54 protein-coding genes (1 of these 54 only partly in view) are annotated in these 55341 nt (G+C 67.9%); 24 read left to right on the forward strand and 30 right to left on the reverse strand.

Going from position 1 to position 55341, the window contains the following annotated elements:
* The 9 genes from AC1DSC_RS29175 to AC1DSC_RS29215 form a co-directional block, all read right to left on the reverse strand.
* On the reverse strand, positions 1 to 144 hold a 144-nt coding region (locus tag AC1DSC_RS29175), incomplete at its 3' end, for a GTP-binding protein (protein WP_341888899.1).
* Between the two features lie 196 nt (positions 145 to 340).
* The gene (gene fusA, locus AC1DSC_RS29180; protein ID WP_015867670.1) at positions 341 to 2440 is read right to left on the reverse strand and encodes an elongation factor G; all 2100 of its coding nucleotides are present in this window, start codon (positions 2438 to 2440) and stop codon (positions 341 to 343) included.
* Positions 2441 to 2536: 96 nt separating this feature from the next.
* Entirely contained in the window at positions 2537 to 3010 is a 474-nt protein-coding gene (rpsG, locus tag AC1DSC_RS29185; RefSeq protein WP_007829591.1) for a 30S ribosomal protein S7, read from the reverse strand.
* A 153-nt stretch (positions 3011 to 3163) separates the two neighbouring features.
* On the reverse strand, positions 3164 to 3541 hold the full coding sequence (gene rpsL, locus AC1DSC_RS29190) for a 30S ribosomal protein S12 (protein WP_436288176.1): 378 nt from the start codon (positions 3539 to 3541) through the stop codon (positions 3164 to 3166).
* Positions 3542 to 3731: 190 nt separating this feature from the next.
* The gene (locus AC1DSC_RS29195; RefSeq protein ID WP_015867671.1) at positions 3732 to 4901 is read right to left on the reverse strand and encodes a D-alanyl-D-alanine carboxypeptidase family protein; all 1170 of its coding nucleotides are present in this window, start codon (positions 4899 to 4901) and stop codon (positions 3732 to 3734) included.
* A gap of 52 nt (positions 4902 to 4953) precedes the next feature.
* Positions 4954 to 5586 carry an alpha/beta hydrolase gene (locus AC1DSC_RS29200; protein ID WP_062364242.1) on the reverse strand — a complete coding sequence of 211 codons (633 nt, stop codon included), beginning with the start codon at positions 5584 to 5586 and terminating at the stop codon, positions 4954 to 4956.
* Positions 5587 to 5658: 72 nt separating this feature from the next.
* The gene (locus AC1DSC_RS29205) at positions 5659 to 6012 is read right to left on the reverse strand and encodes a (2Fe-2S) ferredoxin domain-containing protein (RefSeq protein ID WP_015867673.1); all 354 of its coding nucleotides are present in this window, start codon (positions 6010 to 6012) and stop codon (positions 5659 to 5661) included.
* Positions 6013 to 6044: 32 nt separating this feature from the next.
* Entirely contained in the window at positions 6045 to 7160 is a 1116-nt protein-coding gene (locus AC1DSC_RS29210; protein WP_018905078.1) for a VanZ family protein, read from the reverse strand.
* A 14-nt stretch (positions 7161 to 7174) separates the two neighbouring features.
* Entirely contained in the window at positions 7175 to 7603 is a 429-nt protein-coding gene (locus AC1DSC_RS29215; RefSeq protein ID WP_015867675.1) for a CopD family protein, read from the reverse strand.
* 364 nt (positions 7604 to 7967) lie between these two features.
* Between AC1DSC_RS29215 and hemB the strand changes: the two genes are divergently transcribed.
* Entirely contained in the window at positions 7968 to 8957 is a 990-nt protein-coding gene (gene hemB, locus AC1DSC_RS29220) for a porphobilinogen synthase (RefSeq protein ID WP_436037689.1), read from the forward strand.
* Between the two features lie 3 nt (positions 8958 to 8960).
* Positions 8961 to 10121: a magnesium transporter CorA family protein gene (locus tag AC1DSC_RS29225; RefSeq protein ID WP_436037287.1), complete on the forward strand. Its 1161-nt coding sequence runs from the start codon at positions 8961 to 8963 to the stop codon at positions 10119 to 10121.
* Between the two features lie 88 nt (positions 10122 to 10209).
* On the opposite strand, the gene AC1DSC_RS29230 is transcribed toward AC1DSC_RS29225, so the two are convergent.
* Positions 10210 to 10578 (reverse strand): LamG domain-containing protein, encoded by a 369-nt coding sequence (locus AC1DSC_RS29230; RefSeq protein ID WP_278879461.1) that lies wholly within the window; start codon positions 10576 to 10578, stop codon positions 10210 to 10212.
* A gap of 259 nt (positions 10579 to 10837) precedes the next feature.
* Between AC1DSC_RS29230 and AC1DSC_RS29235 the strand changes: the two genes are divergently transcribed.
* Positions 10838 to 11737, forward strand: a complete 900-nt coding sequence (locus AC1DSC_RS29235; protein WP_018905082.1) for a LysR family transcriptional regulator — start codon at positions 10838 to 10840, stop codon at positions 11735 to 11737.
* Between the two features lie 21 nt (positions 11738 to 11758).
* Here AC1DSC_RS29235 and AC1DSC_RS29240 read toward each other — a convergent pair whose 3' ends face one another.
* Entirely contained in the window at positions 11759 to 12442 is a 684-nt protein-coding gene (locus tag AC1DSC_RS29240) for a dienelactone hydrolase family protein (RefSeq protein WP_278879459.1), read from the reverse strand.
* A 40-nt stretch (positions 12443 to 12482) separates the two neighbouring features.
* On the reverse strand, positions 12483 to 13088 hold the full coding sequence (locus AC1DSC_RS29245) for a 2-hydroxychromene-2-carboxylate isomerase (RefSeq protein WP_174545063.1): 606 nt from the start codon (positions 13086 to 13088) through the stop codon (positions 12483 to 12485).
* A gap of 73 nt (positions 13089 to 13161) precedes the next feature.
* On the opposite strand from AC1DSC_RS29245, the gene AC1DSC_RS29250 reads away from it, so the two are divergent.
* Positions 13162 to 13908 (forward strand): SDR family oxidoreductase, encoded by a 747-nt coding sequence (locus AC1DSC_RS29250; RefSeq protein WP_369663695.1) that lies wholly within the window; start codon positions 13162 to 13164, stop codon positions 13906 to 13908.
* A 2-nt stretch (positions 13909 to 13910) separates the two neighbouring features.
* Positions 13911 to 14564, forward strand: coding sequence for a MarC family protein (locus AC1DSC_RS29255; RefSeq protein ID WP_015867683.1), 654 nt, complete (start codon positions 13911 to 13913; stop codon positions 14562 to 14564).
* 6 nt (positions 14565 to 14570) lie between these two features.
* Here the strand turns inward: AC1DSC_RS29255 and AC1DSC_RS29260 are convergent, their stop codons facing one another.
* The 10 genes from AC1DSC_RS29260 to purT form a co-directional block, all read right to left on the reverse strand.
* Positions 14571 to 15032: an EVE domain-containing protein gene (locus AC1DSC_RS29260; protein ID WP_369663696.1), complete on the reverse strand. Its 462-nt coding sequence runs from the start codon at positions 15030 to 15032 to the stop codon at positions 14571 to 14573.
* Between the two features lie 7 nt (positions 15033 to 15039).
* Positions 15040 to 16206: an ABC transporter substrate-binding protein gene (locus AC1DSC_RS29265; protein WP_018905086.1), complete on the reverse strand. Its 1167-nt coding sequence runs from the start codon at positions 16204 to 16206 to the stop codon at positions 15040 to 15042.
* A 43-nt stretch (positions 16207 to 16249) separates the two neighbouring features.
* Complete coding sequence (locus AC1DSC_RS29270; RefSeq protein ID WP_436288177.1) at positions 16250 to 18130, reverse strand: AMP-dependent synthetase/ligase; 1881 nt, start codon at positions 18128 to 18130, stop codon at positions 16250 to 16252.
* Positions 18131 to 18134: 4 nt separating this feature from the next.
* Positions 18135 to 18908 (reverse strand): ABC transporter ATP-binding protein, encoded by a 774-nt coding sequence (locus tag AC1DSC_RS29275; RefSeq protein ID WP_018905088.1) that lies wholly within the window; start codon positions 18906 to 18908, stop codon positions 18135 to 18137.
* Positions 18909 to 19386: 478 nt separating this feature from the next.
* Complete coding sequence (locus AC1DSC_RS29280; RefSeq protein ID WP_307595031.1) at positions 19387 to 20205, reverse strand: ABC transporter ATP-binding protein; 819 nt, start codon at positions 20203 to 20205, stop codon at positions 19387 to 19389.
* Positions 20202 to 21278: a branched-chain amino acid ABC transporter permease gene (locus tag AC1DSC_RS29285; protein WP_307595032.1), complete on the reverse strand. Its 1077-nt coding sequence runs from the start codon at positions 21276 to 21278 to the stop codon at positions 20202 to 20204. The genes AC1DSC_RS29280 and AC1DSC_RS29285 overlap by 4 nt, the downstream gene beginning before the upstream one ends.
* A 94-nt stretch (positions 21279 to 21372) precedes the next feature.
* The gene (locus AC1DSC_RS29290; RefSeq protein WP_018905091.1) at positions 21373 to 22248 is read right to left on the reverse strand and encodes a branched-chain amino acid ABC transporter permease; all 876 of its coding nucleotides are present in this window, start codon (positions 22246 to 22248) and stop codon (positions 21373 to 21375) included.
* Between the two features lie 17 nt (positions 22249 to 22265).
* Positions 22266 to 23096 (reverse strand): helix-turn-helix domain-containing protein, encoded by an 831-nt coding sequence (locus AC1DSC_RS29295; RefSeq protein WP_307595034.1) that lies wholly within the window; start codon positions 23094 to 23096, stop codon positions 22266 to 22268.
* A gap of 120 nt (positions 23097 to 23216) precedes the next feature.
* On the reverse strand, positions 23217 to 24161 hold the full coding sequence (locus tag AC1DSC_RS29300) for an alpha/beta hydrolase (protein ID WP_307595036.1): 945 nt from the start codon (positions 24159 to 24161) through the stop codon (positions 23217 to 23219).
* Between the two features lie 63 nt (positions 24162 to 24224).
* Positions 24225 to 25427, reverse strand: a complete 1203-nt coding sequence (gene purT / locus AC1DSC_RS29305) for a formate-dependent phosphoribosylglycinamide formyltransferase (protein ID WP_015867693.1) — start codon at positions 25425 to 25427, stop codon at positions 24225 to 24227.
* Between the two features lie 180 nt (positions 25428 to 25607).
* On the opposite strand from purT, the gene AC1DSC_RS29310 reads away from it, so the two are divergent.
* From AC1DSC_RS29310 to AC1DSC_RS29320, 3 genes are read left to right on the forward strand one after another with little or no spacing between them, the layout of a single operon-like run.
* Positions 25608 to 26456, forward strand: coding sequence for a 3-hydroxybutyryl-CoA dehydrogenase (locus AC1DSC_RS29310; protein ID WP_436288178.1), 849 nt, complete (start codon positions 25608 to 25610; stop codon positions 26454 to 26456).
* A 34-nt stretch (positions 26457 to 26490) separates the two neighbouring features.
* The gene (locus tag AC1DSC_RS29315; protein WP_436288179.1) at positions 26491 to 27306 is read left to right on the forward strand and encodes a crotonase/enoyl-CoA hydratase family protein; all 816 of its coding nucleotides are present in this window, start codon (positions 26491 to 26493) and stop codon (positions 27304 to 27306) included.
* 10 nt (positions 27307 to 27316) lie between these two features.
* A complete protein-coding gene (locus AC1DSC_RS29320) occupies positions 27317 to 28651 on the forward strand; it encodes a serine hydrolase domain-containing protein (RefSeq protein ID WP_436288180.1) in 1335 nt (444 codons plus the stop codon).
* An 18-nt stretch (positions 28652 to 28669) separates the two neighbouring features.
* Here AC1DSC_RS29320 and AC1DSC_RS29325 read toward each other — a convergent pair whose 3' ends face one another.
* Complete coding sequence (locus AC1DSC_RS29325; protein ID WP_436288181.1) at positions 28670 to 29440, reverse strand: type III pantothenate kinase; 771 nt, start codon at positions 29438 to 29440, stop codon at positions 28670 to 28672.
* Between the two features lie 134 nt (positions 29441 to 29574).
* Between AC1DSC_RS29325 and lysM the strand changes: the two genes are divergently transcribed.
* Entirely contained in the window at positions 29575 to 30036 is a 462-nt protein-coding gene (gene lysM / locus AC1DSC_RS29330; protein WP_278874158.1) for a peptidoglycan-binding protein LysM, read from the forward strand.
* A 176-nt stretch (positions 30037 to 30212) separates the two neighbouring features.
* Here lysM and AC1DSC_RS29335 read toward each other — a convergent pair whose 3' ends face one another.
* Complete coding sequence (locus AC1DSC_RS29335) at positions 30213 to 30626, reverse strand: rhodanese-like domain-containing protein (protein ID WP_062364223.1); 414 nt, start codon at positions 30624 to 30626, stop codon at positions 30213 to 30215.
* 221 nt (positions 30627 to 30847) lie between these two features.
* Here AC1DSC_RS29335 and AC1DSC_RS29340 point away from each other — a divergent pair, with 221 nt between their 5' ends.
* The 3 genes from AC1DSC_RS29340 (at position 30848) to AC1DSC_RS29350 (ending at position 34656) form a co-directional block, all read left to right on the forward strand.
* Entirely contained in the window at positions 30848 to 31957 is a 1110-nt protein-coding gene (locus AC1DSC_RS29340; RefSeq protein WP_015867700.1) for a TRAP transporter substrate-binding protein, read from the forward strand.
* Positions 31958 to 32077: 120 nt separating this feature from the next.
* Positions 32078 to 32746 carry a TRAP transporter small permease subunit gene (locus AC1DSC_RS29345; RefSeq protein WP_015867701.1) on the forward strand — a complete coding sequence of 223 codons (669 nt, stop codon included), beginning with the start codon at positions 32078 to 32080 and terminating at the stop codon, positions 32744 to 32746.
* Complete coding sequence (locus tag AC1DSC_RS29350; protein ID WP_369663702.1) at positions 32743 to 34656, forward strand: TRAP transporter large permease; 1914 nt, start codon at positions 32743 to 32745, stop codon at positions 34654 to 34656. Before AC1DSC_RS29345 ends, AC1DSC_RS29350 begins: the two co-directional genes overlap by 4 nt.
* A gap of 49 nt (positions 34657 to 34705) precedes the next feature.
* Here the strand turns inward: AC1DSC_RS29350 and AC1DSC_RS29355 are convergent, their stop codons facing one another.
* A complete protein-coding gene (locus tag AC1DSC_RS29355) occupies positions 34706 to 36769 on the reverse strand; it encodes a PEP/pyruvate-binding domain-containing protein (RefSeq protein WP_369663703.1) in 2064 nt (687 codons plus the stop codon).
* Positions 36770 to 36907: 138 nt separating this feature from the next.
* Here AC1DSC_RS29355 and AC1DSC_RS29360 point away from each other — a divergent pair, with 138 nt between their 5' ends.
* Complete coding sequence (locus tag AC1DSC_RS29360; RefSeq protein ID WP_436288182.1) at positions 36908 to 38854, forward strand: DUF6600 domain-containing protein; 1947 nt, start codon at positions 36908 to 36910, stop codon at positions 38852 to 38854.
* 98 nt (positions 38855 to 38952) lie between these two features.
* Complete coding sequence (gene gorA, locus AC1DSC_RS29365; protein WP_369663705.1) at positions 38953 to 40311, forward strand: glutathione-disulfide reductase; 1359 nt, start codon at positions 38953 to 38955, stop codon at positions 40309 to 40311.
* Here gorA and AC1DSC_RS29370 read toward each other — a convergent pair.
* A complete protein-coding gene (locus tag AC1DSC_RS29370) occupies positions 40308 to 41204 on the reverse strand; it encodes a ketopantoate reductase family protein (protein ID WP_062364211.1) in 897 nt (298 codons plus the stop codon). The two genes, gorA and AC1DSC_RS29370, sit on opposite strands and share 4 nt — an antisense overlap.
* 108 nt (positions 41205 to 41312) lie before the next feature.
* Here AC1DSC_RS29370 and AC1DSC_RS29375 point away from each other — a divergent pair, with 108 nt between their 5' ends.
* Both AC1DSC_RS29375 and AC1DSC_RS29380 read left to right on the forward strand, forming a co-directional pair.
* Positions 41313 to 42830 carry an AMP nucleosidase gene (locus tag AC1DSC_RS29375; RefSeq protein WP_015867707.1) on the forward strand — a complete coding sequence of 506 codons (1518 nt, stop codon included), beginning with the start codon at positions 41313 to 41315 and terminating at the stop codon, positions 42828 to 42830.
* A 150-nt stretch (positions 42831 to 42980) separates the two neighbouring features.
* The gene (locus AC1DSC_RS29380) at positions 42981 to 43940 is read left to right on the forward strand and encodes a Bug family tripartite tricarboxylate transporter substrate binding protein (protein ID WP_018905106.1); all 960 of its coding nucleotides are present in this window, start codon (positions 42981 to 42983) and stop codon (positions 43938 to 43940) included.
* Between the two features lie 9 nt (positions 43941 to 43949).
* Here AC1DSC_RS29380 and AC1DSC_RS29385 read toward each other — a convergent pair whose 3' ends face one another.
* Complete coding sequence (locus tag AC1DSC_RS29385) at positions 43950 to 44651, reverse strand: ArsR/SmtB family transcription factor (RefSeq protein WP_436288183.1); 702 nt, start codon at positions 44649 to 44651, stop codon at positions 43950 to 43952.
* Positions 44652 to 44734: 83 nt separating this feature from the next.
* Here AC1DSC_RS29385 and AC1DSC_RS29390 point away from each other — a divergent pair, with 83 nt between their 5' ends.
* Positions 44735 to 45916 (forward strand): cytochrome P450, encoded by a 1182-nt coding sequence (locus AC1DSC_RS29390; RefSeq protein ID WP_307595054.1) that lies wholly within the window; start codon positions 44735 to 44737, stop codon positions 45914 to 45916.
* 21 nt (positions 45917 to 45937) lie between these two features.
* Here the strand turns inward: AC1DSC_RS29390 and AC1DSC_RS29395 are convergent, their stop codons facing one another.
* Together AC1DSC_RS29395 and AC1DSC_RS29400 are read right to left on the reverse strand one after the other, a co-directional pair.
* The gene (locus AC1DSC_RS29395) at positions 45938 to 46909 is read right to left on the reverse strand and encodes a pyridoxamine 5'-phosphate oxidase family protein (RefSeq protein ID WP_307595056.1); all 972 of its coding nucleotides are present in this window, start codon (positions 46907 to 46909) and stop codon (positions 45938 to 45940) included.
* Complete coding sequence (locus AC1DSC_RS29400) at positions 46906 to 47565, reverse strand: glutathione S-transferase family protein (RefSeq protein ID WP_018905110.1); 660 nt, start codon at positions 47563 to 47565, stop codon at positions 46906 to 46908. Before AC1DSC_RS29400 ends, AC1DSC_RS29395 begins: the two co-directional genes overlap by 4 nt.
* 132 nt (positions 47566 to 47697) lie before the next feature.
* Between AC1DSC_RS29400 and AC1DSC_RS29405 the strand changes: the two genes are divergently transcribed.
* From AC1DSC_RS29405 to AC1DSC_RS29435, 7 genes are all read left to right on the forward strand, one after another.
* On the forward strand, positions 47698 to 48588 hold the full coding sequence (locus tag AC1DSC_RS29405) for a LysR family transcriptional regulator (RefSeq protein ID WP_436288184.1): 891 nt from the start codon (positions 47698 to 47700) through the stop codon (positions 48586 to 48588).
* 56 nt (positions 48589 to 48644) lie between these two features.
* Positions 48645 to 49628 carry an ATP-binding cassette domain-containing protein gene (locus AC1DSC_RS29410; RefSeq protein WP_018905112.1) on the forward strand — a complete coding sequence of 328 codons (984 nt, stop codon included), beginning with the start codon at positions 48645 to 48647 and terminating at the stop codon, positions 49626 to 49628.
* A gap of 12 nt (positions 49629 to 49640) precedes the next feature.
* Positions 49641 to 50483 carry an ABC transporter permease gene (locus AC1DSC_RS29415; RefSeq protein ID WP_062364207.1) on the forward strand — a complete coding sequence of 281 codons (843 nt, stop codon included), beginning with the start codon at positions 49641 to 49643 and terminating at the stop codon, positions 50481 to 50483.
* 664 nt (positions 50484 to 51147) lie between these two features.
* On the forward strand, positions 51148 to 51606 hold the full coding sequence (locus AC1DSC_RS29420; protein ID WP_028254068.1) for a MarR family winged helix-turn-helix transcriptional regulator: 459 nt from the start codon (positions 51148 to 51150) through the stop codon (positions 51604 to 51606).
* An 89-nt stretch (positions 51607 to 51695) separates the two neighbouring features.
* Positions 51696 to 52121 (forward strand): organic hydroperoxide resistance protein, encoded by a 426-nt coding sequence (locus tag AC1DSC_RS29425; RefSeq protein WP_015867717.1) that lies wholly within the window; start codon positions 51696 to 51698, stop codon positions 52119 to 52121.
* A 202-nt stretch (positions 52122 to 52323) separates the two neighbouring features.
* Positions 52324 to 53442 (forward strand): DUF2855 family protein, encoded by a 1119-nt coding sequence (locus AC1DSC_RS29430; RefSeq protein ID WP_436288185.1) that lies wholly within the window; start codon positions 52324 to 52326, stop codon positions 53440 to 53442.
* A gap of 33 nt (positions 53443 to 53475) precedes the next feature.
* A complete protein-coding gene (locus tag AC1DSC_RS29435; protein WP_062364204.1) occupies positions 53476 to 54510 on the forward strand; it encodes a serine/threonine protein kinase in 1035 nt (344 codons plus the stop codon).
* A gap of 5 nt (positions 54511 to 54515) precedes the next feature.
* On the opposite strand, the gene AC1DSC_RS29440 is transcribed toward AC1DSC_RS29435, so the two are convergent.
* Positions 54516 to 55341 carry the 3' portion of a LysR family transcriptional regulator gene (locus AC1DSC_RS29440; RefSeq protein ID WP_307597294.1) on the reverse strand. The gene runs 146 nt beyond the window's last position, so the window shows 826 of its 972 coding nt (coding positions 147–972); the start codon falls outside the window, past its right edge — the gene reads right to left on this strand; the stop codon is at positions 54516 to 54518.

Genomic DNA, 55341 nt, shown 5'->3' on the forward strand with positions numbered 1-55341 from the left:
GTCGTAGGCCTTGGCTTCGCCGCCGAACTTGGCCGACAGCACCGTGGCGATGGCCGCCGTCAGCGTGGTCTTGCCGTGGTCAACGTGACCGATCGTGCCCACGTTCACGTGCGGCTTGGTGCGGGTGAATTTACCTTTTGCCATTTTTCAATCCTTGAAAGAGCATTCCCGTGTATTGGTTTTATGTCTGCACCCGATTGCTGGTTCGCCTCGCACGGGAACGTGGCGGCACCGGATCGCAGACAAAGAGAGCCGCGCACTGCGCGACCCCACATTCTTTTTAATCAGTTGGGGACAGAGCAGATTTGCTGCGCAAATCCTGGTCTGTCCCGCAAAGACATTACTTTGCGCGAGCAGCCACGATGGCTTCGGCAACGTTGCGCGGAGCTTCGGCGTAGTGCTTGAACTCCATCGTGTACGTGGCGCGGCCTTGCGACATCGAACGCAGCGTGGTCGAGTAGCCGAACATTTCCGACAGCGGCACTTCGGCCTTGATGGACTTGCCGCCACCGATCATGTCGTCCATGCCCTGCACCATGCCGCGGCGTGACGAGAGGTCGCCCATCACGTTGCCGGCGTAGTCTTCAGGCGTTTCGACTTCCACGGCCATCATCGGCTCGAGGATCACGGGGTTGGCCTTGCGGGCGCCTTCCTTGAAACCGAAGATCGCGGCCATCTTGAACGCCATTTCGTTCGAGTCCACGTCGTGGTACGAGCCGAAGTGCAGCGTGACCTTGACGTCGACGACGGGGTAGCCCGCCAGCACGCCTTGCGTCAGCGCTTCCACAACGCCCTTTTCCACTGCGGGGATGTATTCGCGAGGAACCACACCGCCCTTGATGGCGTCGACGAATTCGAAGCCCTTGCCGGCTTCCTGCGGCTCGAGCTTGAGCACGACGTGGCCGTACTGGCCCTTGCCGCCCGACTGGCGAACGAACTTGCCTTCGGCTTCCTCGACGGTCTTGCGGATCGTTTCGCGGTAGGCCACCTGCGGCTTGCCCACGTTGGCTTCCACGCCGAACTCGCGCTTCATGCGGTCCACGATGATTTCGAGGTGCAGCTCGCCCATGCCGGCGATGATGGTCTGGCCCGATTCCTCGTCGGTCTTGACGCGGAACGACGGGTCTTCCTGAGCGAGGCGCTGCAGGGCGATGCCCATCTTTTCCTGGTCGGCCTTGGTCTTGGGCTCGACGGCCTGCGAGATCACCGATTCCGGGAACACCATGCGCTCGAGCGTCACGACGGCTGCCGGGTCGCACAGGGTTTCGCCCGTGGTGACTTCCTTCAGGCCCACGCAGGCAGCGATGTCGCCGGCGCGGATTTCGTTGACTTCTTCGCGGTTGTTCGCGTGCATCTGCACGATACGGCCGATGCGTTCCTTCTTGCCGCGCACCGGGTTGTAGACGCTGTCGCCCTTGGTCAGCACGCCCGAGTAGACGCGCACGAAGGTCAGCTGGCCCACGAACGGGTCGGTCATCAGCTTGAATGCGAGCGCCGAGAACTTCTCGTTGTCGTCAGCCTTGCGGGTGACGGGGGCTTCGTCTTCGTCGGTGCCGTTGACCGGCGGAATGTCGGTCGGAGCGGGCATGTATTCGACGACGGCGTCGAGCATGGCCTGCACGCCCTTGTTCTTGAAGGCCGAGCCGCACAGCATCGGCTGGATTTCGCCGGCGATGGTGCGCTGGCGAATGGCCTTCTTGATTTCCTCTTCGGACAGCTCGCCGCCTTCGAGGTACTTGTTCATCAGCTCTTCGCTCGCTTCGGCAGCGGCTTCGACGAGCTTTTCGCGGTATTCGTTGCAGACGTCGGTCAGGTTCGCGGGGATTTCACCGTAGGTGAAGGTCACGCCCTTGTCTTCGTCCCAGATGATGGCCTTCATCTTCACGAGGTCGACGATGCCCTGGAAGTGCTCTTCGGCACCGATCGGGATCTGGATCACGACGGGATTGGCCTTCAGGCGGTCCACCATCATCTGGCGCACGCGCAGGAAGTCGGCGCCGGTGCGGTCCATCTTGTTGACGAACGCAAGGCGCGGCACCTTGTACTTGTTGGCCTGGCGCCAGACGGTTTCCGACTGGGGCTGCACGCCGCCGACAGCGTCGTACACCATGACGGCGCCGTCCAGCACGCGCATCGAGCGCTCGACTTCAATGGTGAAGTCCACGTGGCCGGGGGTGTCGATGATGTTGATGCGGTGTTCTTCGAACTTGCCGGCCATGCCCTTCCAGAAGCAGGTGGTGGCAGCCGAGGTGATCGTGATGCCACGCTCTTGCTCTTGCTCCATCCAGTCCATCGTGGCGGCGCCATCGTGCACTTCACCGATCTTGTGGTTCACACCGGTGTAGAACAGGATGCGCTCGGTCGTCGTGGTCTTGCCGGCGTCGATGTGCGCGGAGATGCCGATGTTGCGGTAGCGCTCGATGGGGGTCTTGCGGGACATGATTTACTTTCGGGTTAAATGCGTTGAGCGCTGGGCCTCGAGCACGGGCGACGTCGCCCGACACTCAACACCCAACGCCCAAGCGAAGTTTGATTCTTAGAAGCGGAAGTGGCTGAATGCCCGGTTGGCTTCTGCCATGCGGTGCACTTCGTCGCGCTTCTTCATGGCGCCGCCACGGCCTTCCGTGGCTTCCATCAGCTCGTTGGCCAGGCGCAGGGCCATCGACTTCTCGCCGCGCTTGCGGGCGGCTTCCTTGATCCAGCGCATCGACAGGGCGAGGCGGCGGACCGGGCGGACTTCGACCGGCACCTGGTAGTTCGCACCACCGACGCGGCGCGACTTGACTTCGACCATCGGCTTCACGTTGTTGATGGCAACGGTGAAGGCCTCGAGCGGGTCCTTGTCGGGGTTCTTCTTTTCGATGAAGTCGAGCGCGCCATAAATGATGCGCTCGGCAACAGCCTTCTTGCCGCCTTCCATGATCACGTTCATGAACTTCGACAGCTCGACATTGCCGTACTTGGGATCCGGCAGGATTTCACGTTTGGGGACTTCGCGACGACGTGGCATTTTTCTAACCTCTTTGCTTCAGTTGGCACCGTTTCGGGTACCGCGAGAGCCATTCCGGACTCTCACTTACTCGACCCGACATTGGGTCACTTCGTTCGATGTGCCCGCCAAGGCAACCGAACACCGCTTGTTTGTTTTCTACGACAGGAAGGCTTAAGCCTTCTTGGGACGCTTCGCGCCGTACTTGGAACGCGACTGCTTGCGGTCTTTCACGCCTTGCAGGTCGAGCGAACCGCGCACGATGTGGTAGCGAACACCGGGCAAGTCCTTGACACGACCGCCGCGAACCAGCACGACGCTGTGTTCCTGCAGGTTGTGGCCTTCGCCGCCGATGTAGGAGATGACTTCGAAGCCGTTGGTCAGGCGGACCTTGGCAACTTTACGAAGCGCCGAGTTGGGCTTCTTGGGCGTCGTGGTGTAGACGCGGGTGCAGACACCGCGGCGTTGCGGCGAGTTCTGCATGGCAGGGCTCTTCGAATTGATCTTTTCGATCGTTCGACCCTGACGCACCAGTTGATTGATGGTTGGCATGAATGAATTAGTCCCAAAACAACCCGGCCCTGGCTGTGAAGCCGCCCCTGCCTTGTCGTGACGCAAGGCAAGGAAACCGGGAATAACGAAAACGTGAAACCCTTCGGAAAATTCCGAAAAGCCCACGAGTATAGCAGGCGGGCTTGAAACGGCAAGGACAGCGTCGGCCGGCGCTGCCTGGCGCCCTTCCTTACTTGATCCAGAGCCGGACGGCGTCCCAGGCGCGGCCGAGGATGCCCGCCTGTTCGACGCCTTCCAGCGCCACCAGCGGCACGTCCGCCAGCGGCTGGTCGTCCAGGGTCACCTTGAGCGAGCCCACGGGCTGGTACTTGGTGAACGGCGCCACCAGCGGATCGGGGCGCGCCACCTGGGTCTTGATCTTGCTGGCGGTACCGGCCGGTACCGCGACCACGATGGCTTCCGGGCGGCCCAGCTTGAGCGTGTTGGCCTTGCCCTTCCAGACCGCCGGCGTGGCGGCCGGCTGGCCGGCGTCGAACAGGCGCACGGCGTCGTAGGCGGTGTAGCCCCAGTTCAGGAGCTTTTGCGATTCGTTCGCGCGCACGGTCTCGCCCGAGGTGCCCAGCACGATCGACAGCAGCCGGCGCCCGCCGGTCAGGTTGGGGAAGTCGCGCTTGGCGGTGGCGATCATGCAGTAGCCGGCCGCTTCGGTGTGGCCGGTCTTCAGGCCGTCGACGGTCGGGTCGCGGAACAGCAGCAGGTTGCGGTTGGTGTCGTTGGTCGAGGGCGTGCCCGGGTAGCGGTACTTCTTGATCGCGTAGTACTTGGCTTCTTCCGGGAAGTCGCGCACCAGGCGCGTCGCAAGGATGCTCAGGTCGCGCGCCGTGGTGGTGTGGCCGGGCGCGGTGAGGCCTTCGGGGTTCTTGTAGCTCGTGTTCTTCATGCCCAGCGCCTTGGCCTGGGCGTTCATGAGCTCGACGAAATGCTCCACGGTGCCGCCCACGCCTTCGGCCAGCGCCACGGTGGCGTCATTGCCCGACTGCACGATCAGCCCCTTGATCAGGTCTTCGACCGGCACCTGCATCTTGGGATCGATGAACATGCGCGAACCGGGCATCTTCCAGGCGCGCTGGCTGACCGGCATGGTCTGGGTCAGCGTGATCTTCTTGGCGCGCAGCGCGTCGAACACGATGTAGGCCGACATCAGCTTGGTGAGCGACGCCGGTTCGACCGGGCTGTCGATGTCCTTCTGCGCAAGGATCTGGTTGGCCGTGACGTCGAGCAGCAGGTAGCTGCGCGCGGCGATCTCGGGCGGTGCCGGCACCTGGGCAGCGGCGATCATGCCAACCGATGCGGCGGCGGCCAGCACCAGCGCGCGAAACGCGTCAAAAAAACGATTCATGGGAGCAATAGGAGAGACGGGAGGAGACGAAAACGCAAGCCCGTGAGGCTTTTCATGCGGCGCCCGCGCGCAGATGGCGGACGACCAGGCTTTTGAGGAGGGGCAATTGTCCGTGAAAGAAATGGCCGCCGCCCGGAATAACCGTGACAGGCAGTGACTGCGGCCGCGCCCAGTCCATGACCGCCGCCAGCGGCACCGTGTCGTCGGCCTCGCCGTGGACCACCAGCGTGCGCTCGTGCGCCTCGGCCGGCAGCGTGGCGACCGAAAAGCGCGAAGCCGCCGTTCCAACCAGCACGAGCTGCCGCAGGTCGCGAGCGGCCCAGAGCTTTTCGGCCGCGCAGCTTGCCACGAAGGCGCCGAACGAGAAGCCGGCAATCGCCAGCGGGCCTTCGGGCGCGAGCTGGGAGACGACGTTCATCATGTCTTCGCATTCGCCGCGCCCCTCGTCGTGCACGCCTTCGCTCGCACCCACGCCGCGGAAGTTGAAACGCACCGCGGTCCAGCCGCAGGAGACAAACGCGCGCGCCAGGGTCTGCACCACCTTGTTGTCCATGGTGCCGCCGAACAGCGGATGCGGATGGGCGATCACGGCGATGCCGCGCGCGGCCTCGGCCGGCTGGTCGCGCTGCACCTCGATGGCGCCGGCGGCGCCCTGGAGGCGGATCTTTTCGGTCTGGGAATTCATGATGCGAGGAATGGAACTGACCGACCCCGAGGGCTTGGGTGCACGGTACGAGCGCGGGATCCCGCCAAAAGTTCAGCGGCCCACATCGGGAGGCAGCAGCAGGCGCTCGACGACCTGGCCGTTCTTCAGGTGCGAGTCGACGATCTCGTCGATGTCGTCGGCATCGACGAAGGTGTACCAGACCGCTTCGGGATAGACCACCGCCACCGGGCCGCCGGCGCAGCGGTCCAGGCAGCCCGCCTTGTTGACGCGCACCTTGCCGGGACCGGCCAGCCCCGCCTCCTTGACCTTCGCCTTGCAGCGGTCGAAACCCGCCTGGGCGTTGTGCAGGGCGCAGCAGTCTTCCCCGTTCTTGCGCTCGTTCAGGCAAAAGAAGATGTGGCGGCCGTAGTAGCCGCGCGGCGCGGCAGAAGAGGAACTGGGCATCGGTAGATTTTAGTGACGCCCGCCGCAGGCCATTAGCCGGCCGGCCGCCCCCGGCGCGACAGCGCGGCCACCACATAGGCAAGAACCGCGAACGGCCACAGCCATCCGAGCCACTGCGCCAGCCCGTGGAAGCGGATGAAGCGCCCCTGCTCCCAGGTGGCGAGGGTCTGTGCGAAATAGGCGCTCTCGGGCGCCTGGTTCAGCAGGCTCAGCTGGATCACCAGCGCCACCAGCAGCAGGGCCGCGCACAGCCGCCGCGGTGCGCCGAGCAGCAGCACGCCGGCCACCAGCGCCGTCGCAATGCCGACCTGCACCGGCAGGCCCAGCCAGGCCCATGCGTGCTCGGGGCCGTAGCTCAGCGCCGCCGACAGCGCCGAGGCGCCGATGCCCGCCAGCAGCGTGAGCGGCAGCAGCACGGCACGCCGGGCGACCGTGCGCGTCACCATGAAAGCCAGCAGGCACGGCACCAGGGCACCGAGCATCACGCACAGCAGTTCGACGGCCGGTACCAGCGGCTCCAGCTCGAACTGGCGCAGCGGCATCCAGTCGATGAAGGGCGTGTCGAGCAGCCACTCGGAGACCGCGACTTCGAGCCGCTCGAACACCTGGCCGAGGCCGAAGGTCACGGCTGCCGGGAACAGCAGCGCCAGCGGCCACAGCGCGAGCAGCACCAGCGCGCCGCGCGAATCCTCGACGAACCACAGCGAGCGCGTGCGGCTCCAGTGCGCCACCGCGCCGAGCCGCTCGAGCCCCGCCGCGAGCAGGGCTCCCAGCAGCGCGCCGGAGCTGTTCAGGCCCAGGTCGACATTGGAGGGAATGCGCGCAGGCAGATAGCTCTGCAGCGTTTCCATGGCAAAGGCCACGGCCGCGCCGGCCAGCGTGGCGCGCAGCACCGCACGCCAGACGCTGGCGTCGCGCCGCGTCCGCAATACCGCGAGCGCGCACAGGAAGCCGAAGGGCACGTAGCCGCCCACGTTGATCGCGAAGTCGAAGCCCGTCCAGTACTTGGGCCACGAGGCCGACAGGTAGGCCCACGGCGCAATGCCCTGGTCGCGCCAGTCGGCGAACGGGTACAGGCTGGCATAGACGATCAGCGCCGCGTAGGCCAGCGCCAGGGGCAGCGCGGCGGACTTGTGCTGCGTCTCCACCTTGGCTTTCGGGCTCAGAACGGCTTGACCACCACCAGCACCACGATGCCGAGCAGCAGCAGGACCGGCAGTTCGTTGAACCAGCGGTACCAGCGATCGTTGCGCTGGGTGCCCCCGGCCACGAAGCGGCGCAGCAGCACGCCGCAGGCATGGTGATACCCGATCACCGCCAGCACCAGCGCCAGCTTGGCATGCAGCCAGCCGTTGCCGGGGCCGCGCCCGATGCCATAGCCCAGCCAGAGCCAGAGGCCGAAACCCAGCGCCGGAATGGCCAGGAAGGTGGTGAAGCGCAACAGCTTGCGCGCCATCAGAAGCAAGCGCTCGCGTTCGGCCACGGACTCGGGCGGCACCATCGCCAGGTTGACGAAGATCCGGGGGAGGTAGAACAACCCCGCGAACCAGCTGGCAATGAAGACGATGTGAAGAGATTTAACCCAGAGCATGGGGCCAGTTTAGTGGCGGGCCGCGCCGTGCAGGCCGGGCTTTGGCGCCGGCGCGGATGCACCGGGCAAAAAAAAGCCCGACGTCTTCACGTCGGGCTGGGAAGCCCTTTTGCTGTCACACATCAAGGCACCCGCTCAGGGAGGAAAAGCGGGGAGCGGTAAACCGCCCGCTTTTGAATTTAACAAAGGCGAAACAAAGTTTCAAGCGGCTCGGGGCAGATTCTTTGACAATTCCGCACGAAAAAACGAGAACCTTCGATTTACGCCGCCGGCGTGGTTGTCGGACAACCCGCGGACGAGCGCCCGATGCACGAATTGGCGCTTCAGGCACAATTTTCCGCCTATGACGCCATCTTCCTTTGCCATGTATCCCGCCGGCCGGCCGCGCCGCCTGCGCCGCGACAGCTTCACCCGCAACCTCGTCAGGGAGCATGCGCTGACGGCGCACGACCTCATCTACCCGGTGTTCGTGCAGGAAGGCGAGAAAAAGCGCGAGGCCGTGGCGTCGATGCCCGGCGTGGATCGCCTGAGCCTCGACCTGCTGCTGCCGGTGGCCGAGCAGTGCGTGGAGGCCGGCATCCCGGTGATGGCGCTCTTTCCGGTGATCGATGCCGGCCTCAAGACGCCCGCGGGCGACGAGGCCTTCAATCCCGAGGGGCTGATTCCGCGCGTGGTCGCGGCGCTGAAGTCGCGCTTTCCGGAGCTCGGCGTCATGACCGACGTGGCGCTCGACCCCTACACCAGCCACGGGCAGGACGGCCTGCTCGACGACACCGGCTACATCCTCAACGACGCCACCGTGGAAGTGTTGGTGAAGCAGGCGCTCACACAGTCCCAAGCCGGCGTGGACATTGTGGCGCCCAGCGACATGATGGATGGGCGCATTGGCGCGATCCGCACCGCGCTGGAAGCCCGCGGCGACATCCACACCCGCATCATGGCCTACAGCGCCAAGTACGCGAGCGCCTTCTACGGCCCGTTCCGCGATGCCGTGGGCTCGGCCGCGACGCTCGGCAAGAGCAACAAGAAGGTCTACCAGATGGACCCGGGCAACAGCGACGAGGCGCTGCGCGAAGTGGGCCTGGACATTGCCGAGGGCGCCGACATGGTGATGGTCAAGCCCGGCATGCCCTACCTGGACATCGTGCGCCGCGTGAAGGACGAATTTCGCGTACCCACCTTCGCCTACCAGGTGAGCGGCGAATACGCGATGCTCAAGGCCGCGGCCCAGAACGGCTGGCTCGACCACGATGCGGTGGTGCTCGAAAGCCTGCTCGCCTTCAAGCGCGCCGGCGCCGACGGCGTGCTCACCTACTTTGCGCTCGACGCCGCGCGGTTGCTGCAAAAACAATAGCGCATGCGCATCTTCGAAATCGACCCCTCGCGCGTGAGCGAGCACCCGGCGCTGGCTCCGCTCGCGCTGCCCGGGGCCTGCGCGGCGCAAGGCTATCTCTGGATTTCGCTCACGCGGGACGAATTCCGCGCCTCGCTGCCCGCGGTCCAGCAGATCCTGCAGTCGCTCTGCCAGGCGCAGCTGGTCGACCTGCATGTGGCGGACCTGCTCAACGACCAGCTGCCCTCGCACTACGACTACACCTCGCAATACGACGTGCTGGTGTTCCGGCGCCTTTCGAGCGGCCCTGGCCAGGCGGCGCTGGGCAATGGCAAGGGCACCACGGGCGGCGAGCCGCCCCTTCCCGCACCCTTGCGCCGCGGCCCTCCGGTGCTGCGCCGGGTCGACACCCGCCCCGTGGGTTTCGCGCTGTTCGACCGCGTGCTGCTGTCGGTGCACCCCGAGGACGGCGCGGTGCGCGACTTGTTTGCCGCCCGGCTGCTCGCCGCCGGCTCGCCGGACGACAAGGGCGCCCCCGCGCTCGACGTGCGCGCCACCTCGGCCCGCGTGCCGACCGGCACCGCCGACCTGATGCTGCGCGTCATCAACCAGATCGTCGACGGCTACCTGGACATGCGCCGCGAACTCACGCGCCAGCTCGACCATTGGCAGACCGAGCTGATCGATCCGCGCAGCCGCTTCACCAATTGGGGCGCGCTGATGGAAGCCCGGCAGTCGCTGCACCACCTGGACGAGATCTGCGAGGACCAGCGCGCGGCCATCCAGGACTGGATCGACTCGCTCGAGACGCTGCCCCCAGCCAAGGGCGAGGCGGAGCAGCGCGAGCGGGAACTGATCATGGTGCGAAGCCGCGACGTGCTCGAGCACATCGAGCGCGTGGTGCACCACGTGCGCCGGCTCGAACAGAACGCGGAGACCGCGGTGCAGATGCATTTCAGCGTGCAGGGCCACCGCGCCAACGACATCATGCGGGTGCTCACCGTGCTGACGGCCATCTTCCTGCCGCTCAACCTCATTGCCGGCATCTTCGGCATGAACTTCGAGTTCATTCCGCTGGTGCACAAGGCCGATGGCTTCTGGATCGCCATGACCGCGATGCTGGTGATCGCGCTGCTGCTGGTGCTGGTGTTCTGGCGCAAGCGCTACCTGGCGCGCACGCGCTGAAGCGCGCAACCCGCCTGAAAGCAAAAAGGCCACGCAAATGCGTGGCCTTTTTGCTTGCCCGCGAGGGGCAGCAGCGGTTTCGCCGGTCTTACTTGGCGACGGCGCCCGAGCCTTGCTGGGCCTGGACGCGTGCGTCCATCGGGTGGGGCATGGTCGAGACGACCTTGCTGTTGACGCGCGAGCCCGAGGTCACGTTCTGGTCGGGAGCGTAGGCGGTGCGAACGGCTTCGGCTTCGACCAGCGCACGGTCCTTCGACACGGCGACCGTTTCCGGGCCGCGCGAGCCGCGGGTCACGTTCTGGTTGGGGGCCGATGCGGCGCGCACGGCTTCGGCGTTGACTTCGTCGCGGCTCTTGGTCGAGACGGCGGTGTTCACGCCATCGTAGGTTTCGGCTTGGGCGCCGGTGGCGGCCAGCAGGGTCAGGGCAGCGGCGGCGAGGATGTGCGAGGTCTTCATGTCAATTCCTTGTGTTGGTTGGATGGTTCGTCCACCAGGCTCGCTCGTTCATTCGTTCGTGCTCACCTGTGCGGCGAGTTTCCAACTGAACGGCCGGTGTAAATCACGCGGAACAGAGACACGGTGTTTCCTCTATTGAAACAATGACGCGCCGGCGGCATGCACACGAACCGAGCGCGCACCGGCGCCTGCAAATGCCGGGGCTTCCCCGAAAATCGAAGCGGGCCGGCCGCGGAACGGAAACAATGGGCGCTTTGACATGGACAGTCTCGATCTGATCAGAACCTTCCGGGAAGTGGCCTCGCATGGCAGCTTCTCGCACGCGGCAAAGAAGCTCGACATGTCGAAGGCGACGGTCAGCAAGTACGTGGCGGAGCTCGAAACGCGCTTCGGCGTGCGCCTTCTCAACCGCTCCACGCGTTCCGTGAGCCTGACCGATGCCGGGCAGCTGCTGCTCGAGCGCAGCACCCCGGTGCTCGAAATGGTGGAGCTCACGCAGGCCGAGCTGCAGGAGCGCGCCAGGCAGCCCGGCGGCCGGCTGCGGATTTCGGCGCCGCATGGCATGGGCAACGGCGAGTTCCCGGGCCTTCTGGCCGACTTCATGCGCTACTACCCGGACGTGAGCATCAGCCTGCAGCTGACCAACCGCACGGTCGACCTCGCGGAAGAAGGCATCGATGTCGACATCCGCAGCGGCCCGGTGGCGGACGCCAACCTGATCGTGCGCAAGCTGATGCTGATGGAGATGGTGGTCTGCGCCTCGCCGGTGTACTGGAAGAAGCACGGCAAGCCCGGGCATCCGCGCGACCTTGCGGGACACGAGGCGCTCACGCATTCGCTGCTGGGCGCCCAGCCGGTCTGGCGCTTCGACGACGGCGGCGAGCCGCTGGACGTGCCGGTGAAGAGCCGCATGGACTGCACCGAGGGCGCGCCGCTGATCCGGGTGGCGATGCGCGGCTTCGGCGTGATCTACCTGCCCTCGATCCTGGTGCAGTCGCACATCGACCACGGCGAACTGGTGCCGGTGCTGCAGGGCTATGCGCGCAAGGACATGTGGCTGTCGGCGGCCTACCTGCAGCGGCGCCACAACAGCGCCGCGCTGCGTGCGCTGCTCGACTTTCTGCAGACCCGCATCGGCGCGGGCGCGCGCAAGCAATAAACCGCCGGGCTCCGGCCGCGCTCAGCCGACGTGCTTGGCGAAGAATTCGAGCGTGCGCGTGCGTGCGAGCCTGGCGGCCTCGGCGTTGTAGGAGCCGCGCTGGTCGCAGTTGAAGCCGTGGCCCGATTCGTAGACGTGCACCTGCACCTCGGGATGCGCCTTCTTGAAGGTCTCGATGGTGTCCAGCGGGATCCAGTGGTCCTGGTTGCCGAAATGCGCGAGCACCGGCACCTTGGGCTGGCGCGCGGTTTCTTCCGGCGTGGTCATGCCGCCGCCGTAGTAGGGCGCCGCGGCGGCAATGCCCGGAACCAGGCTGGCGGCGCGCCAGACCAGCAGGCCGCCCCAGCAATAGCCCACGATGCCGACCTTGCCGGCCTTGGAGGCATAGGCCACGGCGGCCTCGATGTCCTGCAGCACGCCGGGCGCGGGCAGCGCCTCGACCGCGGTCTTCAGCGCGAAGCCGGCCTTCATGTCCTCGTCGCTGTAGCCGAGCTCGACGCCCGGCTTCACGCGGTGGAAGGTCGAGGGCGACACCGCCAGGTAGCCGTCGGCCGCGTAGCCGTCGGCCACCGAGCGGATGTGCGAGTTGACGCCGAAGATCTCCGGCACCACGACCACCGCGCCGCGCGGCTTGCCGGCGGGCTCGGCCACGTAGGCGGGAAAGGTGAAGCCGTCCTTGGCTTTCAGATCGATGAATTGACCCATGATGTCTTGCTCCTTGAATCGCAACTGAATGGAATGCCGGTTACTGGCGCAGCGCGCGCTCGACGAAGTCGAGCCGGTCCTGGCCCCAGAATATCTCGCCATCGATGACATAGCTTGGCGCACCGAACACCTGGATGTCGATCGCTTCCTGCGTGTAAGCCTCGTAACGCTCCTGCACCGCCTGGCTCTGCGACTGCTCCGCGCGCTTGGGCGACAGCCCGCATTCGACCACCAGCGAATCGAGCACCTTCGGGTCGCCGATGTTGCGCTCCTGCACCCACACGGCCGCGAACACCGCCGCGCACATGCGCATGGCGGCCTCGGTGCCGTCGTGCATGTCGACCGCGATGATGACCCGGGCCGCGTCGTCGCTGGCCACCGGGAAGAATTTCGGCTTGGTGTTCAGCGGCAGGCCGAGGTGGCGCGAGCAGCGTGCGAGGTCGACCAGCCGGTACGCCTGGCGCTGCGGCGCGCGCTTGCCCAGCGGCAGCCCGCCCGACACCGGGAACACGCTGCCCAGGTCGATCGGCCGCACGCGCACCGTGGCGCCGGCGGCCGCGGCGATCGCGGCAAAGCGGGAATGCCCCAGATAGGTCCATGGGCTCTGTGGCGCAAAGTAATAGTCAATGGTCTTGTCAATGCTCATGCGCATGCCCCCGATGATGTAATCCAAGCCAACGGTTTTAACTGACACGCAGTTTCTCTGCAGGAGGTAGGTTTTGGACCAGGTGCTCTTGATCACGGGCGGCGGCCGCGGCATCGGCGCCGCCACCGCCCTGCTGGCAGCGCAGCGCGGCTACGCGGTGGCCGTCAACTACGCGAACAACTCGCTCGCCGCCGACGAGGTGGTGCGCGCCATCCGCGCGGGCGGCGGCACCGCCATGGCCGTGCAGGCCGACGTGGGCGACGAGGCCCAGGTGCTGGCCATGTTCGAGAAGGTCGATGCCCGGCTCGGCCGGCTCACGGCGCTGGTCAACAACGCCGGCGTCGTCGACGTGCAGGCCCGGGTCGACGAAATGAGCGTGGCGCGCCTGGAACGCATGTTCCGCGTCAATGTGATCGGCAGCTTCGTCTGCGCGCGCGAGGCGGTGCGGCGCATGAGCACCCGGCACGGCGGATCGGGCGGCGCCATCGTCAATGTCTCGAGCGCCGCCGCGCGGCTGGGTTCGCCGGGCCAGTACGTCGATTACGCGGCCGCCAAGGGCGCGATCGACACCTTCACCATCGGCCTGGCCAAGGAAGTGGCCGCCGAGGGCATTCGCGTCAACGCGGTACGCCCCGGCCTGATCGACACCGAGATCCACGCCTCCGGCGGCATGCCCAAGCGCGCCTTCGAGCTCGCACCCACCGTGCCGATGCAGCGCACCGGCAGCGCCGAGGAAATTGCCGGCGCGATCCTGTGGCTGCTGTCCGCCGAAGCGAGCTACACCACCATGGCGCTGCTCGACGTGACCGGGGGAAGGTAGGTATGAGCACCTCGATGGACCTGATCAAGCCGCTGGTCACGCTGGTGGCCATCGTCAACCCGCTGGCCATCGTGCCCTTCTTCATCCACTACACGCAGGGGTATTCCGATGCGCAGCGCCGGCACACCGTGCGCATGTCGGCCTTCAGCGCCTTCGTGGTGATTGCGGTCAGCGCGCTGATCGGGCTGCAGCTGCTGGCGTTCTTCGGCATCTCGATTGCCAGCTTCCAGGTGGGCGGCGGGCTGCTGCTGCTCATGAGTTCGCTCTCGATGCTCAACGCCAAGCCGGCCGAGAGCAAGACCAATGTCGAGGAGCTGCGGGCCACCGAAGTGAAGGCCTCGATGGGCGCATCGATCGCAGTGGTGCCGCTCACCATTCCGCTGCTCACCGGGCCGGCCACCATATCGACCGTGGTGATCTACGCCGACAAGACCCAGCACCTGTGGGAGCTCGGGCTCCTGGTGGGCTACGGCGTGGTGGTGGCGCTGGCCACCGCGCTGGCGTTTTCGCTGGCTCAGCCGATTGCGCGCGTGCTCGGCAAGACGGGCATCAACATCATGACGCGGCTCATGGGCCTGATCCTCGCGGCGCTCGCGGTCGAGGTCATGGCCGACGGCCTGGGCAAGCTGTTTCCGATCCTGCAGCGCGTGGGCTGACGCCCTTCAGCCCAGCATCTTCTCGATGATGCGCCAGTGCGCGGGCTCGACCGGCGTGATCGACAGCCGGTTGCCCTTGCGCAGCACGACGAGGTCCGCCAGCTCGGGCCTGGCGCGCAGCTCGGGCAGCGGCAGCAGCCGCGTCTTGCGCACGGCCTGCACGTCGACCAGCAGCCAGCGCGGATCGTCCTTCTTCGACGCCGGGTCGTAGTAGGGCGACTTGGGGTCGAACTGCGTCGGGTCGGGCTTGATGCCCGAGGCCACGCGCGCAATGCCCGCGATGCCGGGCTCGGGGCAGCTCGAGTGATAGAACAGCACGCCGTCGCCGACCTTCATGCCGTCGCGCATGAAGTTGCGTGCCTGATAGTTGCGCACGCCGGTCCACGCCACGGTGGCGTTGGGCGCGGCGAGCGCATCGTCGATCGAGACCTCGTCGGGCTCGGATTTCATCAACCAGTAATTGGGCATGGTCCCGTTATGGTGTCACATAGTCGGAAACCACGACCCATTTCCCGTCCTTGATCTGCGACAGGCGGGACTGATCGTTGCCCAGGCGCTTGGTGGCGGTGTAGCTGCTCTTCGGGCTGCCGAACATGTCGGGCTCGAAGGTCATGCTGTCCATGGCCTTGATGAAGCTGTCGGTCGTGAGGTTCGGGCCGGCCTTCTGCGCCGCCTTGATGAACGAATCGATGATGACGTAGCCGTACACCGAGAACACCGTCGGGTCTTCGTTGAACTTGGTCTTGTACTTGTTGGCCCAGAAGCGCAGCGGCTGCGACTGCTCGTCGGTGTAGGGGTTCTGCACCGTCATGGTGGCGTAGATGCCGTCCATCGCCTTGCCGCCGAGCTTGTGGATCAGGTCGGTGTAGGACGCGCTCGAACCCAGGAAGGTCGGGTTGAAGCCGGTCTTGCGCGCCTCGCCCACGGTGCCGATGGTCTCGCGGATGATGGTGCCGAGCACCACGAGGTCGCAATTGGCGGCCTTCATCTTGGCGACCTGCGAGCTGAAGTCGGTGGCGCCCCGCTTGAACGAGGTTTTTTCGGCCAGTTCCATGCCGGCGGTCTTCAGGCCCGCCTCGGCGCCGCGCTGCACCTCGAGCCCGAACTCGTCGTCCTGGTAGATGGTGCAGACCTTCTTGGCGCCCTTCTCCTTGATCATCTTGGGCAACGCCAGGCGGATCTGGTCGTAGTAGGTAGCGGCGAACGAATACTTGAGCCGGTTCAGCGGCTCGTACATTTCGCGCGCCGCGGTGATCGGCATGAAGTTGACGATGTTCTTCTCGAACTGCACCGGCATGGCCGCCATGTTCTGCGCGGTGCCGATGTGGCCGGCCATGATGAAGATCTTCTCCTGGTTGACCAGCTTCTGCGCCGCGAGCACGGCCTTCTTCGGGTCGTAGCCCGAGTCCTCGACGAAGAGCTTGAGCTTGCGGCCATTGATGCTGCCCTGCTCGTTGAGTTCGTCCACGCGCAGTTGCATGCCGTTGCGCGCCTGCTTGCCGAAGCCCGCGAGCGGGCCCGACAGGTCCTGGATGGTGCCGATGCGGATCTCGTCCTTGCCCACGCCCTGTTGCTGCTGCGCCGACGCGAACGCTGCGGCCAGGCCCAGCACGGCCAGGGTCGTCACTGTCTTGAGCTTCATGGGGTTGTCTCCTCGGGTTGGCGAAAAATGGATCAGCGGTGAATCAGCGGTACATGGCCTCGATGCGCTCGGCGTACTTGGCCTGGACCAGCTTGCGCTTGAGCTTCATCGTCGGCGTGAGCTCCTCGTCCTCGGCGGAGAGCTGTGTTTCGAGCAGGAAGAACTTCTTGATCTGCTCGACCCGTGCAAACTTCGCGTTGACGCGGTCGATCTCGCCCTGGATCAGGTCCAGCACCTCCTGCGCGCGCGTCAGGCTCTCGTAGTTGCCGAACGGCACGTCGTGGTCCTGCGCAAACTTCTCGACGTTCTCCTGGTCGATCATGACGATCACCGTGAGGTAGGGTTTCTTGTCGCCGATCACCACTGCGTCGGTGATGTAGGGGCTGAACTTGAGCTCGTTCTCCAGCTCGCTCGGCGTGATGTTCTTCCCCCCTGCCGTGATGATGATGTCCTTCATGCGGTCGGTGATGCGGAAATACCCTTCCGCGTCGACCGTCCCCACGTCGCCGGTGTGCAGCCAGCCGTCGGCGTCGATGGTCTCGGCGGTCTTCTCGGGCAGGTTGAGGTAGCCCATGAAGACATTGGGGCCGCGCACCAGGATCTCGCCGGTCTTCGGATCGAGGCGCACCTCGTTGTAGCTGGTGGCCGGGCCGATCGACCCCGGCCGGATGCGCGAGGGCGGCACGCCCGTGGAGGCGCCGCACGATTCCGTCATGCCCCAGACCTCGAGCATGGGCACGCCCAGCGCCAGGTACCAGCGCACGAGCTCGGGCGAGATCGGCGCCGCGCCGGTCACGAGGAAGCGCGCGCGGTGGATGCCGATGAGCTTGCGCACGTTGTCGAGCGCGAGCCAGCGCGCCAGCCGGAACTTCAAGCGCAGCCAGGCGCCCACCGGCCGGCCCTCGAGCACGCGATCGGCGATCTTCCGGCCGACGCCGATGCTCCAGCCGTAGGCGGCCTGCTGCAGGCGGCTGGCTTCCTTCAGCGCAATCATCACGCCCGAATAGAACTTCTCCCACACGCGCGGCACGGCGGTGAACACGGTGGGCGAAATCTCGCGCACGTTCTCGGGCACCGTCTCCGGGTTCTCGACGAAGTTGAGGATCGAGCCGGTGTACATCGCAAAGTATTCGCCGCCCATGCGCTCGGCGATGTGGCACAGCGGCAGGAAGCACATGCGCTCGTCGCCCTCGCCCTGGGCCAGCAGGGTGTTGTAGCCGCGCATGGTGTAGACCAGCCCGCGATGGCTGTGCATCGCGCCCTTGGGCTTGCCGGTGGTGCCCGAGGTGTAGACCAGGATCGCGAGGTCTTCGGGCCGGCAGGCGGCAATGCGCTGCGCCAACGCCTGCGGATGGGCCTGCAGGTGGTCGCGGCCGAGTGCGCGCAGGGCATCCAGGCTGATGACGCCGGGGTCGTCGAGCTCGCGCAGGCCTTCCATGTCGAACACGACGACCTTGCGCAGCATCGGCAATTGCGCGCGCACCTCGAGCGCCTTGTCGAGCTGCTCGTCGTCCTCCACGAAGAGCACGGTGGTGCGCGAGTCCTCGCAGAGGTAGTGCACCTGCGAGGCCGCATCGGTGGGATAGATGCCGTTGGACACGCCGCCGCAGCTGAGCACGGCCACGTCGCACAGCACCCATTCGATGACGGTGTTGGCAAGGATCGACGCGCGCTCGCCCTGGCCAAAGCCCAGCGCCAGCAGGCCGCCCGCGATCTCGCGCACGGCCTCGGCGGTCTGGCGCCAGGTCCAGGCGCGCCAGATGCCGAATTCCTTCTGCCGCATCCAGACCTTGTCGGCGCGCAGCTCCACGGCCTTCCAGAACACGGCCGGGATGGTGTCGCCCGGCACGGCAATGCCCGGACTCGGCTGCAGGTGCGCCAGGTCCCAGAGGCCGGCGGGAGCGCGCAGGGTGGTTGTGCTCATGCCGTCATCTCCAGGTCTTCTTCTTTTTCCAGCGCCGCTCGCCGCGCACGCCGTCGTCCTTGACGCCGAGATAGAACTCCTTGATGTCTTCCTTCTCGCGCAGGCGTTCGCAGGTGTCTTCCATGACGATGCGGCCGTTCTCGAGCACGTAGCCGTGGTCGGAGGCGTTGAGCGCCATGTTGGCGTTCTGCTCGACCAGCAGGATGGTGGTGCCGCGTTCGCGGTTGATGCGCACGACGATCTCGAAGATCTCCTTCGTCAGCTTGGGGCTGAGGCCGAGGCTGGGTTCGTCGAGCAGGATGAGGTGCGGCGCGGCCATGATGGCGCGCGAGATGGCGAGCATCTGCTGCTGGCCGCCCGAGAGCAGGCCGGCGTCCTGCGTGGCGCGCTCGCGCAGGATCGGAAAGTAGGCATAGACGCTCTCCATGTCGCGCGCCACGCCGTCGCGGTCCTTGCGGGTGTAGGCGCCCATCAGCAGGTTGTCCTTCACCGAAAGCAGCGGGAACACCTCGCGGCCTTCGGGCACATGGCTCAGGCCCTGCTGCACGATGTGAGCCGGGTCCTTGGCGGTGATGTCCTTGCCCTGGAATTCGATGCTGCCTTTTCTCGGGTCGATGATTCCGGAGATCGTTTTGAGGATGGTTGTTTTTCCGGCGCCATTCGAACCCAAGACGGTCACTATTTCGCCCTGCCTGACTTTCAGGCTCACGCCGCGGATGGCCTTGATCGGGCCGTAGGCGCTTTCGACGTTGAGCAGTTGGAGGACGACGTCGGTCACTTCGTTGCCCCTCGAATGTTCGACAAGGGCGGGGAGCGGCGTTGGGGCCCATGCCCCGGGCGGGCCGACGTCACCGGCCGCTTCGCTCCCCTGCGCTGCTCACGACAGGCGGGGTCTCGCAGAACTCGCTCCACTTCGTTGCGCTCAAACAGCTGCGAGCCCTGATCCGCCTGTCGCTCCGCTGCTCGGCGGTGCCTCAACGGCCCGCCCGGGGCATGGGCCCCAACGCCGTGGGCACGCTCAGGGTCGTTCCACCTCCGCTCAAGCCCGGTGTGCGGTGCGGGGTGGGCGCCCCCTCTGTGCCGCTGAGGAGTGCAGCTTTCCGCGGATAAGGGCTCGCCCTTGTTTGAGCGAAGCGAGTTTGGGCGAGACCCCGCGGAAAGCGAGCACCGGAAGGGAGCCCGAAGGGCCGGCATAGTGGGGGCGCCCGCCCCGCACCGCATACCGGGCGTCTCCAACGAAGCAGCGAACAAGACATTCACGCCCCAACCCTCCTCAAACTACTCACGTCATCCACAGTCCCAAGGTAAGCCTCGACAACCCGCGAATCAGCCTGCACCTCGCGCGGCGTACCGGTGGCCAAGACTTCGCCCATGTTCATGGCCAGCACGCGGTCCGACACCTTCGACACCAGAGACATGTCGTGCTCGACCATCAGCACCGAAACGCCCAGTTCATGCTGGATGTCCTGGATCCAGAACGCCATGTCCGCCGTCTCTTCGACGTTGAGCCCTGAAGAAGGCTCGTCGAGCAACAGCAGCTTCGGCTCGGTGCACAGCGCACGCGCGAGCTCCACCACCTTGCGCACGCCATACGGCAGGCCGGCCACCATCGAGTCGCGGTGATGCTGCAAGTCCAGCAGGTCGATCACCTGCTCCGCCTTCTCGCGCGCCGCAACCTCCGCGCGCCGCGTCGCGGGCGTGAAGAACACCTCGCTCCAGAACCCCGTCTGCCGGTGCGTGTGGCGGCCGATCAGCAAGTTGTGCAGCACCGTCGCATGCTCGAACAGCTCGATGTTCTGGAAGGTCCGCGCAATGCCCAGCGCCGCAATCGCGTGCGGCGCCTGCTGCGTCAGCGCCAAAGGTCCCGCGGCCGCGCCATGCCATGTGATCTCGCCCATTGTCGGCGTGTAGATCCGGCTGATCAGGTTGAACACCGTCGTCTTGCCCGCGCCGTTCGGGCCGATCAGCGTGAACACCTCGCCGCGGCGCACGTCGAAGCTCACCTTGTTGACCGCGAGCACGCCGCCGAAGCGCACGCTCAAGTCCTTCGCCGAAAGAAGGATGTCGCCGCTCATCTCAGGCGATCCGACTTGGTGAACGACTTCTGCCGCTTGAACAGGCCCTTGCGGTAGAACGGGAAGAGCTGCAGCCAGGTGCGGATCTTGAGCCAGCGGCCATACAGCCCCAGCGGCTCGAACAGCACGAATGCGATCAGCACCACGCCGTACACCAGCCCCTGCAGCCCCGGCGCCTGGCCGACCACGGCCGGCAGCCAGTCCTTGCCCATCGAGATCAGCTGCGGCATCGCAATCAGGAAGATCGCACCCAGGAACGCGCCATGCACCGAGCCCAGGCCGCCGATCACCACCATCAGCAGCAGGTCGATCGACTGCAAAATGTTGAACTGGTCCGGCGAGATGAAGCTCAGCTTGTGCGCATACAGTGCGCCGCCCAGCCCCGCGAGCGCGGCCGAGGTCGCGAACGACATCGTCTTGTAGCGCGCCAGGTGAATGCCCATGCTCTGTGCCGAGATCTCCGAATCGCGGATCGCGACGAAGGCGCGGCCGGTCGGCGAGCGCAGCAGGTTCAGGATGCCGAGCGTGCTGAGCACAGCCACCACCAGGCACAGAAAGTAGAAGCCGTTGCCCGACCCGAGCGACCAGCCGAAGAGCTGCGGCGGCTTCACATGCAGCCCCGCGTTGCCGCCCGTCACACTCTCCCAGCGCGCGAACACTTCCTCCACGATGAAGCCGAACGACAGCGTGGCGATGCCCAGGTAGATGCCCTTCACGCGCAGGGCCGGCAGCGCGACCACCACGCCCACCGCCGCCGACAGCGCCGCGGCCGCGAGCAGCGCCATCGGAAACGGCACACCCAGGTTCGTCAGCACGCCCTGCGTGTAGGCACCCGCGCCAAGGAACGCCGCGTGCCCGATCGAGAACTGCCCCGTGAAGCCCGCCAGCAGCATCAGGCCCAGGCCGACGATGCCGTAGATCAGCACGAAGGTCAGCTGCGCGAGCCAGTACTCGTCAATCGCCCAGGGTGCGACGACGAGGAACGCCGCGAGCAGGCCATACCAGAACACATGGCCGCCGTGCCGCGCGAGGCGGATGTCCTGGTCGTAGCTGGTCTTGAAGATGAAGCGCATGAATCAGGTCCGTCGCCGGGCCGCCCCAAGGCGGACCTGCGCCCCCTCGGGGGGCAGCGAGTACACGAAGTGACGAGCGTGGGGGCACATGCCTCTAGACTTTTTTTCGCAGCTTCTCGCCGAACAATCCGTTGGGCTTGATCATCAGCATCAGCAGCACCACGATGTACGGGGCCGTGTCCTTGAAACCATCGGGCAGGTAGAAGCCCGCGAACGATTCGACGATGCCGATCACCAGCCCGCCGACGATCGCGCCCGGCAGGCTGCCGAAGCCGCCCACCACCGCGGCCGGAAAGGCCTTGAGCCCGATGAAGCCCATGTTCGCGTGCACGAAGGTGATGGGCGCGAGCAGCATGCCGGCAATGGCCGCGACCGCCGCCGCCAGCCCCCACACCAATCCGTTCAGGCGCTTCACCGGAATGCCCATGTAGTACGCCGCGAGCTGGTTCTGCGACGAGGCCTGCATCGCGATGCCGAGCTTGCTGTAGCGGAACATCGCGAACAGCAGGGCGCAGAGGATGGCGGTGGCAACGATGATCGCGAGCTGTTCGAGGTTGACCACCAGTTCGCCCAGCTTCCAGATCTGGTCCTTGTAGGGCACCGGCAGCGTGTGGGTGTCGGTGCCGATGCCCGGCACCATGGTGATGAGCCCGCGCGCCACGTAGGCGATGCCGATGGTGAGCATCACGATGGAGAACTGCGGCTGGCCGAGGATCGGGCGGATCACCACCAGCTCGAGCAGCACGCCGAAGGCCGCCATCGCCACCACCGCCAGCAGGGCCGCGAGCCAGAACGGCAGGCCGAACAGCGACATGCCGGCAAACGCACCGAAGGCGCCGAGCATCATCAGGTCGCCCTGCGCGAAGCTCACTGTTTCGGTGGCCTTGTAGATCAGCACGAAGCCCAGCGCGATCAGCCCGTAGATGCAACCTTGCGCAATGCCCGACAGCAGGAGTTGGAGGATCTGCATGGGGCCTCTTCTTGCGGCTAGTGCCTGAAGTCGCCGGCCGCGTCGTGCAGCGCGAGGCGGCGGGAACCCGCCAGGATGTCGCTGGGCTTCAGGCCGTAGACCTGGCGGATCGAATGGCTGAAGTGCGTCGAATCGGGGTAGCCGGTGTCCAGCGCGATGTCGGTCAGCGTGCCGGCCTGGCGCACGTAGCGCAGCAGGCTGCGCGCACGCTTCCAAGCGCGGAAGGCGCGGAACGCCATGCCGGTTTCCTGCTTGAACAGATGCAGGAAGCGCGAGAAGGAAAGATGCACCGAGGCCGCGCAGCCTTCGGCCGAGGTGGGTGCGGCCGGGTCGGCGTTGATGGCATCGATCACCTTGCGGATGCGCGCATCGAGCGCGCGCGGCGCCAGCGGCTCGCCGAAGAACAGCGCATCGAAATCGAAGCCCTCGAAATTCATGCCGCGGCCCGAGGCGGCAAGCAGGTGCGCATGGGCATCGTGCATGCGCTGCACGAAGGCCGGCGCATCGACCGGCCCGCAGTGCTGCATGAAGGCCGGCATGCGCGCGGGATCGACCGACTCCGACTCGATCAGCAGGTTGAAGATGAGCGGATGCGCGCTTTCCACGCGGTGCGGCACCTGCGGCGGCACCACCAGCAGCTCGCCCGCCTGCCAGGCGCCGCCGCCAATGCACAGGCGGTTGGGCGGCGCGCCCGCGGGCGACACGTACACGCCGTGCCCGCCCATCGTGCGCTCGGCCGCAGCCCCGAGCAGCCCGGCGTAGAACACGCGCTGGTGCGTGAGCCACATCAGGCGCTCCCCGCGCTGCGCGCCGCCGCTTTCGGGCGGCGCCGTCTTCGTTCGCTGCATGGTGTCTGTCTCCTGCATCGGGCCGCCGCCGGCCTGGGGCCGGCATTGCGTTGGCTGGATCGTAGCGGCGGGGGCCGGCGGCGCGGCGTGCATTTGCGCGGGGACTTTCCCTAGGCCAACCTAGGCCGGCGCGAGCGCGCGGCGCAGCTCGGCGCAGCACAGCGCAACGGCCGTGTCGGCCTCGTCGAGCACCTTGCCCATGGTGATGAAGCCGTGGATCTGGCGCTCGAAGCAGACGTACGCGGCGCGGTTGCCGGCGGCGGTCATTGCCTCGGCGTAGGCCATGCCTTCGTCGCGCAGCGGGTCGTAGCCGGCCGTGAGCACCAGCGCGGGCGGCAGGCCCGAGAGATCGGCATGCAGCAGCGGCGACGCGCGCCAGTCGAGGTCGTGCCGGGGGTCGTCGATGTAGTGGTCGTGGAAGTAGGCCATCGTGTCGCGGGTCAGGAGGTAGCCCTGGCCATTGGCCTGGTGCGAGGGATGGCCGCGGCGCATGTCGGTGGCCGGATAGATCAGCAGCTGGAAGGCGATGGGCAGGTCGCCGGCATCGCGCGCCGCAATGGCCGCCACCGCCGCGAGGTTGCCGCCCGCGCTGTCGCCGCCCACCGCAAGGCGGCCGGCATCGAGGCCGAGCGAGGCGGCTTCGCGGCGCACCCAGCGGGTGGCGGCCAGCACGTCGTCGACCGCGGCCGGGAAGCGATGCTCGGGCCCCATGCGGTAGTCGACCGAGGCGACCGCGCAGCCCGCGCCGTTGGCGAGCGAGCGGCACAGCACGTCATGCGTGTCGAGGTCGCCGATGACCCAGCCGCCGCCGTGGAAGTACACGAGCACCGGCAGCGCGGCACCGGCCGTGGACCCCAGCGGGCGGTAGAGGCGCACCGGGATGGTGCCGTGCGGCCCGTCGGCGTTCAGCTCGCGCACTTCGGCGACCGGCGGGGCCTCGGGTTGGGTGGTGGTGCGGCGCTCGCGATAGAAGGCGCGCGCCTCGGCCGGCGAAAGCGTGTGGGTCGGCGGGATGCCGCGCGCCTCGATGAAGTCGAGCAAGGTGCGCGCCTGGGGATGCAGCATGGTGTCTCCGGTGGATCGGTCCGACCATGCCCGCGCCGCCCTGGCGCGGCTTGCGAAAACTGGCTAAGCCTTGCGCGGCTTCACGCGCGAGGCGGCATCCTTGGCAAGCCTGCGGGCCGTGCCGGTGTCGGCCGCATGCACCAGCGCCACGCCCATGCGGCGCTTGGCAAAGCTCTCGGGCTTGCCGAACAGGCGGATGTCGCTGCCGGGCACCCGCAGCGCCTCGGCCACGCCGTCGAAGGCAATGCCGGTGGCATCGACGCCGCCATAGATCACCGCGCTCGCGCCCGGGCTCTTGAGCGAGGTGTCCACCGGCAGGCCGAGGATGGCGCGCGCATGCAGCTCGAACTCGTTCTGCCATTGCGTGGCCATGGTCACCATGCCGGTGTCGTGCGGACGCGGGCTCACTTCGCTGAACCAGACCTCGTCGCCCTTCACGAACAGCTCGACGCCGAACAGGCCCTGGCCGCCGAGGTCGGACGTGACGGCCTCGGCAATCTGCTGCGCCTTCTGCAGCGCGGCCGGCGCCATGGGGTGCGGCTGCCAGCTTTCGACGTAGTCGCCGCTCACCTGCACATGGCCGATGGGTTCGCAGAACCGGGTCTGCACCGCGCCGGCCGCGTCCTTGGCACGCACGGTCAGCAGCGTGATCTCGTAGTCGAAGTCGATGAAGCCTTCGACGATCACGCGGCCGTGGCTCACGCGGCCGCCGGCCATGGCGTAGTCCCAGGCCTTCTGCACGTCGGCCGGGCCGTCGATCTTGCTCTGGCCCTTGCCGGAGCTGCTCATCACGGGCTTGACGATGCAGGGGTAGCCGATGCCGGCGTCGATGGCCGCCTGCAGCTCGGCCAGCGAGTCGCAGAACTTGTAGGGGCTGGTGGGCACGCCCAGCGTCTCGGCGGCCAGGCGGCGGATGCCTTCGCGGTCCATCGTGAGGCGGGCGGCGCGGGCCGTGGGAATCACGCGCACCACGCCGGCGTCTTCGAGCTGCTGCAGCATCGGCGTGGCGATGGCCTCGATCTCGGGCACCACCAGCGTGGGCTTCTCGGCCTCGATCAGCGCCTTGAGCTGCTCGGGGTCGCTCATGGTGATGGTGCGCGCATGGTGGGCCACCTGCTGGCCGGGCGCGTTCTCGTAGCGGTCGACCGCGATGGTCTCCACGCCCAGGCGCTGCAGCGCAATCAGCACCTCCTTGCCGAGTTCGCCGGAGCCCAGCAGCATCACGCGGGTGGCCGAGGGGGAAAGAGGAGTGCCGAGGGTGGTCATGGTCGGAGTCGAAAAGAGGGGAAGAAAAAGCAATCGCCGCACTGTAAGCCACCCGCGCACCGCCCGTGTCACGCGCGGCAACGGCGCGCCGGCGGGGCTGCTTCACAATCGATCTCCTGCCGCGGTGGCGCGTCCACCCGCTCGCTTTTTTTCCGCTTTTATTCTTCAAGGAGTTTTCTCATGACGATTCAGACCGTCGGCATCATCGGCGCCGGAACAATGGGCAACGGCATTGCGCAGGCCTGCGCGGTGTCGGGCGTCAACGTGGTGATGATCGATGTCGCGCAGGCGGCGGTCGACAAGGGCCTGGCCACCGTCTCGGGCAGCCTGGACCGCCTGATCAAGAAGGAAAAGCTCACGGCCGGGCAGAAGGCCGCCGCGCTTGCGCTCATCAAGGGCTCGACCGATTACAACGACCTGAAGGGCGCGCAGCTGGTGATCGAGGCCGCCACCGAGAACCACGCACTCAAGCTCAAGATCCTCAAGCAGGTCGACGAACTGGTGGCGCCCGAGGTGATCATCGCCTCCAACACCTCGTCGATCTCGATCACGCAGCTCGCGGCCGCCACCTCGCGCCCCGACCGCTTCATCGGCATGCACTTCTTCAACCCGGTGCCGATGATGGCGCTGGTGGAGCTGATCCGCGGCTACCTCACGAGCGACGCCACGCACGATGCGGTCAAGGCGCTGGCCGAGAAGCTGGGCAAGTCGCCCATCACTGTGAAGAACGCACCGGGCTTCGTGGTCAACCGCATCCTGGTGCCGATGATCAACGAGGCTTTCTTCGTGCTGTCCGAAGGCATCGCCACGGCCGAGGACATCGACGCCGGCATGAAGCTGGGCTGCAACCAGCCGATCGGCCCGCTGGCGCTGGCCGACATGATCGGCCTGGACGTGTGCCTGGCCGTGATGGAGGTCTACCTCGAGCAGTTCGGCGACTCCAAGTACCGGCCGTGCCCGCTGCTGAAGGAGATGGTCGCGGCGGGCCAGCTCGGCCGCAAGACAGGCCGCGGCGTGTACGCCTACTGATCCAGCGTTCGACAAAAACAAGGAGACAAGCGCCATGACCGCCATACCCACCACGCCACCGGCAGAAGGCTGCATCGACACCCAGGTGATCGGCCACGTGCTCTTGATCGGCATCAACCGGCCCGCCAAGCGCAACGGCTGGACGCCGCCGATGTTCCGGCAGCTGGCCGAGGCCTACACCCGGCTGGACGACGACCCCGAACTGCGCGTGGGCGTGCTGCATGCCTTCGGCGACCACTTCACGGCCGGGCTCGACCTGCCGGCGGTCACCGAGTACATGAAGCGCGGCGAGAAGGCGGTGCCGGCGGGCCTCGTCGAGCCGCATGATTTCGGCCTGCCCGGCTACCGCCGCCGCACCAAGCCGATGGTGGCGGCGGTGAAGGGCATCTGCTTCACGGTGGGCATCGAGCTGATGCTGGGCGCCGACATCGTGGTGGCGGCCGACAACTGCCGCTTCTCGCAGATGGAAGTGCAGCGCGGCATCATGGCCACGGGCGGCGCCACGCTGCGCATGGCCGAGCGCGCGGGCGTGGGCAACGCCATGCTGCACCTGCTGACGGCCGACGAGTTCGACAGCGCCGAAGCCTATCGCCTGAACTTCGTGCAGAAGGTGGTGCCGGCCGGGCAGGAGCTCGACGCGGCGCTGGCCATTGCGCAGCGCATCGCGGCGCAGGCCCCGCTGGCGGTGGTGGCCACGCGGCTCAACGTGATCAAGGCCGTCGAACAGGGACCGCTCGCAGCCGTGTCGGAATTCATCGAGACGCAAAAGCGCCTCTCGAACAGCGAGGACGCGGCCGAAGGCGTGCGCTCCTTTGTCGAGCGCCGGCCCGCGCGCTTCAGCGGCCGCTGAGACGACGACGATGATGACGATCCACTTCAAACGCACGGCGCTCGCCGCCGCCTTCGCACTGCTCGCCGTGAACACCACCACCTCCCTGGCCCAGGCGCCCGCCACCTCCCCTCCCGATCCCGCGGCCACCTCGGTCGAGGCGATGGGCTGGATGAAGGGCTTTCCGCCCCCGCCCGACAGGCTCATCACCTTCGACGATCCGGCGGGCGGCGTGTTTCCGCGCACGCGCTGGAGCTTCTCGCATGTGCGCGAAACCGTGCCCACGGCCAACGTGTGGCGCGGCAGCGGCGCGCCGAGTCCCCTGCCGGCGGCGCCGCGCAGCGATCTCGAGGCCGTGACCTTCAAGCCGCTGGGCAGCGAGGAGACGCTGAGCTTCGGCCAGATGATCCCGCGCACCTACACCGACGGCATCCTGGTGCTGCACCGCGGCCGCGTGGTCTACGAAAAGTACTTCGGCGCCCTCACGCCCGAGCGGCCGCACATTGCGATGTCGGTCACCAAGTCCTTTGTCGGCACGCTGGCGGCCATCCTCGCGGACGAGGGCAGGCTCGACCCGTCGGCGCCGGTCACGCGCTACCTGCCCGAGCTCAAGGACACGGCCTACGGCGACGCCACGGTGCGCCAGGTGATGGACATGACCATCGGCGTGCACTACTCGGAAAACTACGCCGACCCGAAGGCCGAGATCTGGGACTACGCGCGCGCCGGTGGCATGCTGGCGCAGGGCCCGAACTACACGGGCCCGAAGTCCTTCTACGAATTCCTCGCCACGCTGAAGAAGGAAGGCGCGCACGACGCCGCCTTCGCCTACAAGACGGTGAACGCCGAGGTGCTCGCCTGGATCCTGCGCCGCGCCAGCGGCCAGCCGCTCGCCGACCTGCTGAGCGAGAAGATCTGGCGCCGCATCGGTGCCGAGCAGGACGCCTACTTCATGGTCGACCGCATCGGCACCGAGTCGGGCGGCGGCGGCCTCAACACCGTGCTGCGCGACCTGGCGCGCTTCGGCGAGACCATGCGCAACGGCGGCCGCGCGCTCAACGGGCAGCAGGCCATTCCCAAGGCGGTGGTCGAGGACATCGCGCGCGGCGCCGACCCGGCCAAGTTCGCCAAGGCCGGCTACGCGCTGCTGCCGGGCTGGTCGTACCGCAACATGTGGTGGGTCACGCACAACCCGCACGGCGCCTACATGGCGCGCGGCATCCACGGCCAGAGCATCTATGTCGATCCGAAGGCGGAAATGGTGATCGTGCGCTATGCCGCGCACCCGGTGGCGGCCAGTGCGGGCAACGATCCGCTCACGCTGCCGGCCTTCCAGGCCGTGGCCGAGGCGCTGATGCGGCCCTGACCGAGGCCCTGGATGGGGTCAGCCCCGCGCCTGGGCGATCACCAGCAGGCCGTCCATGATCAGGCTCTCGACCAGTTCGAAATGCCCGTTCATCACGGGCGCCATCTTCCAGCCCGCGCCGCCGGTCATGTAGCAGGCCGGCTCGGCGCCGCAGTGCGAGCGCACGTGCTGCACCATGCGCTCGACTGCACCGGCAATGGCATAGGTACCCCCGCTGGTGAGCGCGTCGCTGGTGTTGGTGGGGAATTCGCGCACCTCTCCGGTCGGCACGTGCAGGCCCGCGGTGCCCGACTCCAGCGCGCGCAGCATGATGCCGTGGCCCGGCAGGATCAGCCCGCCCAGGAACTTGCCGCCGGCATCGATGGCCTCGACCGTCACGGCGGTGCCGATCATCACCACCACCATCGGCCGCGCCGACCCCGCGTCCAGCATCCGGTGGCGCGCGCCGATCATCGCCACCCAGCGGTCGGCGCCCAGCCGCGTGGGATGGTCGTAGCCATTGACGATGCCGGCCTCGGCCGCGCTCGACACCACCCAGCGCGGCGCGCAGTCGAAGCGCTCGACGATCTGCTCCTCGGCGCGGCGGCGCACCGCGTCGCCGGCCACCACGCAGCCGAGCATGGAGCCGGGCGCGGGCAGGTCGGCCCAGGGGCCGTCGGCCAGCCGCTCGATGTGGTCGAGGAACTCCGCCCCATGCGCCTGCAGCGCGGCCCCCGGATGCGCCGCATCGTAGAGCGCCCATTTGAGGCGGGTATTGCCGATGTCGATCGCGAGGAAGGGGGATGCCATGGGCGGGATTATTGCGACTTTGTTGTCGCGGATGCTGGCGCATCGTTGACACACGCGGCGCGGACCTACGCGGCCGTGCCCGGTTTCGCCGCTACATTCGCGATTCCCCTCAACCAAGGCGCAAGGAGAGAACCATGGGTTTGCTTAGTTTCATCAAGGAAGCCGGCGAGAAGCTGTTCGGCGGATCGTCGGCGCAGGCGGCCGAGCCGGACGCCAACGCCAAGGCCGCGGCCGCCATCAAGACCTACATCGAGACGCAGAATCTCGGCCTCACGGGCCTGGAAGTGACCTACACCGCGAGCAGCGGCGTGGTGACGCTGTCCGGCCAGGCGCCTTCGCAGGAAGCCAGCGAAAAAGCCGCGCTGGCCGCGGGCAACGTGGCGAACGTGACGAGCGTCGACAACAACCTGGTCGCACCGCCCGCCCCGCCGGCGCAGTACCACGACGTGGTGAAGGGCGACACGCTGTCGGCCATCTCCAAGAAGTACTACGGCGACGCCAACAAGTACAACGCGATCTTCGAGGCGAACAAGCCGATGCTGAGCCATCCGGACAAGATCTATCCGGGGCAGAAGCTGCGCATTCCGGCGCTGTGAGCTGATTCAACCGCCAACTGCTGCGGAAAGGCCCACTGGTTTCGGTGGGCTTTTTTATTGGGTGGTTTTTGTTTGGCGCTGTTGTTCAGGGCGGCGTGCACAGGCCACCGGGTACACCCCTCCGCGAATGTCCCCCGTCGGCGGGAGCGCGCCCTGAACAAAGCCCGAGCCCGAACCTAGTTCTGCTTCCAAGGCAGCCCGCGCTTGCGCCAGCCGCCGATCTGCCCGCGGTGGCCGCTCTCGTCCGGATTGCCCTCGAAACCTTCGAGGATGTTGTAGGCCTCCAGGCCCAGTTCGGTGGCGCGCCGGGCGGCGGCGATGGAGCGCACGCCGCTGCGGCACAGCAGCACCAGCTTCTTGTTGCCGTCTTCGCCCGCGGCGCGAATGCCGCCGTCGAAAGCCGGGTTGAGCGCCATGCCCGGCCACTGCTTCCAGGCCAGCGGCACGGCGCCGGGCACGTAGCCGACCCATTCGCGCTCGGCATCGGTGCGCACGTCGACCAGCACGGCCTCGCCACTCGCCATCCACTGCGCGGCCTGCTCGGGCGTCACGTCGCCGGCATAGCCTTTTTCACCAACGGGTTCGGTCATCTCTTTCTCGTCCTTCCAATCGATAGGGTTACTTCAAGGGCAGCGGTCTTCTTTCGTTGCCCGGCGCCCTCGCCGGATGACGGAATTTTTCACCAGTTCGTGAAAACCCTGTTTGTCGCGTTTTCCTGCGCGCCAAAGATGCGGCTTGGGCCTGCCACACGATAACGCCAAGAGGCGGGCAGGGTTTCCTTGTCATCAGAACTTGTACGGAGAGAGACAACATGACAGACAGCAAATCGCCCCGCCGCCGCAGCCTGCTCAAGGGCGCGGCCGTGGCCGCAGGCGCCATGTCGGCGCCGATGGTCAGCATGGCCCAGACCACCTCGCTGCGCTTCCAGAGCACCTGGCCAGCCAAGGACATCTTCCACGAATATGCGCAGGACTTCGCGAAGAAGGTCAATGACATGGCGGGCGGCCGCCTGAAGATCGAGGTGCTGCCCTCGGGCGCGGTGGTCCCGGCCTTTCAGCTGCTCGAGGCGGTGAACAAGGGCACGCTGGACGGCGGCCATGGCGTGGTCGCCTACCACTACGGCAAGAACTCGGCGCTCGCGCTGTGGGGTTCGGGGCCGGGCTTCGGCATGGACGCCAACACGGTGCTGGCCTGGCACAACTACGGCGGCGGCAAGGCGCTGCTCGACGAGATCTACAAGAGCCTGAACATGGAGGTGGTGTCGTACCTCTACGGCCCCATGCCCACGCAGCCGCTGGGCTGGTTCAAGAAGCCGGTGGCCAAGGTGGAGGACATGAAGGGCCTCAAGTTCCGCACCGTGGGGCTCGCGGTGGACATGTTCACCGAGATGGGCACGGCGGTGAACCCGCTGCCCGGCAGCGAGATCGTGCCCGCGCTGGACCGCGGGCTGATCGATGCGGCCGAGTTCAACAACGCGTCGAGTGACCGCGTGCTCGGCTTTCCCGACGTGGTGAAGAACTGCATGCTGCAAAGCTTCCACCAGTCGGGCGAGCAGTTCGAGGTGCTGTTCAACAAGGGCAAGTACAGCGCGCTGCCGCAGGAGCTGCGCTCCATCATCGACTACGCCGTGCAGGCCGCGAGCGCCGACATGAGCTGGAAGGCCGTGCAGCGCAACTCGCAGGACTATGCCGACATGAAGAAGGCCGGCATCAAGTTCTACAAGACGCCCGATGCGGTGCTGCGCGCACAGCTCGCGGCATGGGACAAGACCATCGAGAAGAAAGCCGCGGAGAACCCGTTGTTCAAGAAGGTGCTGGATTCGCAGCGCATCTTCGCCGAACGCGCGCTGCAATGGCAGAACGACTACGGGGTGGACTTCAAGATGGCCTACGCGCACTACTTCGGCAAGAAGAAGAGCTGACCCCTCGGTCTGCGCGCGCTTCGTGTCGCTTCGCCAACTCCCTGCCAGGGGACGACAGCACCTGTGGACCGGCAAGGCCGGCTCCACGGTGCTTCACGAACGGTCCCCGTCCATCTCGCCATGACCATCCAACGCTTTCTCCACGCCGTCGACCGGTTCAGCATGGTCGTGGGCAAGACCTTCTCGTGGCTCATCGTGGCGCTGATGCTGCTGGTGTGCGGCGAGGTCTTCAAGCGCTATGCGCTCAACGCGCCCACTGCCTGGATCTTCGATGCCAACAACATGCTCTACGGCACCCTGTTCATGATGGGCGGCGCCTACACGCTCTCGCAGGCCGGCCACGTGCGCGGCGACTTCCTCTACGGCAGCATGAAGCCGCGCACGCAGGCCGCGCTCGACCTCGTGCTGTTCATCCTCTTCTTCCTGCCCGGCGTGGTGGCGCTCACCTGGTCGGGCTGGACCTACTTCGGCGAATCGCTCGCCATGCGCGAGCAGACCTTCAATGCCGTCCCGATTCCGCTCTACCCCTTCAAGTTCGTGATTCCGGTGGCCGGCGCCGTGCTGCTGCTGCAGGGCATTGCGGAGATGGTGCGCTGCGCGCTGTGCCTGAAGACTGGCGCGTGGGCGCCGCGCCTGAAGGACGCGGAGGAAATGGACGTGGTCGGCGAACAGCTCGCCGGCAGCACCCTCGTCGACGAGGCCGACAAGCGCGAGGTGATCGACAAGGCCAAGGCCATCGAGCAGGCCGCGCAGCAGCGCAAGAGCGGCACGACGGGAGGCACCCAGTGAGCGAACCCGCACTCGGCCTCTCGATGCTCGGCCTGATCGTGGTCGTGATCATGCTGGGCTTTCCCACGGCGTTCACGCTGATGGGCCTGGGCATGTTCTTCGGCTTCATCGCCTTCTACGATCCCGCCGCGCACTGGCTGGACAACAGGATCTTCGACCTGATGGTGCAGCGCGCCTTCGGTGCCATGACCAACGAGACGCTGCTGTCGATCCCGCTGTTCGTGCTGATGGGCTACGTGATGGAGCGCGGCGCGCTGGTCGACAAGATGTTCCACAGCGTGCAGCTGGCCTTCCGCCGCGTGCCGGGATCGCTCGCGGTGACCACGCTGATCGTCTGCACCTTCTGGGGCATCGCGAGCGGCCTGGTCGGCGCGGTGGTGGTGCTGATGGGCGTGATCGCGATGCGGCCGATGCTCAACGCCGGCTACGACACGCGGCTGGCGGCCGGCGTCATCACGGCGGGCGGCACGCTCGGCATCCTGATTCCGCCCTCGGTGATGATCATCGTGTACGCGGCCGTGGCCGGGCAGTCGGTGGTCAAGCTCTATGCGGCGGCGATGTTCCCGGGCTTCTTCCTCGCCTTTCTCTACCTGGTCTACGTGATCGGCTGGGCCATGCTGCAGCCGAAGGTCGCGCCCAAGCTGCCGGCCGACCAGCAGCGCGCCCCCGTCTCGCCCTGGGTTGCGCACATCGCGGCCAGCTATTCGCCGCGCATGCTGCCCGCGCTCGCGGCGGCCGTGGTGTCGCCGGCGCGCGCGCTGCGCGGCGCGGCCGAGGGCGTGCGCATCACCTGGTGGATGTTGCTGCGCGGCCTGCTGAGCGCGCTGGTGCCGCTGGCGCTCGCGGCCGCGACTCTGGGGTCGGTCTGGTGGTACGTGGCGATCTACTCGCAGGCGGACAACAGCAGCAGCGGCAAGGCGCCGGTGGCGCAGCAGCAGCAGGCGCCGCCCGAAGCTTCGTCGTCCGGAACCGGGCTGGCCGAACCGCCGACGTCCGATGCACCGAAGGAGCCCACGGCGGAAGACGGCCTGCAGGAGCCGCCGGGCGGCGTCGAGGAGCCCCCCGGCAGCGAGGCCCCGGCGCCCGCGGCGGCCGAGAGCGGCCTGCAGCAGCTGGGCGAAGCGGTCGATGCGCCGAAGACCGCCGCCGTGCCCGAGGCCTTCTACACCGGCTTCCTGCTGGCCAGCCTCTTCACGCTCGCGCTGCTGGCCTGGTACTACTGGCGCATGGACGCGGAGCAGTTCGAGATCCTGCGCATGCTGGTGTCGTCGGTGATGCCGCTGGCCACGCTCACGCTGGTGGTGCTGGGCGTGATCCTGTTCGGCATCACGACCGCCACCGAGTCGGCCGCGGTGGGCGCGGCCGGCGCCTTCCTGATGGCTTGGCAGGCCGGCACGCTGAACTTCAAGAAGACCAAGGAGGCCGTGTTCCTCACGCTCAAGACCACCTCGATGGTGTGCTGGCTGTTCGTGGGCTCGGCGCTGTTCTCGGCGGTGTTCGCGCTGCTGGGCGGCCAGCGCATCGTCGAGGAATGGGTGCTGGGCATGAACTTGAGCCCGCTGCAGTTCCTGCTGCTGTCGCAGGCGATCATCTTCATCCTGGGCTGGCCGCTCGAATGGACCGAGATCATCGTGATCTTCGTGCCCATCTTCCTGCCGCTGCTCGCGCACTTCCAGATCGACCCGCTGCTGTTCGGCGTGCTGGTGTTCGTGAACCTGCAGGCGGCGTTCCTGTCGCCGCCGGTGGCGATGTCGGCCTTCTACCTGAAGGGCGTGTCGCCGCCGCACGTGACGCTCAACCAGATCTTCGCGGGGATGATGCCCTACATGCTGATCGTGATCCTGTGCATGGTGTTCATGTACATCTGGCCGGGGCTGACGCTGTGGCTGCCGCAGTACCTGTATGGATGAAGCGCCGCTGGCAGCACTGTGAGCGGAACCGGCCGGCGAAGGCCGGCGCTCAGCGCCGCCGCTCCACGTACGGCCGCGCCTGCAGCAGCACGATGCGCTCGCCCACGGTGGCCCATTCGATGTCCTGGTCGACGCCGTTGAACGCACGCTTCACCGCCGCCCCCACGGTGGCCAGCCGCACCACCAGATCGTCGGTCAGCACGTGGCGGCCGGCCTCCACCGGTACTTCCTTCACGCCGCCGTCCTTGTCCAGCTGCAGCGCGGTTTCTTCGGCCGAGCGGCTCAGCACCTGGATCGCCTTGGACCAGCTCGAGTACATCACCTGCTCGGCCACGCGCCGCCCCTCCACCACGCGGATGCCGATGCCGCGCTTGGCCGAGATGTAGGTGACGTGCGGGTGGCCGGCGTCGAAGGGGTCGCGCGTGATCATCACGCCGGCGCTGGTGGCATCAATGGCCGTCTGCACGAACACGCCCATCAGCACCGACTCGGCGCCGAAGCCCGCGGCGCTGCGCGCCTCCCAGGCCTCGGGGTTGAACACCGAGGCCCAGACCTTCTTCACCGCGAGTTCGAGCGCGTCGCCGGTCTTGACGTTGGGCACTGTGGTGTAGAGCCCCGCGCCGCTGAAGCCCGGCAGGTCTTCCGAGTTGGACGAGCTGCGCACGAACACGCCGCCACCGCCGAGCTGCGCCTGCCATGCGGCGCGCCACGCCGCCGCATCGGCCGCATCGACGGGCCACTGCGCGATCTCGCCCTGCAACTGCGCCAGCGCCTTCTGCCGGACCTGCGGATCGCCCGCGAAGCCGGGCTGCTGCTGCATGCGCGCGATGCGCTCGGCCAGGCCGTTCGCGTGCATGAAGCGGTCGTAGTGCGCAAAGGGAATGCAGAAGCCGTCGGGCACGGTCGTGCCTGGAATGCGCGCGGCCAGCACGGCGCCGAGATTGGCGGCCTTGGCGCCGCACTGCGCGCTGTTGCGGGCGCGCAATGACGCGAGCGGCAGCAGGCGGGTTTCACGCAGGTCCGGCTTCGCGGCCTTGCCGCTGCCTGGCAGTGCGCCGGTGGCCGCCGCACGTGCTGCGCGCGGCGGCAGCGCGGCAATTTCTTCCGCCGTGAGGCGGCGCACCTGGTAGCCCGAGGCCGCCACCTTGAGCGCCACCCACTGCCCTGCGTGCTCGCGCAGCACGGCCGCGGCATCGCGCACATAGGCGTTGGGAATGCCCCAGCCCTTGGCGAGCAGGTTGACGTGCGAGAGCGCCGTGGACGGCCGCTCGGTCAGCACGCCGGCCACGGGCGGCAGGCCGATCGGCACCTGGCGCAGCACGGCGATGTCGCCCGGCAGCAGCGCGTTCAATGCATTCGCGCCGGAAGCCTCGTCCACGATGCGCACGCGCCCCGTGGCCGTGCCCAGGTTCATCGGCATGTAGGGCTGCTCGCGGATCAGCGCCTCCTGGCTGACGAAGTCGACGCCCGCCTCGTTCGCGATGCGTTCGTGCAGCGTGGAATTGGTCTTGAACTTCACGGGCGCGAAGAAGCCGGCCTTCACCTGTGCATCGGCCTCGCGCAGCAGCGCGGGAGTGAGCCGGTCGCCTTCCCAGAACTCGTAGGTGAAGCTGCCGATGTTCTGCTGCCAGCTCAGCGTGCCGAACAGGAAGCGGCGGTCCGGCACGAGGTAGTTGCGGTCGATCTCGCGCTTGCCCGCGCGCGGCGCGAGCCCGGTCTCGCGCACGAAGCGCACATGCAGCTGGTAGCGCGGCGTGTCGATGTAGTAGGTGCGCACGGGCCGGGCCCGGCGGTCGACGGCGAACAGCACGTGGGCCAGCTGCATCGGCGTGCCGGCGTCGTAGACGCGGGCCAGCGTGTCGAAGTCGCCGCGGCTGCGCAGCGCCGGCAGCGAGGCGGGCGCAGCCGGCCGCGCGGGAAGCTGTGCGCCTTCCGGGGCGGACTTGTTGCTGTTCTGCTGCTGGTAGTAGGAAGGCTTGCGCGCGAGCTGCGCGTGCGCGGGCGCGGCGGCCATGGCCATGGCGGCGCACGCGAGCGCCGCGGTCCATTGCGCCGCGCTATGGTTTGGGTAGCGCAATTCGCCCGGTGCACAGGCGTTCTTGTTGTTTTTCATGCCGAGTCCTCGATTACAAGCGGTTGCCGAATGTGCGCGCGCTTCACCAAGCAGGGGACATGCGCTGACAGCGGCAGCGGATTCTCGCGCGTTACATATCCACCGCTTTCATCCGCCCCCGGGAACCGGAGACAAACCATGAACCGCCCCGCCTTTCTCGATCTTCACCGGCCATGGCACCGATGGCTGCTCGGCCTCGTGCTGCTGTGCCTCGGTGCGGCCGCCAGCGCGCAGCAGGACCCGCCGGGACGCGTGGCGCGCCTGAACCTGAAGCAGGGCACCGTGAGCTTCGCGCCCGCCGGCGAAGACAGCTGGTACGACGCGCAGCCCAACCGCCCCCTCACCACCGGCGACCGGCTCTGGACCGACCGCAATGCGCGCGCCGAAGTCCACATCGGCTCTGCGGCGCTGCGCATGGACGGGCAGACGCACATCGAATTCTCCGAACTCGACGACGACACCGTGCGCCTCACCGCGAGCCAGGGCAACCTGCAGCTGCGCGTGCGCGACGAGCTGGCGGGCCAGCGTGTCGAGGTGGACACCGGCAACCTCGCGGTCGTGATCGATGCGCCCGGCGAATACCGCGTGGCGGCCGACCCCGCTGCCGGCACCACCTGGATCGCAGTGGCTTCGGGCCGCGTCACGCTGCACGGCGAGAACGGCGAATCGCAATCGCTGGGTGCGCGGCAGCAGCTCACCGTGTCGGGCCGCAACCTGGCCGCGGTGGGCGGCGCGCCGGCGCAAAGCGGCAGCTTCGATGCCTGGGTGGCCGAGCGCAACCGCATCGAGGACCAGTCGATCTCCGCACGCTATGTGTCGCGCGAAGTCGTCGGCTACCAGCAGCTCGACGCCTACGGCGACTGGCAGAGCGACCCGACCTACGGCGATGTCTGGTTCCCGCGCAGCGTGGATGCCGACTGGGCGCCCTACCGCGACGGCCAGTGGGTCAACATCGCACCCTGGGGCCTGACCTGGGTCGACGCTGCGCCCTGGGGCTTTGCGCCCTTCCACTATGGCCGCTGGGCGCGCCTGGGACCGCGCTGGGCCTGGGTGCCGGGGCGGCCGGCCGCACGGCCCGTGTACTCGCCCGCGCTGGTGGGCTTCGTGGGCGGCAGCGGCGCCAATGCCGCCTTGCAGATCGGCAACGGCCGCAGCGGCGTGGGCTGGTTCCCGCTGGCCCCCGGCGAGGCATGGCGGCCCGGCTATGACGCGAGCCAGCGCTACCTCGACCAGGTGAACCGCATGGCGGCCTACCGCAACCGCCAGGCCGAGCTGCGCAACGGCTTCTATGCCAACCAGCAGATGGCGGGCGCCGTGACCGTGCTGCCGGCCGACCGCTTCGGCCGCGGCCCCTTCGGCCGGCGCGACCTGGTGCGGCTGCCGGACGACCGCTTCGCGCGGGTGCCGGTGGCGCCGGCGCCGGGCGTCCCGATGCAAGGCTTCGGCGGCGGCTTCGGCCGGCCGGCCGCTGCGCTGCCGCCGACGCAGCTGATGGCGCGCGAACAGCAGGAACTGCGCTACGAGCAGGCACGGCGAACCCGGCAGATGCAGCAGGCGCAGCAGGTGCAGGCGATGCAGCAACAACAGCAGCAGCAGCAAATGGAATGGCAGCGCCAGCAGGGCTTGCGCCAGCAGCAGGATTGGCAGCAGCGCGGCGCGCATGACCAGTGGCAACAGCAGCGGCAGCAGCAGCAGCAGCAGCAGCAGTTGCAGGTCCAGCAACAGCAGCAACAGGCGCTGCGGCAGCAGCAGGAGGCGCAGCAGCGCGCCCAGGCGCAAGCCCTGCAGCAGCAACAACAAATGCAGCAGATGCAGCAGCAACAGCGCGCGGCGCAGCAGCAGGCATTGGCCCAGCAACAGATGCTGCGCCAGCAGCAGGAGATGCAGCAACGCGCCGTGCAGGCGCAACAGCAGGCCCAGCAGAACGCGATGCGCCAGGCGCAGGAAGCGCAGGTGCGCGCCCTCCAGCAGCAGCGCGGCTTCGCGCCTGCACCGCCTTCACCGCAGCAGCAGCCGCAGCTTCAGCCAGGCCAGCGCGGCGGCGACGACCGGCGCAGGTTGATGACCTCTCCGGACCAGCGCTGAACCTCCAGGGCTTGCACGGCGCCATCGCTCCGCGCAAGTCCCGCCGCAAGCGGCGCCCTCGGCCGGCGGCTACAGTCGCCGCCAAGGAGCGTCTTTTCATGCCCACATTCGACTTCGATCTTTTCGTCATCGGCGGCGGCAGCGGCGGCGTGCGCGCCGCGCGCATGGCGGCCCAGCAGGGGGTGCGCGTGGGCCTGGCCGAGGCGGCCGACCTTGGCGGCACCTGCGTCAACGTGGGCTGCATTCCGAAGAAGCTCTACAGCTACGCGGCCGGCTATGCCGAATCCTTCGAGGAAGCCGCGGGCTACGGCTGGCAGCTGCCGCAGGCGCCGCAGTTCGACTGGGCGCATCTCAAGGCGCAGCGCGCGAAGGAAATCAAGCGGCTCAACGGCGTCTATGCCTCGCTGCTGAAGAATTCCGGCGTGGTGCTGGTCACCGGCTGGGCGCAGCTGCTCGACGGCCACACGGTCGAGGTCGACGGCAAGCGCCACACCGCGCGCCATCTGCTGGTGGCCACCGGCGGCACGCCCTACGTGCCCGACTTTCCGGGCCGCGAGCACATCGCCAGTTCCGATGCGATGTTCGACCTCGACCCGTTCCCCAAGCGCCTGCTGGTGGTGGGCGGCGGCTACATCGCCTGCGAGTTCGCATCGATCTTCAACGGCCTGGGCGCCCAGGTGACGCAGCTGCACCGCCGCGCGCACCTGCTCACCGGCTTCGACGACGACGTGCGGCAGTTCCTGGCCAACGAGATGGGCAAGGCGGGCGTCGACGTGCGGCTGAACTGCGAGGCCACCTCGATCACGCGCGGGGCGCACGGGCTCACGGTCACGCTCGCGCGCGGCCAGCAGATCGAAGCCGACACGGTGCTCTTTGCAACCGGCCGCGTGCCCAACACCCAGGGTCTCGGCCTGGACGCGGCGGGCGTGAAGCTCGACGAGCGCGGCGCCATCGCGGTCGATGCGCACTACCGCAGCTCGGTGCCGTCGATCCATGCGGTGGGCGACGTGTCCACGCGCGTGCAGCTCACGCCGGTGGCGCTGGCCGAGGCGATGGTGGTGGTCGACGAACTCTTCGGCAAGGGCCGGCGCCGGCTCGACTACGAGTTCATTCCGACGGCCGTGTTCACGCACCCCAACATCGGCACCTGCGGCTACACCGAGCTCGACGCGCGCGCGAAGTTCGGCGACGTGGCGGTGTTCTCGAGCGAATTCAAGTCGCTGCGCCACACGCTGTCGGGCCGCACCGAGCGCACCTTCATGAAGCTGGTGGTCGACAAGGCCAGCGACCGCGTGGTCGGCCTGCACATGGTGGGCGCCGATGCGGGCGAGGTGGTGCAGGGCTTTGCCGTGGCGATGCGCGCGGGCGCGACCAAGGCGCTGTTCGACAGCACCATCGGCATCCACCCGACGGCGGCCGAAGAGTTCGTGACGATGCGCGAACCCATGCCAGGCTAGCGCTGCTTGCCCTCGAGCAGCTTCACCATCACGAACAGCACGCGGTTGGCGGGCGTGGGCACGCCGAGCGCCTCGCCGCGGCGCACGACGAAGCCGTTGAGGTGGTCGATCTCGCTGGGCTTGCCGCGTGCGAGGTCCTGCGCGGTCGATGAATACTGCGAGGGCATCGATTGCGCGATGCCGCGGATGGCCGCATCGGTATCGCCCGGAATCTCGACGCCCTCGGCCCTGGCCACGGCCAGGCATTCTGCGACCACGTCGCGGATCACCTCGGCCACGCCAACGCCCTTCACGAGCTCGCCGTAGGGCAGCTGCGACACGGCCGACAGCGCGTTGTAGGCGCAGTTCAGCACCAGCTTGGCCCAGAGCGAGCCGCGCACGTTGCCGGAAATCTGCGTGGGCACGCCGGCGGCCACCAGCTGCTGCGCCACTTGCTCGCTGTGGCGCGACGGCGCGATCACCAGCTCGCCGCGGCCGTGGTGCTTCACGTGGCCGGGGCCGGCCATCTCGGTGGCGACATAGACCACGGCGGCGGCCACCTCGCTGGACGGCAGCGCCGCGCGCACGCGCTCGTCGTTGTCGACGCCGTTCTGCAGCGTGAGCACCAGCGCATCGCGCGACAGATGCGGCCCGATCTGCGCCGCGGCCGCTTCGGTGTCGGTGGACTTCACGCAGAAGAGCACAAGCTGGGCGCCCTGCACCGCGCTGGGCTCGGTGCTTGCGCCGAGCGGCACGTGCTCGTCGAAGGTCTTCGTCTCCAGCCGCAGCCCGTGGGCGCGCACGGCCTCCACGTGCGAAGGCCGGCCGATCAGCACCACCTCGTGGCCCGCGCGCGCCAGCATGGCGCCGTAGTAGCAGCCGACTGCGCCGGCGCCCATGACTGCGACTTTCATCGATTCGATTCCTTGGTTGTCTGCAGGAGGCTTCGAGGTTAGCCGTTCGGCCGCCGCGCCGCAGCGGGCGGGCATGCCGGCGCCGCATTGGCATTGCACAATGCCGTCATGCCCTACATGCCCACTTTCGTCGCTCCCGCCCGCTTCAACGACGCCGCCGCCGCACTCGAACAGGTCAAGTCCATCTACCAGGGGGGCCTCGCGCACCTGCGCGAATCGATGCTGCGCTTCGTGGCCGGGGAGGCGCTGCCGGGCCGGGTGCGGGCCTGCTACCCGTTCGTGCGGGTGCACACGCACACCGTCTCGCGCCACACGCCGCCGGCCAATGCGGGGCTGAGCTATGGCTTCGTCGCCGGGCCGGGCCGCTACGAGACCACGCTGACGCGGCCCGACCTGTTCTCGCGCTACTACCTCGACCAGTTCCGCCTGCTGCTGGAGAACCATCAGGTCGAGATCGAGGTGGGCACCAGCACGCAGCCGATTCCCATCCACTTTTCCTTTGCCGAGAACGACCACATCGAAGGCACGATGAGCGAGGAGCGCCGCGCGCTGATGCGCGACGTGTTCGACCTGCCCGACCTGGGCGTGATGGACGACGGCATTGCCAACGGCACCTACGAGGCGCTGGCGGGCGAGGCGCAGCCGCTGTCGCTCTTCACGGCGGCGCGCGTGGACTATTCGCTGCACCGGCTGCGGCACTACACCGGCACCGCGCCCGAGTGGTTCCAGAATTTCGTGCTGTTCACCAACTACCAGTTCTACATCGACGAGTTCGTGCGGCTGGGCCACGAGGCCATGGCCGACGAGAAGAGCGAGTACGTGGCCTTCATCGAGCCCGGCAACGTGGTCACGCGCCGGCGCGGGCTGGCCGCGGGCGCCAGCACCAACTACGGCGGCCTGCTCGACGGCAGCCAGGGCACGGCGCCGCCGCGCCTGCCGCAGATGCCGGCCTACCACCTGGTGCGCGAGGACTGCAGCGGCATCAGCATGGTGAACATCGGCGTCGGCCCGGCCAATGCCAAGACCATCACCGACCACATCGCCGTGCTGCGCCCGCATGCCTGGATGATGCTGGGCCACTGCGCGGGCCTGCGCAACGCGCAGCAGCTCGGCGACTACGTGCTGGCGCATGCCTATGTGCGCGAGGACCACGTGCTCGACGAGGAACTCCCGCTGTGGGTGCCGATTCCGGCGCTGTCGGAAATCCAGCTTGCGCTGGAAAAAGCCGTGGCCGACGTCACGCGCTACACGGGCCCGGACCTCAAGAAGATCATGCGCACCGGCACGGTGGCGAGCACCGACAACCGCAACTGGGAACTGCTGCCGGGCAACCAGCCGCAGCGCCGCTTCAGCCAGAGCCGGGCCGTGGCGCTCGACATGGAAAGCGCCACCATCGCGGCCAACGGCTTCCGCTTTCGCGTGCCCTACGGCACTTTGTTGTGCGTGAGCGACAAACCGCTGCACGGCGAGATCAAGCTGCCGGGCATGGCCAACCACTTCTACCGCGAGCGCGTGGAGCAGCACCTGCGCATCGGCATGCGGGCCATCGACATCCTGCGCGAGCAGGGTTCGACCCGGCTGCACAGCCGCAAGCTGCGCAGCTTCGCGGAGGTCGCCTTCCAGTAGCCGCCGGGCTTACCTAGGGTTTTTACCTACTTTCGAAAGTAGGTGGGCGACGCATTTCGCGGACATCATCCGGCAACCTTTCTCACAACCGGAAACAAAATGTCTCGTTCGTCGCCCGGGAAGTTTTCTCGCCGCAACTTCAATGCATGGATGGCGGGCGCGGCCGCCGCTGCCGGGGCCGGGCCTGCGCTGCTGTGGCCTCGCCTGGCCGGCGCGGCCGAGCCGCAGCTCGTTTCGAAGCTGCGCATCGTGATTCCGGCCAACGAAGGCGGCGGCTGGGACCAGACCGGCCGCGCGCTCGGCGCGGCGCTGCTGGCCTCGGGCGCGGCGGGCGATGTGGTCTACGAGAACATCGGCGGCAAGGGCGGCACCATCGGCCTGGCAAAGTACGTCGAGAAATACGATGCCGACCCCGACACCCTGCTGATGAGCGGCATGGTCATGGTCGGCGCGGTGGCGCTGCAGAAGCCGGCCGTCACCATGGCGCAGGTGGCGCCGGTCGCGCGCCTCACCAGCGACTACGAGGTGGTGGCCGTGAAGGCCGATTCGCCGATCAAGACGCCCAAGGACCTGATCGCCCAGCTGCGCACCGATGCGGCCAAGGCCGTCATCGCGGGTGGCTCGGCCGGCGGCGTGGACCACATGTACGCCGGCATGCTGGCCCGCGTGGCCGGCAACACCGCGGGCCTGGTCTACCAGCCCTACCCGGGCGGCGCGCAGGTGGTGGAAGCACTTGCCACCGGCAAGGCGGTGGCGGGCATCTCGGGCTTCAGCGAGTTCAGCGCGGGTCTTTCCAACGGCACGCTGCGCGCGATCGGCGTGTCGTCGAAGCGGCCGTTCCTGGGCATTCCGTCGGTGCGCGAGCAGGGCGTGGACGCCGACCTGGCCAACTGGCGCGGCGTGCTCACCGGCAAGAAGGTGACGGCGGAGCGCCGGGCCGTGCTGCTCGAGGCGGTGCACCGCGCCACCAACGCCGATGTCTGGCAGAAGACCATCAAGCGCAACAACTGGGATGCGTACTGGATGGCGGGCAAGGATTTCGAGAGCTTCCTCGAGCTGGACCTGGCGATGGCCGGTCCGATGATCTACCTGCTCAAGCTGAAGGCCTGAGCGCGCGCTTCAGGCAAAGAGCTCGGGCATCTCGCGCTGCGCCTTGGGCGTGAGCGCAAGCGCGCGGCCGTCGAGCTCCTGGCGCACCCAGCCGCGGCGCAGCGACAGCTGGAGCCAGGCCGCGCCGAGCGCGCCGCCCAGGTGCGGGCGGCGCTCGCTCCAGTCGAGGCAGGCGCAGGCAAAGCGCCGGCGCGAGCGGCGCACCGCATCCACCTCCACGCCCAGGCTCTCCAGCGCGATGGCGCCTTCGAGCGTGAGCTCGTACGAGCCGCTCTGCAGGCCGCTGAGCCAGCCTTGCGCGTGCAGCCGGTCGTGCAGCGCGACGCCGGCGGCGCCGGCCATGTGGTCGTAGCAGGTGCGCGCGGCGCGCAGGCGGCTCGGCGTGCTGGGCTTGAACTGCGCGGTGCGCGGCGCGCCGGCCACCACCATCAGGCTTTCGAGCGCGGCCGCCACGTTGTCGCCCGCCAGCCGGAAGTAGCGGTGCTTGCCCTGCACGAGCAGCTCGACCAGCCGCTCTTCCTTGAGGCGCGCGAGGTGCGCGCTGGCGGTGGAGGCGGCCACCTCGGCCACGGTAGCCAGCTCGGTCGCGGTGCGCGCATGGCCGTCCATCAGGCAGCTCAGCATGCGGGCGCGCGCGGGCTCGGCGATGGCACCGGCCAGGCGGGCCAGCTGCACGTCGGCATTGGAGGAAGAAGAAGAGCTCGTGTCCATGCGCCGATCCTAAGACGCCGCCGCATCCCACACTTCGTTCGCGGCCGAAGTGTGGCGGCGGCGGCAATTGCACACTGCGCGGCATGAACACAAGCCCCACGCCCTCCGCCTTCGACGGCATGCCGCTCGACCCCGTCGCGGCCGTCACGCATGCCGATCCCTATCCCTACTACGCCGAACTGCGCGCGGGGCCGCCGCTCGCGTGGAACGAGGCGCTGCGCCTGTGGGTCGCGAGCCGCGCGGAGGTGATCGAATCGCTGCTGCTCGCGCACGGCGGCGCGCTGCGCGTGCGGCCGGCGGCCGAGCCGGTGCCGCGCGCCATTGCGGGCAGCGCGGCAGGCGAGGTGTTCGGCCACCTCGTGCGCATGAACGACGGCACGGCGCACCAGGCCCATCGGCCCGCGCTGCAGCGTGCGCTGGCGGGGCTGGACCTGGGCGCAGTGCGCACCGCGGCCTTGCGGGTCGCCCGCGATGTGCCGGTGCAGCCTGTGTCGGACGCGCTGTTTTCCATGCCGGTGCGGACCGTCGCGCACCTGCTGGGCTTTGCCGATGAGGCGCTGCCGCAGGTGGACCGGTGGATGCGCGATTTTGTCGCCTGCCTGTCGCCGCTGTCCACGGCAGAGCAGCTGCAGGATGCGAGCGCGGCCGCGGGCGCACTCATGACGCGCTTCGAGGCGCTGGCCGCAGGCGCAACGCCACGCGATGGAACACTGCTCGCGGCCGCGCTCGCCGAGAGCCAGGCCAGCGCGCCGCTCTCGCGCGCGCTGCTCGCGAACCTCGTCGGCCTGCTCTCGCAGACCTGCGACGCAACGGCCGGCCTGCTGGGCAACAGCCTGATCGCGGTGATGCGCGAACCGTCGCTGCAAGAGGCCGCGCAGACCCAGGTCGGGCTGCTGGCGATCGTGGAAGAAACGGCGCGGCACGACCCCTCGGTGCACAACACGCGGCGCTTCGTGGCCGAGCCCGTCACCATCGCGGGCACGCCGCTGGCGGCGGGCGATGCGGTGTTGCTGGTGCTGGCCGCGGCCAACCGCGATCCCGCGCTCAACCCGGAGCCCGAGCGCTTCAGCCTCGTGCGCGCGCGGCGCCGCATGCTGGGCTTCGGCCACGGCATGCACGCCTGCCCGGGCCAGGCGCTGGCCTGCACGCTGGCCGCCGCGGGTCTGGAGGCCGTGCTGCATCGCACGCCCGATCTCGCGGCGCTGCGCGCGCGCGGCTGGCACTACCGGCCCTCGGTCGCCGCGCGCATTCCCGTCTTTCATTGATGACGGGAGCGCGAAGGCCGTTCAGGCGCGCGCGGCAGCCCAGCGCCCGGTGCCTTCGAGGTGCGGCGACAGCGCCGCGTCGCCCCAGCGCAGCGGCAGGGCGGCGGGCCGGCGCAGTGCGTGCTCCACATGCAGCCGCAGCAGCCGCTCGGCGCCTTCGAACTCGGCGATCTCGGGGCCGTCCAGCACCAGCTCGGCGGTGGCCGCCACATGCAGCAGATCGCCGTTGTCATAGTCGATGAACAGCAGCCCCGCGCGCGGATGGGCCACCAGGTTGCCCAGCGTGTTGAAGAAGCGGTTGCCGTTGAAGTCGGGCACCGTGAGCACGCCGCCCGCGTCGACGCGAACAAAGCCGGGCCGCCCGCCGCGATGCGACACGTCGACACCGTGCGAGCGCGCATCGGCCGCGTCGCCGCTGGCCGCATCGCCTGGGTACGCGGTGGCGATGAACAGCGTGTCGGCGCTGCCGATGAGGCGCTGCGCATCGAGGTCGAGCGCATCGAGCCGCTGCACGGGCGCGCGGCCGCCGCGCGCGGCCACCAGTTCCGGTTCGCGCGCCTGGATGTAGCGCGGGCAGTTGCCGAAGCTCTGCTGCACCGCGACCATGAAGCCGCCCGCATCGAGCGACTCGACCGTGCCGTTCATGCGGTTGCGCCGCCGCGTGTGCGGCTCGATGCCCAGCAGGCCGAGCGTGGCCCCCTGCACGAGCTGCCCCGCCAGCGGATCGCCGGCCGCCGGCAGCGCATCGACGCGCAGGTGCGTGGCATCGGGCGAATGCGCGAAGCCGGCGGGCGCCGCGAGCACGCTGGCCCAGGGCTGCAGATTGGCGTCGAGGCTGCCGACCACGAGGAAGGGCAGCTGCGCGAAGAATTCGCGGTGCTGGTCGGGCATGTAGTCGCGGATCACGCGCGGGCCCATGGTCTCCATGCGGTCGCGCCAGCCCGTCTGTACCTGCAGCGCGCGCTCGCCGGCGTGAAAGGGTGCGGCGATCATGATTCAGCCGCCGCAAGGCCGACCGGCGTGCGCACCATCGGCACGAAGCCGGGCAGCGCCTCCACGCGCGCGAGCCAGGCGCGCACCTGCGGGTAGGCGTCGAGCGACACGCGGCCTTCCGGTGCATGCGCGACATAGGCGTAGTTCGCGATGTCGGCCAGCGTGGCCGCGGGCCCGGCCAGGAAGGGCTGCTGCCCCAGGTGAATCTCCATCACCGCGAGCAGCGCATGCGAACGCGTGACCGTCTCGGCGGGATCGGCGGCCAGGCCGAACAGCGCCATGACGCGCGCGGCGGCCGGCCCGTAGGCCAGCGGCCCCGCGGCCACCGAGAACCAGCGCTGCACGCGCGCCGCGCCCACCGGGTCGCGCGGCATCCAGCGCGCCGGATCGGGCGAATAGCGCTCGTTGAGGTAGACCAGGATCGCGTTGGAATCGGCCAGCGTGGTTTCGCCGTCCTCGATCACCGGCACCTGCCCGAAAGGGTTGCGCGCCAGGAACTCGGGCGTGCGGTGGGCGCGCTGCTTCAGGTCGAGTTCGATCACTTCGAAAGGCAGGCCGAGCATCGAGAGGAACAGCCGCACCCGGTGCACGTGGCCCGAGATGGCGCTGCCGTAGAGCTTGATGGGTTGTGCGGGCGGGGAGGCGATGGCGTTCATGGTGGTTCTCTGCAATGTGGAGTGGGCGTGATCCGGATTCTTCTCTCTTGCGCTGAATGAAGGAATAGCCGTTATTGCATTTGACTGCTGCGTAAATCGGCTTAATCCGGTTTATTCCGGTTTAATGGCGCCATGGATCGTTTCAAGGCCATGCAGACCTTCGTGCAGATTGCCGACCAGGGCAGCCTGACCCGCGCCGCCGAGGCGCTCGGCAGTTCGCTGCCCGCGGTGGTGCGCGCGCTCGCCGCGCTGGAGGCCCACCTGGGCGTGCGCCTGTTCCACCGCACCACGCGCCGCCTCTCGCTCACCGAGGAGGGCCGCCATTACCTGCCGAGCGCGCGCGAGGTGCTGCTGGCCGCGGACGCCGCCGACCTCGCGCTCAAGGCCGAGGCGCGCGAGCCCGCGGGCCAGCTCACCATCACCGCGCCGGTGCTGTTCGGCCACATGTACGTGGCGCCCGCCATCACGCGCTTCATGCAGCGCCACGACAAGGTGCGCTGCACCGTGCTGCTGCACGACCGCACGGTGAACCTGCTGGAGGAAGGCATCGACGTGGGCATCCGCATCAGCCCGCTCGCGGATTCGTCGCTCGTGGCGCAGACGCTCGGCACCATCCGGCGCGTGGTGGCGGTGAGCTCCGAGTACCTCGCGCGCCACGGCATGCCGCGCCATCCGCGCGAGCTCCATGGCGCGCCCTGCGTGCGCGGCCGCGTCGACGCGCCGCCGCAGTGGGTGTTCCACGAACGCGGCAGGACCGTGAGCGTGACGCCGAGCTGCCGCCTCGAGTTCAACCACCTCGCGCCGGCCATCGAAGCCTGCGCCGCGGGCATGGGCTTCGGCACCTTCTTCTCCTACCAGGTGCTGCCGCATGTGGCGCAGGGCCGGTTGAAGCTGGTGCTCGAAGACTTCGAGCCGCCGCCGCGGCCGGTGAGCGTGATCTACCCGAACGCGCGGCTGCTGCCGGCCCGCACGCGCGCCTTCATCGACTGGATGAAGACCGAGTTCAGCGGCCTGCGCATGTAGGGCGGCGGCGGCAGCAGTGGCTCCGAACTCGCGCGGCTTGTCCATCGGTTGAAGCGATGGCGGCAGGCTTCGCGGGCCTGCGTCAGAATGGCCGCGTGCCCTCCTCTTCTTCTTCCTCCGCCCCGCTCTTCCACGCCAGCCGCCTTTGCAAGCGCTACGGCGGCACCACGGTCGTGGACGACCTGTCGTTCGAGATCGCGCCCGGCGAATGCCTGGGCGTGATCGGCCCGAACGGCGCCGGCAAGACCACCACCATCCGCATGTGCCTGGGCCTCACCACGCCCGACGGCGGCGACATCTGCGCGTTGGGCCTGCAGATGCCGCGCGATGCGCTGGCCATCAAGGCGCAGCTCGGCGTGGTGTCGCAGTTCGACACGCTCGACCCCGACTTCAGCTGCGCCGAGAACCTCGTGGTGTACGGCCGCTACTTCGGCTTCAGCAAGGCGCAGGTGCGCGAGCGCGTGCCGCAGCTGCTGGAGTTTGCGGCGCTCTCTCACAAGGCCGATGCCAAGCCGGGCGAGCTCTCGGGCGGCATGCGCCGGCGCCTCTCGCTGGCGCGCGCGCTGGTGAACGACCCCAAGCTGCTGCTGCTCGACGAGCCCACCACCGGGCTCGACCCGCAGGCGCGCCACCTGATGTGGGAGCGCCTGCAGGTGCTGCTGCAGCAGGGCAAGTCGATCCTGCTGACCACGCACTTCATGGACGAGGCCGAGCGCCTGTGCTCGCGCCTGCTGGTGCTCGACCACGGCCGCAAGATCGCCGAGGGCCGCCCGCGCGACCTGATCGCCGAGCACCTGGAGCCCGACGTGGTCGAGGTGTATGGCAACGGCGCGCTGTCCTTGGCCGAATCGCCCGAACTGAAGGCGATGGCAGCGCGCGTGGAAGTGAGCGGCGAGACCGTGTTCTTCTACACGCAGGATGCGCGCCGGCTGCTCGACGCGCTCAGCCGGCACGGCCGTCTGCGCACCTTTCATCGGCCCGCGAACCTCGAAGACCTTTTTCTCAAGCTCACGGGCCGGCAGATCCGCGAGGACGGCTAGGCCACGACGATCATGAATACCACGACTGCAAGTTCTTCTTCTGCCGCGCCATCGCCGCCGGCCCGTTCCGTGTGGCGCGCGCCCGAGCTCTCGCTGCGCTGGTGGCCCGTGTTCCTGCGCAACCTGCTGGTGTGGCGCAAGCTCGCGATCCCCAGCCTCATCGGCAACATCGCCGAGCCGCTGATCTGGCTCGTGGCCTTCGGCTACGGCATGGGCGCGCTGGTCGGCGAGGTGTCGGTCGACGGAACCCGCGTGCCCTACATCCTGTTCCTCGCGAGCGGCTCGATCTGCATGAGCGCGATGAATGCCGCGAGCTTCGAGGCGCTGTATTCGGCGTTCTCGCGCATGCATGTGCAGAAGACTTGGGACGGCATCATGAACGCGCCGGTCGGCCTGGACGACATCGTGCTGGCCGAGATGCTGTGGGCCGCGTTCAAGTCGATCTTCACCGTGACCGCGATCCTGTTCGTGATGCTCGGGCTGGGCATCAGCCACAGCCCCAAGCTGATCGTCGCGTGGATGGTGCTGATCGGCGCGGGGATCACCTTCTCGTCGATTGCGCTGATCTTCAATGCGCTCGCGAAGGGGTACGACTTCTTCACTTATTACTTCACGCTGTTCATGACGCCGATGATGTTCTTGAGCGGCGTGTTCTTTCCGCTGGAGCAGCTGCCTTCCGCCGTGAGGGCCGTGGCGGCGTGGCTGCCGCTGACCAATGCGGTGGCGCTGGTGCGGCCGCTGTTCATGGATCAATGGCCTGGCGGGTGGTGGGTGCATGCGGGGGTGCTGGTGGTTTATGGGGTTGTTTCTTTTTGGGTGGCGTTGGCTTTGACTCGGAAGAGGTTTCGGGGGTAGGTTTTTTGGAGTTCCGGGGCCGGGTCTCGCCCCGGCGGGCGACTCACTTTCTTTGCTTCGCTTCGCCAAAGAAAGTAAGCAAAGAAAGGCGACCCCTACTGTCTGCGTCCCTTCGCTTCGCTACGGGCAACCTGCGGTGCTCGATTACGGCGGGGGTCCGCAGAACTCGCTTCGCTCAGACAGCTGCGGCCCTGATCCCGCCTCCATCTGCGCTCCTCGGCGCATACAGAAGGGGTGGGAACGGGCAGCCTTCGCTTCGCTCGGCCCCAATACCAACAGCCAATACCAACGGCCCAATCCAATCCCAACCACCGCGGCGCTGCGCGCCGCGGTGGCTTGGTGGCCGAGCGAAGCAAAGGCCCGAGTGGTTTGCCCTCCCCTCTGTATGCGCCGAGGAGCGCAGCGTTTTGCGGATCAGGGCTCGCCCTTGTTTGAGCGAAGCGAGTTTGGGCGAGACCCCGCGAAACGCGAGCACCGCAGGTTGCCCGTAGCGAAGCGAAGGGACGCAGACAGTGGGGTCGCCTTTCTTTTGCCTACGTTTCTTTGGCGAAGCAAAGAAAAGTAGGTCGCCCGCCGGGGCGAGACCCGGCCGGAAAATAACCCGACAACAGCATCCAAAAATATTACATTGCACGCAATTCAATTGCGAACTACAATTCCAGCCATGCGCAGCAGCACCAAGCAAGCCTCAGACGAAATGCTCAAGCTGGACAACCAGCTCTGCTTCGCCGTCTATTCCGCCTCCTTGGCCATGACCCGCCTCTACAAGCCGGTCCTGGAAAAGCTGCAGCTCACCTATCCCCAATACCTCGTCATGCTCGCGCTGTGGGAGCAAGACGGCCCCACGGTCTCCGAGCTCGGCGAGCGCCTCTCGCTCGATTCCGGCACGCTCACGCCGCTGCTCAAGCGGCTCGAAGCCGTCGGCTATGTCACACGGCTGCGCGACGTGGCCGACGAGCGCCGCGTGCACATCACGCTCACCGCCGCGGGCCGCAAGCTCAAGGCGCGCGCCGCCAGCGTGCCCGGCTGCCTCATGGCCGCGGCGCAATGCTCGGTGCCTGAACTCATCTCGCTCACCCAGCAGATCCAGACGCTGCGCGACCGCATCAGGAAAGCGGCCTGACACGCACGCACCCAAGACAGGTTTCCCCCGCTTCGATTCAAAAAAGAAGCTCTTTTTCACCACCCTCACCAACCCAAGGAATCACCACCATGACCACCAAGCTCGACAAGGTTCTCTACACCGCTGAAGCCCACACCATCGGCGGCCGCGACGGCGCAGGCAAGTCCAGCGACGGCGCCATCGACGTCAAGCTCAGCTCGCCCGGTTCGGGCAAGCCCGGCACCAACCCCGAGCAGCTGTTCGCGGTCGGCTATGCCGCCTGCTTCATCGGCGCGATGAAGGCCGTCGGCCCGAAGATCGGCGTGAAGGTGCCCGAGGACGTGGCGATCGACTCCAGCGTTTCCCTTGGCCCGACGAACGGCGGCGCCGCCTACGGCATTGCGGTGAAGCTGGCCATCACGCTGCCGGGCCTGGACGCCGAGCAGAAGCAGAAGCTGGTCGATGCGGCCCACCAGGTCTGCCCGTACTCGAACGCCACGCGCGGCAACATCGACGTCGAACTCTCGATCGCCTGATTCCGCCCCCTGCGCAAGGGGTTAAAAAAAGAAGAGCGTCCCGGCCACAAGCCGGGGCGCTTTTTCTTTTTCATGGCCGGCGTTGTCCCGCGGGTGACGCGGAACAGGGAAACGCGATAGCGCCTTTCATCGAGCTTGGCTAATGTGGCTGCAGCACGCGCCATCCCGCGCAACTCACACCACCACCATGGAGATCCACACCATGAGCACCACCACCAGCTTCCTGGTCCGCAAGGGCGAACTCGCCACCACGCAACTGCACACGGCCACCGACCAGCCGCTGGCCGACGGCCAGGTGCGCGTGCGCATCGACAGCTTTGCGCTCACCTCCAACAACATCACCTACGCCGCCTTCGGCGATGCGATGAGCTACTGGCAGTTCTTTCCGTCCACGGAAGAAGGCTGGGGCAGCATCCCGGTGTGGGGCTTTGCCAGCGTGGTGCAGTCGCTGCACCCGGGCGTGGCGGCGGGCGAGCGGCTCTACGGCTACTGGCCGATGTCGTCGGGCGCTGTGCTGAGCCCCGACCGCCTCTCGCCCGGGCGTTTTACCGACGCCGCCGCGCACCGTGCCGAGCTGCCCGCGGTCTACAACCAGTACTTCCGCTGCAACGCCGATCCGCTCTACACCGCGGACACCGAGGACGTGCAGGCGCTGCTGCGCCCGCTGTTCATCACCTCGTGGCTGATCGACGACTTCATGGCCGACAACGATTTCTTCGGCGCCAACACCATGCTGCTGTCGAGCGCGTCGAGCAAGACGGCCTACGGCACCGCCTTCCAGCTGCACCAGCGCGAAGGCGTCGAGGTGATCGGCCTGACCTCCGCCGCCAACGTGGCCTTCTGCGAAAGCCTGGGCTGCTACCACCGCGTGCTGAGCTACGACGCGCTCGACGGCATCGCGGCCGCCACGCCCTGCGTCTATGTGGACTTTGCGGGCAACGCCGGGCTGCGCAACGCGATCCACACGCGTTTTTCCAACCTCAAGTACAGCTGCTCGATCGGCGGCACGCACGTGGAGCAGCTCGCGGCCAAGGGCGCGGGCAAGGACCTGGCCGGTCCGCGCGCCACGCTGTTCTTTGCGCCGGCGCAGATCAAGAAGCGCACCGCCGAATGGGGCGCCGACGAATTCGGCCGGCGCATGGTGGCCGCCTGGCACCACTTCCTGGCGAGCGTGACCGACGCGAAGAACCCCTGGCTGCGCGCCGAGCACCACCACGGCGGCGAGGCGGTGCAGGCCGCCTATGCGCAGGTGCTGGCCGGCAAGGGCGACCCGCGCATCGGCCATGTCCTTTCGCTTTACAAACAACCGGGCGGCCTCTGACATTCCGGGCGCCGGGGTAGCGACAATCGCCGCATGACCCTTTCCCCCGCTGCGCCCGCGAATACCCATCCCTACGAGAACCTCACGCCCGATGTGGTGCTGGACGCCCTGGCAACGCTCGGCCTGCACGGCGATGGCCGGCTCACGGGCCTGAACTCGTACGAGAACCGGGTCTACCAGGTCTACCTGGAAGACCGCAGTGCGGTGGTGGTCAAGTTCTACCGCCCCGAGCGCTGGAGCGAAGCCGAGATCCTCGAAGAGCACGGCTTCTCGCTCGAACTGGCGGCGGCCGAAGTGCCCGCCGTGGCACCGCTGGCCTTCGACGGCAGCACGCTGCACCGCCACGGCGGCTTCGCCTTCAGCGTGAGCCCCTACCGCGGCGGCCGCGCGCCGGAGCTCGACGATTTCGAAGTGCTCGAGTGGGTCGGCCGCTTTCTCGCGCGCATCCACACGGTGGGCAGCGCACGGCCCTTCGAGGCCCGGCCCGCGCTCGACCTGCAGACCTTCGGCATCGCCTCGCGCGACTGGCTGCTGGCCAACGACAAGGTGCCGCTCGACGTGCAGCGCGACTGGGAAAAGGCCTGCAACGAAGCACTGGACATGATTGCCGCCACGGCGCTGGCGGTGAGCGCCCCGGCCTCCGATTTCAAGCCGCGCAAGCTGCGCCTGCACGGCGACGTGCACCCCGGCAACATCCTTTGGACCCCGACCGATCGCCCCGGCGGCGGGCCGCACTTCGTCGACCTGGACGATGCGCGCACCGGCTTCGCGGTGCAGGACTTGTGGATGCTGCTGTCGGGCGAGCGCGCGCAGCGCACCGCGCAGCTCTCGGGGCTGCTCGACGGCTACGAGCAGTTCCGCGAATTCGACCGCCGCGAGCTCGCGCTGATCGAGCCGCTGCGCACCCTGCGGCTCATCCATTACAGCGCCTGGCTCGCGCGCCGCTGGGAAGACCCGATCTTCCCGATCAACTTCCCGTGGTTCGGCTCCAGCGACTACTGGAAGGGCCAGATCCTCGTGCTGCAGGAGCAGTGCGAGCAGATGGCCGAAGAGCCGCTCTACGCCTAGAAATGTCAGCCCCCCGGCTTTTCACTTCGCTTCGCTGCGTGTAATTCTCCACCCCCCGAGGGGGAGGCCCGGTCGCCTTGGGGCGGCCCGGCGGCGGCCGGTTGCACGTTGGCCACGCCCTGCAGCAGCCGTTCGGCCAGCACGTTCGGCGGCCCGCTGCGCCACACGCCATGCGCCTCCGATTGCGCCACCGCGCGGTCGAGCGGCCGGAACACCGCGCCGCGCAGGGCCGAATGCCGCATGGCCTGCGGCACCAGTGCCACGCCCATGCCCTGCGACACCAGCGAGACCACCGCGAGCCAGTGGCGCACCTCGTGCCGCACCTCGGGCAGGAAGCCGGCGTCGGCGCAGATCGACAGGATGCGCTCGTGGTAGTCGGGCGAGGCCTCGCGCGAGAACAGCACGAAGGGCTGGTTGCGCAGGTCGGCCGGCGCCAGCACGCGCTTGCGCGCGAGCGCGTGGCCCGAGGGCAGGCAGCACACGAAAGGCTCGGACAGCAGCAGCCGGTGCTGCAGCTCGGGCGGCATGCGGCTGGTGTGGACGAAGCCCAGGTCGAGCCGGTCGTGCAGCAGCTCGGCGATCTGCACGCCTGAATTGAGTTCGGCGAGCGTGATGCGCACCGCCGGGTGCCGGGCCTGGAACGCGCGCAGCGCCTGCGGCAGACCGCGGTAGAGCATCGCACCGACGAAGCCGATGCGCAGCCGCCCGGCCGAGCCCGCGGCCACGTCGCGCGCCTCGAGCGCCGCCTCTTCCGCCTGCAGCAGCAGCCGCCGCGCCGAGATGCGCAGCGCCTCGCCCGCATGCGTGAGGCGCACCTCCTTGCTGTTGCGC

The sequence above is a fragment of the Variovorax sp. 01N425 genome, from assembly GCF_056399465.1.

Excerpts from the sequence above, each read along its gene's own strand:
- lysM (WP_278874158.1), top strand. The coding sequence starts at position 29,575 with ATGGGTTTGCTTAGTTTCATCAAGGAAGCCGGCGAGAAGCTGTTCGGC.
- AC1DSC_RS29340 (WP_015867700.1), top strand. The coding sequence starts at position 30,848 with ATGACAGACAGCAAATCGCCCCGCCGCCGCAGCCTGCTCAAGGGCGCG.
- AC1DSC_RS29405 (WP_436288184.1), top strand. The coding sequence starts at position 47,698 with ATGGATCGTTTCAAGGCCATGCAGACCTTCGTGCAGATTGCCGACCAG.
- AC1DSC_RS29320 (WP_436288180.1), top strand. The coding sequence starts at position 27,317 with ATGATGACGATCCACTTCAAACGCACGGCGCTCGCCGCCGCCTTCGCA.
- AC1DSC_RS29270 (WP_436288177.1), bottom strand. The coding sequence starts at position 18,130 with ATGAGCACAACCACCCTGCGCGCTCCCGCCGGCCTCTGGGACCTGGCG.
- AC1DSC_RS29285 (WP_307595032.1), bottom strand. The coding sequence starts at position 21,278 with ATGCGCTTCATCTTCAAGACCAGCTACGACCAGGACATCCGCCTCGCG.
- AC1DSC_RS29425 (WP_015867717.1), top strand. The coding sequence starts at position 51,696 with ATGACCACCAAGCTCGACAAGGTTCTCTACACCGCTGAAGCCCACACC.
- AC1DSC_RS29265 (WP_018905086.1), bottom strand. The coding sequence starts at position 16,206 with ATGAAGCTCAAGACAGTGACGACCCTGGCCGTGCTGGGCCTGGCCGCA.
- AC1DSC_RS29300 (WP_307595036.1), bottom strand. The coding sequence starts at position 24,161 with ATGCTGCATCCCCAGGCGCGCACCTTGCTCGACTTCATCGAGGCGCGC.
- AC1DSC_RS29315 (WP_436288179.1), top strand. The coding sequence starts at position 26,491 with ATGACCGCCATACCCACCACGCCACCGGCAGAAGGCTGCATCGACACC.
- AC1DSC_RS29355 (WP_369663703.1), bottom strand. The coding sequence starts at position 36,769 with ATGAAAAACAACAAGAACGCCTGTGCACCGGGCGAATTGCGCTACCCA.
- hemB (WP_436037689.1), top strand. The coding sequence starts at position 7,968 with ATGTATCCCGCCGGCCGGCCGCGCCGCCTGCGCCGCGACAGCTTCACC.
- AC1DSC_RS29360 (WP_436288182.1), top strand. The coding sequence starts at position 36,908 with ATGAACCGCCCCGCCTTTCTCGATCTTCACCGGCCATGGCACCGATGG.
- AC1DSC_RS29205 (WP_015867673.1), bottom strand. The coding sequence starts at position 6,012 with ATGCCCAGTTCCTCTTCTGCCGCGCCGCGCGGCTACTACGGCCGCCAC.
- AC1DSC_RS29235 (WP_018905082.1), top strand. The coding sequence starts at position 10,838 with ATGGACAGTCTCGATCTGATCAGAACCTTCCGGGAAGTGGCCTCGCAT.
- AC1DSC_RS29415 (WP_062364207.1), top strand. The coding sequence starts at position 49,641 with ATGAATACCACGACTGCAAGTTCTTCTTCTGCCGCGCCATCGCCGCCG.
- AC1DSC_RS29370 (WP_062364211.1), bottom strand. The coding sequence starts at position 41,204 with ATGAAAGTCGCAGTCATGGGCGCCGGCGCAGTCGGCTGCTACTACGGC.
- AC1DSC_RS29295 (WP_307595034.1), bottom strand. The coding sequence starts at position 23,096 with ATGCAGCGAACGAAGACGGCGCCGCCCGAAAGCGGCGGCGCGCAGCGC.
- AC1DSC_RS29310 (WP_436288178.1), top strand. The coding sequence starts at position 25,608 with ATGACGATTCAGACCGTCGGCATCATCGGCGCCGGAACAATGGGCAAC.
- purT (WP_015867693.1), bottom strand. The coding sequence starts at position 25,427 with ATGACCACCCTCGGCACTCCTCTTTCCCCCTCGGCCACCCGCGTGATG.
- AC1DSC_RS29290 (WP_018905091.1), bottom strand. The coding sequence starts at position 22,248 with ATGCAGATCCTCCAACTCCTGCTGTCGGGCATTGCGCAAGGTTGCATC.
- AC1DSC_RS29335 (WP_062364223.1), bottom strand. The coding sequence starts at position 30,626 with ATGACCGAACCCGTTGGTGAAAAAGGCTATGCCGGCGACGTGACGCCC.
- AC1DSC_RS29215 (WP_015867675.1), bottom strand. The coding sequence starts at position 7,603 with ATGCTCTGGGTTAAATCTCTTCACATCGTCTTCATTGCCAGCTGGTTC.
- AC1DSC_RS29400 (WP_018905110.1), bottom strand. The coding sequence starts at position 47,565 with ATGAACGCCATCGCCTCCCCGCCCGCACAACCCATCAAGCTCTACGGC.
- AC1DSC_RS29395 (WP_307595056.1), bottom strand. The coding sequence starts at position 46,909 with ATGATCGCCGCACCCTTTCACGCCGGCGAGCGCGCGCTGCAGGTACAG.
- AC1DSC_RS29200 (WP_062364242.1), bottom strand. The coding sequence starts at position 5,586 with ATGAATTCCCAGACCGAAAAGATCCGCCTCCAGGGCGCCGCCGGCGCC.
- AC1DSC_RS29195 (WP_015867671.1), bottom strand. The coding sequence starts at position 4,901 with ATGAATCGTTTTTTTGACGCGTTTCGCGCGCTGGTGCTGGCCGCCGCC.
- gorA (WP_369663705.1), top strand. The coding sequence starts at position 38,953 with ATGCCCACATTCGACTTCGATCTTTTCGTCATCGGCGGCGGCAGCGGC.
- AC1DSC_RS29390 (WP_307595054.1), top strand. The coding sequence starts at position 44,735 with ATGAACACAAGCCCCACGCCCTCCGCCTTCGACGGCATGCCGCTCGAC.
- AC1DSC_RS29255 (WP_015867683.1), top strand. The coding sequence starts at position 13,911 with ATGAGCACCTCGATGGACCTGATCAAGCCGCTGGTCACGCTGGTGGCC.
- AC1DSC_RS29325 (WP_436288181.1), bottom strand. The coding sequence starts at position 29,440 with ATGGCATCCCCCTTCCTCGCGATCGACATCGGCAATACCCGCCTCAAA.
- AC1DSC_RS29430 (WP_436288185.1), top strand. The coding sequence starts at position 52,324 with ATGAGCACCACCACCAGCTTCCTGGTCCGCAAGGGCGAACTCGCCACC.
- AC1DSC_RS29380 (WP_018905106.1), top strand. The coding sequence starts at position 42,981 with ATGGCGGGCGCGGCCGCCGCTGCCGGGGCCGGGCCTGCGCTGCTGTGG.
- AC1DSC_RS29375 (WP_015867707.1), top strand. The coding sequence starts at position 41,313 with ATGCCCTACATGCCCACTTTCGTCGCTCCCGCCCGCTTCAACGACGCC.
- AC1DSC_RS29280 (WP_307595031.1), bottom strand. The coding sequence starts at position 20,205 with ATGAGCGGCGACATCCTTCTTTCGGCGAAGGACTTGAGCGTGCGCTTC.
- AC1DSC_RS29225 (WP_436037287.1), top strand. The coding sequence starts at position 8,961 with ATGCGCATCTTCGAAATCGACCCCTCGCGCGTGAGCGAGCACCCGGCG.
- AC1DSC_RS29420 (WP_028254068.1), top strand. The coding sequence starts at position 51,148 with ATGCGCAGCAGCACCAAGCAAGCCTCAGACGAAATGCTCAAGCTGGAC.
- rpsL (WP_436288176.1), bottom strand. The coding sequence starts at position 3,541 with ATGCCAACCATCAATCAACTGGTGCGTCAGGGTCGAACGATCGAAAAG.
- AC1DSC_RS29245 (WP_174545063.1), bottom strand. The coding sequence starts at position 13,088 with ATGAGCATTGACAAGACCATTGACTATTACTTTGCGCCACAGAGCCCA.
- fusA (WP_015867670.1), bottom strand. The coding sequence starts at position 2,440 with ATGTCCCGCAAGACCCCCATCGAGCGCTACCGCAACATCGGCATCTCC.
- AC1DSC_RS29240 (WP_278879459.1), bottom strand. The coding sequence starts at position 12,442 with ATGGGTCAATTCATCGATCTGAAAGCCAAGGACGGCTTCACCTTTCCC.
- rpsG (WP_007829591.1), bottom strand. The coding sequence starts at position 3,010 with ATGCCACGTCGTCGCGAAGTCCCCAAACGTGAAATCCTGCCGGATCCC.
- AC1DSC_RS29385 (WP_436288183.1), bottom strand. The coding sequence starts at position 44,651 with ATGGACACGAGCTCTTCTTCTTCCTCCAATGCCGACGTGCAGCTGGCC.
- AC1DSC_RS29435 (WP_062364204.1), top strand. The coding sequence starts at position 53,476 with ATGACCCTTTCCCCCGCTGCGCCCGCGAATACCCATCCCTACGAGAAC.
- AC1DSC_RS29410 (WP_018905112.1), top strand. The coding sequence starts at position 48,645 with ATGGCGGCAGGCTTCGCGGGCCTGCGTCAGAATGGCCGCGTGCCCTCC.
- AC1DSC_RS29345 (WP_015867701.1), top strand. The coding sequence starts at position 32,078 with ATGACCATCCAACGCTTTCTCCACGCCGTCGACCGGTTCAGCATGGTC.
- AC1DSC_RS29230 (WP_278879461.1), bottom strand. The coding sequence starts at position 10,578 with ATGAAGACCTCGCACATCCTCGCCGCCGCTGCCCTGACCCTGCTGGCC.
- AC1DSC_RS29260 (WP_369663696.1), bottom strand. The coding sequence starts at position 15,032 with ATGCCCAATTACTGGTTGATGAAATCCGAGCCCGACGAGGTCTCGATC.